This is a genomic window from Marinobacter sp. UBA3607 (assembly GCF_002375525.1).
GTDB lineage: Bacteria > Pseudomonadota > Gammaproteobacteria > Pseudomonadales > Oleiphilaceae > Marinobacter > Marinobacter vinifirmus.
In genome coordinates this window covers 1-56,385 of the sequence record NZ_DFLY01000005.1, presented here as the reverse complement: position 1 = coordinate 56,385, position 56,385 = coordinate 1, and the positions used below count along the sequence as shown (strand labels likewise).

Annotated in this window: 55 protein-coding genes (1 of these 55 only partly in view); 29 read left to right on the top strand and 26 right to left on the bottom strand. The window is 61.2% G+C overall.

Going from position 1 to position 56,385, the window contains the following annotated elements:
- Together ppk1 and B2589_RS01375 are read left to right on the top strand one after the other, a co-directional pair.
- Positions 1-1,504, top strand: the 3' portion of a protein-coding gene (ppk1, locus tag B2589_RS01380) for a polyphosphate kinase 1 (RefSeq protein WP_286815375.1). Its footprint begins 638 nt before the window's first position; 1,504 of the gene's 2,142 nt are visible here — the last part of the coding sequence; its start codon lies beyond the left edge, outside the window; it ends in the stop codon at positions 1,502-1,504.
- 43 nt (positions 1,505-1,547) lie between these two features.
- Positions 1,548-2,840 carry a DUF945 family protein gene (locus B2589_RS01375; protein ID WP_286815374.1) on the top strand — a complete coding sequence of 431 codons (1,293 nt, stop codon included), beginning with the start codon at positions 1,548-1,550 and terminating at the stop codon, positions 2,838-2,840.
- Between the two features lie 73 nt (positions 2,841-2,913).
- Here B2589_RS01375 and coaD read toward each other — a convergent pair whose 3' ends face one another.
- From coaD to B2589_RS01355, 4 genes are all read right to left on the bottom strand, one after another.
- Entirely contained in the window at positions 2,914-3,396 is a 483-nt protein-coding gene (coaD, locus tag B2589_RS01370; RefSeq protein WP_022988472.1) for a pantetheine-phosphate adenylyltransferase, read from the bottom strand.
- Between the two features lie 241 nt (positions 3,397-3,637).
- Complete coding sequence (locus tag B2589_RS01365) at positions 3,638-5,230, bottom strand: GMC family oxidoreductase (protein ID WP_286815373.1); 1,593 nt, start codon at positions 5,228-5,230, stop codon at positions 3,638-3,640.
- A gap of 25 nt (positions 5,231-5,255) precedes the next feature.
- A complete protein-coding gene (locus B2589_RS01360; protein ID WP_286815372.1) occupies positions 5,256-5,846 on the bottom strand; it encodes a hypothetical protein in 591 nt (196 codons plus the stop codon).
- Between the two features lie 5 nt (positions 5,847-5,851).
- Entirely contained in the window at positions 5,852-7,297 is a 1,446-nt protein-coding gene (locus B2589_RS01355; protein WP_286815371.1) for a coniferyl aldehyde dehydrogenase, read from the bottom strand.
- A gap of 174 nt (positions 7,298-7,471) precedes the next feature.
- Between B2589_RS01355 and B2589_RS01350 the strand changes: the two genes are divergently transcribed.
- The gene (locus B2589_RS01350; protein ID WP_199458236.1) at positions 7,472-8,134 is read left to right on the top strand and encodes a TetR/AcrR family transcriptional regulator; all 663 of its coding nucleotides are present in this window, start codon (positions 7,472-7,474) and stop codon (positions 8,132-8,134) included.
- Positions 8,135-8,320: 186 nt separating this feature from the next.
- On the opposite strand, the gene yihA is transcribed toward B2589_RS01350, so the two are convergent.
- The gene (yihA, locus tag B2589_RS01345; protein ID WP_022988467.1) at positions 8,321-8,965 is read right to left on the bottom strand and encodes a ribosome biogenesis GTP-binding protein YihA/YsxC; all 645 of its coding nucleotides are present in this window, start codon (positions 8,963-8,965) and stop codon (positions 8,321-8,323) included.
- Positions 8,966-9,146: 181 nt separating this feature from the next.
- On the opposite strand from yihA, the gene B2589_RS01340 reads away from it, so the two are divergent.
- From B2589_RS01340 to B2589_RS01330, 3 genes are all read left to right on the top strand, one after another.
- A complete protein-coding gene (locus B2589_RS01340) occupies positions 9,147-9,755 on the top strand; it encodes a c-type cytochrome (RefSeq protein ID WP_036219153.1) in 609 nt (202 codons plus the stop codon).
- A gap of 154 nt (positions 9,756-9,909) precedes the next feature.
- Positions 9,910-10,545 carry a thiol:disulfide interchange protein DsbA/DsbL gene (locus tag B2589_RS01335; RefSeq protein WP_286815370.1) on the top strand — a complete coding sequence of 212 codons (636 nt, stop codon included), beginning with the start codon at positions 9,910-9,912 and terminating at the stop codon, positions 10,543-10,545.
- Positions 10,546-10,609: 64 nt separating this feature from the next.
- The gene (locus B2589_RS01330) at positions 10,610-11,470 is read left to right on the top strand and encodes an endonuclease/exonuclease/phosphatase family protein (RefSeq protein WP_199458235.1); all 861 of its coding nucleotides are present in this window, start codon (positions 10,610-10,612) and stop codon (positions 11,468-11,470) included.
- Positions 11,471-11,536: 66 nt separating this feature from the next.
- On the opposite strand, the gene rpmG is transcribed toward B2589_RS01330, so the two are convergent.
- The 3 genes from rpmG to radC all read right to left on the bottom strand — a co-directional run bounded on the left by rpmG (position 11,537) and on the right by radC (position 12,833).
- A complete protein-coding gene (gene rpmG / locus B2589_RS01325; RefSeq protein WP_008173465.1) occupies positions 11,537-11,692 on the bottom strand; it encodes a 50S ribosomal protein L33 in 156 nt (51 codons plus the stop codon).
- A gap of 11 nt (positions 11,693-11,703) precedes the next feature.
- Positions 11,704-11,940, bottom strand: a complete 237-nt coding sequence (gene rpmB / locus B2589_RS01320) for a 50S ribosomal protein L28 (RefSeq protein ID WP_011786975.1) — start codon at positions 11,938-11,940, stop codon at positions 11,704-11,706.
- Between the two features lie 218 nt (positions 11,941-12,158).
- The gene (gene radC, locus B2589_RS01315) at positions 12,159-12,833 is read right to left on the bottom strand and encodes a RadC family protein (protein ID WP_011786974.1); all 675 of its coding nucleotides are present in this window, start codon (positions 12,831-12,833) and stop codon (positions 12,159-12,161) included.
- A gap of 179 nt (positions 12,834-13,012) precedes the next feature.
- On the opposite strand from radC, the gene coaBC reads away from it, so the two are divergent.
- The 7 genes from coaBC (at position 13,013) to argA (ending at position 22,137) form a co-directional block, all read left to right on the top strand.
- Positions 13,013-14,227, top strand: a complete 1,215-nt coding sequence (gene coaBC / locus B2589_RS01310; protein ID WP_199458234.1) for a bifunctional phosphopantothenoylcysteine decarboxylase/phosphopantothenate--cysteine ligase CoaBC — start codon at positions 13,013-13,015, stop codon at positions 14,225-14,227.
- Positions 14,224-14,685 (top strand): dUTP diphosphatase, encoded by a 462-nt coding sequence (dut, locus tag B2589_RS01305; RefSeq protein ID WP_022988462.1) that lies wholly within the window; start codon positions 14,224-14,226, stop codon positions 14,683-14,685. Before coaBC ends, dut begins: the two co-directional genes overlap by 4 nt.
- A gap of 96 nt (positions 14,686-14,781) precedes the next feature.
- Positions 14,782-17,415, top strand: coding sequence for a phosphomannomutase/phosphoglucomutase (locus tag B2589_RS01300; protein WP_286815369.1), 2,634 nt, complete (start codon positions 14,782-14,784; stop codon positions 17,413-17,415).
- Positions 17,416-17,454: 39 nt separating this feature from the next.
- Entirely contained in the window at positions 17,455-18,351 is an 897-nt protein-coding gene (argB, locus tag B2589_RS01295; protein WP_022988460.1) for an acetylglutamate kinase, read from the top strand.
- Between the two features lie 26 nt (positions 18,352-18,377).
- A complete protein-coding gene (locus B2589_RS01290; RefSeq protein WP_286815368.1) occupies positions 18,378-19,622 on the top strand; it encodes an acetylornithine deacetylase in 1,245 nt (414 codons plus the stop codon).
- 23 nt (positions 19,623-19,645) lie between these two features.
- Positions 19,646-20,815, top strand: a complete 1,170-nt coding sequence (gene argE / locus B2589_RS01285) for an acetylornithine deacetylase (protein ID WP_094624968.1) — start codon at positions 19,646-19,648, stop codon at positions 20,813-20,815.
- Between the two features lie 14 nt (positions 20,816-20,829).
- Positions 20,830-22,137: an amino-acid N-acetyltransferase gene (gene argA, locus B2589_RS01280; RefSeq protein WP_094624995.1), complete on the top strand. Its 1,308-nt coding sequence runs from the start codon at positions 20,830-20,832 to the stop codon at positions 22,135-22,137.
- Here argA and B2589_RS01275 read toward each other — a convergent pair.
- Positions 22,111-23,181, bottom strand: coding sequence for an aminopeptidase (locus B2589_RS01275; RefSeq protein ID WP_286815367.1), 1,071 nt, complete (start codon positions 23,179-23,181; stop codon positions 22,111-22,113). The genes argA and B2589_RS01275 overlap by 27 nt on opposite strands.
- Before the next feature lie 92 nt (positions 23,182-23,273).
- Here B2589_RS01275 and B2589_RS01270 point away from each other — a divergent pair, with 92 nt between their 5' ends.
- Both B2589_RS01270 and B2589_RS01265 read left to right on the top strand, forming a co-directional pair.
- Complete coding sequence (locus tag B2589_RS01270) at positions 23,274-27,026, top strand: DUF1631 family protein (RefSeq protein ID WP_286815366.1); 3,753 nt, start codon at positions 23,274-23,276, stop codon at positions 27,024-27,026.
- A 19-nt stretch (positions 27,027-27,045) separates the two neighbouring features.
- Positions 27,046-27,912 carry a phosphoribulokinase gene (locus B2589_RS01265; RefSeq protein WP_199458227.1) on the top strand — a complete coding sequence of 289 codons (867 nt, stop codon included), beginning with the start codon at positions 27,046-27,048 and terminating at the stop codon, positions 27,910-27,912.
- 3 nt (positions 27,913-27,915) lie between these two features.
- Here B2589_RS01265 and B2589_RS01260 read toward each other — a convergent pair whose 3' ends face one another.
- The 3 genes from B2589_RS01260 to B2589_RS01250 all read right to left on the bottom strand — a co-directional run bounded on the left by B2589_RS01260 (position 27,916) and on the right by B2589_RS01250 (position 30,224).
- Positions 27,916-28,773 carry a pirin family protein gene (locus tag B2589_RS01260; RefSeq protein ID WP_286815365.1) on the bottom strand — a complete coding sequence of 286 codons (858 nt, stop codon included), beginning with the start codon at positions 28,771-28,773 and terminating at the stop codon, positions 27,916-27,918.
- 137 nt (positions 28,774-28,910) lie between these two features.
- A complete protein-coding gene (gene speD / locus B2589_RS01255) occupies positions 28,911-29,702 on the bottom strand; it encodes an adenosylmethionine decarboxylase (RefSeq protein WP_022988452.1) in 792 nt (263 codons plus the stop codon).
- 99 nt (positions 29,703-29,801) lie between these two features.
- Complete coding sequence (locus B2589_RS01250; RefSeq protein ID WP_022988451.1) at positions 29,802-30,224, bottom strand: OsmC family protein; 423 nt, start codon at positions 30,222-30,224, stop codon at positions 29,802-29,804.
- A gap of 172 nt (positions 30,225-30,396) precedes the next feature.
- On the opposite strand from B2589_RS01250, the gene crp reads away from it, so the two are divergent.
- Positions 30,397-31,038, top strand: coding sequence for a cAMP-activated global transcriptional regulator CRP (gene crp, locus B2589_RS01245; RefSeq protein ID WP_022988450.1), 642 nt, complete (start codon positions 30,397-30,399; stop codon positions 31,036-31,038).
- A 2-nt stretch (positions 31,039-31,040) separates the two neighbouring features.
- On the opposite strand, the gene modC is transcribed toward crp, so the two are convergent.
- The 6 genes from modC to B2589_RS01215 form a co-directional block, all read right to left on the bottom strand.
- Positions 31,041-32,117 (bottom strand): molybdenum ABC transporter ATP-binding protein, encoded by a 1,077-nt coding sequence (modC, locus tag B2589_RS01240; protein ID WP_286815364.1) that lies wholly within the window; start codon positions 32,115-32,117, stop codon positions 31,041-31,043.
- Positions 32,114-32,791: a molybdate ABC transporter permease subunit gene (modB, locus tag B2589_RS01235; protein ID WP_022988448.1), complete on the bottom strand. Its 678-nt coding sequence runs from the start codon at positions 32,789-32,791 to the stop codon at positions 32,114-32,116. The genes modC and modB overlap by 4 nt, the downstream gene beginning before the upstream one ends.
- A gap of 15 nt (positions 32,792-32,806) precedes the next feature.
- Positions 32,807-33,610, bottom strand: a complete 804-nt coding sequence (gene modA, locus B2589_RS01230; RefSeq protein ID WP_286815363.1) for a molybdate ABC transporter substrate-binding protein — start codon at positions 33,608-33,610, stop codon at positions 32,807-32,809.
- A complete protein-coding gene (locus tag B2589_RS01225) occupies positions 33,544-34,476 on the bottom strand; it encodes an alpha/beta hydrolase (RefSeq protein ID WP_286815362.1) in 933 nt (310 codons plus the stop codon). The genes modA and B2589_RS01225 overlap by 67 nt, the downstream gene beginning before the upstream one ends.
- The gene (locus B2589_RS01220) at positions 34,442-35,425 is read right to left on the bottom strand and encodes a sterol desaturase family protein (protein ID WP_286815361.1); all 984 of its coding nucleotides are present in this window, start codon (positions 35,423-35,425) and stop codon (positions 34,442-34,444) included. Before B2589_RS01220 ends, B2589_RS01225 begins: the two co-directional genes overlap by 35 nt.
- A gap of 106 nt (positions 35,426-35,531) precedes the next feature.
- Positions 35,532-36,269 carry a glutathione S-transferase family protein gene (locus B2589_RS01215; protein ID WP_286815360.1) on the bottom strand — a complete coding sequence of 246 codons (738 nt, stop codon included), beginning with the start codon at positions 36,267-36,269 and terminating at the stop codon, positions 35,532-35,534.
- A gap of 150 nt (positions 36,270-36,419) precedes the next feature.
- Here B2589_RS01215 and B2589_RS01210 point away from each other — a divergent pair, with 150 nt between their 5' ends.
- The 5 genes from B2589_RS01210 to B2589_RS01190 all read left to right on the top strand — a co-directional run bounded on the left by B2589_RS01210 (position 36,420) and on the right by B2589_RS01190 (position 40,692).
- Positions 36,420-37,397 (top strand): META domain-containing protein, encoded by a 978-nt coding sequence (locus B2589_RS01210; RefSeq protein ID WP_232901208.1) that lies wholly within the window; start codon positions 36,420-36,422, stop codon positions 37,395-37,397.
- Positions 37,398-37,479: 82 nt separating this feature from the next.
- Positions 37,480-38,580, top strand: coding sequence for a M14 family zinc carboxypeptidase (locus B2589_RS01205; protein WP_286815359.1), 1,101 nt, complete (start codon positions 37,480-37,482; stop codon positions 38,578-38,580).
- A gap of 1 nt (position 38,581) precedes the next feature.
- On the top strand, positions 38,582-39,322 hold the full coding sequence (locus B2589_RS01200; RefSeq protein ID WP_286815358.1) for an alpha/beta fold hydrolase: 741 nt from the start codon (positions 38,582-38,584) through the stop codon (positions 39,320-39,322).
- Positions 39,323-39,399: 77 nt separating this feature from the next.
- The gene (locus B2589_RS01195; protein ID WP_286815357.1) at positions 39,400-40,017 is read left to right on the top strand and encodes a glutathione S-transferase family protein; all 618 of its coding nucleotides are present in this window, start codon (positions 39,400-39,402) and stop codon (positions 40,015-40,017) included.
- Positions 40,018-40,080: 63 nt separating this feature from the next.
- Positions 40,081-40,692, top strand: a complete 612-nt coding sequence (locus B2589_RS01190; protein ID WP_286815356.1) for a DUF4202 domain-containing protein — start codon at positions 40,081-40,083, stop codon at positions 40,690-40,692.
- A 52-nt stretch (positions 40,693-40,744) separates the two neighbouring features.
- Here the strand turns inward: B2589_RS01190 and trpC are convergent, their stop codons facing one another.
- From trpC to B2589_RS01150, 8 genes are all read right to left on the bottom strand, one after another.
- Positions 40,745-41,566, bottom strand: coding sequence for an indole-3-glycerol phosphate synthase TrpC (gene trpC, locus B2589_RS01185; protein WP_286815355.1), 822 nt, complete (start codon positions 41,564-41,566; stop codon positions 40,745-40,747).
- A gap of 164 nt (positions 41,567-41,730) precedes the next feature.
- Positions 41,731-42,759 (bottom strand): anthranilate phosphoribosyltransferase, encoded by a 1,029-nt coding sequence (gene trpD, locus B2589_RS01180; protein ID WP_286815354.1) that lies wholly within the window; start codon positions 42,757-42,759, stop codon positions 41,731-41,733.
- A gap of 15 nt (positions 42,760-42,774) precedes the next feature.
- Entirely contained in the window at positions 42,775-43,353 is a 579-nt protein-coding gene (locus B2589_RS01175) for an aminodeoxychorismate/anthranilate synthase component II (RefSeq protein ID WP_286815352.1), read from the bottom strand.
- A 16-nt stretch (positions 43,354-43,369) separates the two neighbouring features.
- Positions 43,370-44,857, bottom strand: coding sequence for an anthranilate synthase component I (gene trpE / locus B2589_RS01170; protein WP_232901216.1), 1,488 nt, complete (start codon positions 44,855-44,857; stop codon positions 43,370-43,372).
- 236 nt (positions 44,858-45,093) lie between these two features.
- Positions 45,094-45,783 (bottom strand): phosphoglycolate phosphatase, encoded by a 690-nt coding sequence (locus tag B2589_RS01165; protein WP_232901217.1) that lies wholly within the window; start codon positions 45,781-45,783, stop codon positions 45,094-45,096.
- Positions 45,780-46,466, bottom strand: coding sequence for a ribulose-phosphate 3-epimerase (gene rpe, locus B2589_RS01160; RefSeq protein WP_022988433.1), 687 nt, complete (start codon positions 46,464-46,466; stop codon positions 45,780-45,782). The genes B2589_RS01165 and rpe overlap by 4 nt, the downstream gene beginning before the upstream one ends.
- 94 nt (positions 46,467-46,560) lie before the next feature.
- Positions 46,561-47,235, bottom strand: coding sequence for an N-acetylmuramate alpha-1-phosphate uridylyltransferase MurU (gene murU / locus B2589_RS01155; protein WP_232901218.1), 675 nt, complete (start codon positions 47,233-47,235; stop codon positions 46,561-46,563).
- Positions 47,232-48,278, bottom strand: a complete 1,047-nt coding sequence (locus B2589_RS01150; protein ID WP_286815351.1) for an aminoglycoside phosphotransferase family protein — start codon at positions 48,276-48,278, stop codon at positions 47,232-47,234. Before B2589_RS01150 ends, murU begins: the two co-directional genes overlap by 4 nt.
- 240 nt (positions 48,279-48,518) lie before the next feature.
- Here B2589_RS01150 and B2589_RS01145 point away from each other — a divergent pair, with 240 nt between their 5' ends.
- From B2589_RS01145 to B2589_RS01110, 8 genes are all read left to right on the top strand, one after another.
- On the top strand, positions 48,519-50,840 hold the full coding sequence (locus B2589_RS01145; RefSeq protein ID WP_286815377.1) for an LPS-assembly protein LptD: 2,322 nt from the start codon (positions 48,519-48,521) through the stop codon (positions 50,838-50,840).
- Positions 50,841-50,909: 69 nt separating this feature from the next.
- Positions 50,910-52,253 carry a peptidylprolyl isomerase gene (locus B2589_RS01140; RefSeq protein WP_232901220.1) on the top strand — a complete coding sequence of 448 codons (1,344 nt, stop codon included), beginning with the start codon at positions 50,910-50,912 and terminating at the stop codon, positions 52,251-52,253.
- Positions 52,250-53,260 carry a 4-hydroxythreonine-4-phosphate dehydrogenase PdxA gene (gene pdxA / locus B2589_RS01135; protein ID WP_199458210.1) on the top strand — a complete coding sequence of 337 codons (1,011 nt, stop codon included), beginning with the start codon at positions 52,250-52,252 and terminating at the stop codon, positions 53,258-53,260. Before B2589_RS01140 ends, pdxA begins: the two co-directional genes overlap by 4 nt.
- Complete coding sequence (rsmA, locus tag B2589_RS01130; RefSeq protein WP_286815349.1) at positions 53,257-54,087, top strand: 16S rRNA (adenine(1518)-N(6)/adenine(1519)-N(6))-dimethyltransferase RsmA; 831 nt, start codon at positions 53,257-53,259, stop codon at positions 54,085-54,087. The genes pdxA and rsmA overlap by 4 nt, the downstream gene beginning before the upstream one ends.
- Positions 54,080-54,883, top strand: a complete 804-nt coding sequence (locus tag B2589_RS01125) for a symmetrical bis(5'-nucleosyl)-tetraphosphatase (protein WP_286815348.1) — start codon at positions 54,080-54,082, stop codon at positions 54,881-54,883. The genes rsmA and B2589_RS01125 overlap by 8 nt, the downstream gene beginning before the upstream one ends.
- Complete coding sequence (locus tag B2589_RS01120; RefSeq protein ID WP_094625827.1) at positions 54,870-55,268, top strand: DUF423 domain-containing protein; 399 nt, start codon at positions 54,870-54,872, stop codon at positions 55,266-55,268. The genes B2589_RS01125 and B2589_RS01120 overlap by 14 nt, the downstream gene beginning before the upstream one ends.
- 17 nt (positions 55,269-55,285) lie before the next feature.
- Positions 55,286-55,486, top strand: a complete 201-nt coding sequence (gene thiS, locus B2589_RS01115) for a sulfur carrier protein ThiS (RefSeq protein ID WP_286815347.1) — start codon at positions 55,286-55,288, stop codon at positions 55,484-55,486.
- Between the two features lie 58 nt (positions 55,487-55,544).
- A complete protein-coding gene (locus B2589_RS01110; protein ID WP_022988423.1) occupies positions 55,545-56,354 on the top strand; it encodes a thiazole synthase in 810 nt (269 codons plus the stop codon).
- Positions 56,355-56,385: the final 31 nt, after the last annotated feature.

Below are 56,385 nucleotides of genomic sequence, written 5' to 3'. Positions count from 1 at the left end.
GTTGCCCCGTCTGGTGCGCCTGCCGGATGAAGTCTGCGAAGGTGGTGAGAACCTGGTGTTCCTGTCGTCGATGATCCACGCCCACGCGGATGAGCTGTTCCCTGGCATGGAAGTAAAGGGCTGTTACCAGTTCCGTTTGACCCGTAACGCTGACCTTGAGCTGGAAGATGACCTGGAAGACCTGGCATCGGCCCTGCGCGGCGAGCTGCTCAGCCGTCGCTTTGGTGACGGTGTGCGCCTGGAAGTAGCCGATAACTGCCCGGAAGAACTGGTGCAGTTTCTGTTGCGGGAATTCGGCCTGACCGAGCGTGACCTGTACCAGGTGCACGGCCCGGTGAACCTGACCCGCCTGATGGCCGTGGGTGGCCTGGTAGACCGGCCCGACCTGACCTACTCCAGCTTCTCGCCGTCCATTCCGCGCCAGATCCGCAGCAAGGAATCCATGTTCGATGCCATCCGCAAACGACCGATCCTGTTGCTGCATCCCTACGAGAATTTCAGCCCGGTGGTAGATCTGCTGCGCCAGGCCGCAAAAGATCCGAATGTGCTGGCCATCAGGCAGACGCTTTACCGGACCGGTGCCGATTCGGAAATTGTCGAAGCGCTGGCCGATGCCGCACGGCGCGGCAAGGAAGTGACTGTGGTGATCGAGTTGCGGGCCCGTTTCAGCGAGGCAGAAAACCTGGAGCTGGCCAGCCGGTTGCAGGAAGCCGGGGTGATCGTGGTGTATGGCGTGGTGGGCTACAAAACCCACGCCAAGATGATTCTGATTGTGCGCCGGGAAGAAGGGCGCCTGCGTCGCTATGTGCACCTGGGTACCGGTAACTACCACGCCGGCAACGCGAGGCTGTACACCGATTACAGCTTCATGACCTGCGACGAGTCTATTGGCGATGATGTCAACAAGCTGTTCCAGCAGCTGACCGGCATGGGCAAGGCGCTGAAGATCAAGAAACTCTTCCACGCTCCGTTTACCCTGCACAACCGGCTGATCAGCCTGATCGAGCGCGAGGCCAGCTATGGCGACAAGGGCCGGATTATCTTCAAGTTCAACGCCCTGACCGAGCCGCAGATGATCAAGGCCCTTTACCGGGCCTCCCAGGCCGGCGCGAAGGTTGACCTGATTATCCGGGGCATCTGCTGCCTGCGGCCGGAAGTACCGGGGCTGTCGGATAACATCCGGGTGCGTTCGGTGATTGGCCGGTTCCTGGAGCATACCCGGGTGTATTACTTCGGTAATAATGGCCGTCCGGAAGTTTACTGTTCCAGTGCTGACGGCATGGAACGCAACCTGCTGCACCGGGTAGAAACCGCATTCCCGGTGGAAGAGCCGGCACTGGTGGCCCGGTTGCGGGAAGACCTGGATACCTACCTGGCGGATAACTGCCAGGCCTGGGTGCTGCAGCCCGATGGCAGCTATATCCAGAACCAGCCGGCCGAGGGCGAAGAGCCCTTTGCCTCCCAGCTGGTGCTGTTGGAGCGCCTGACCAGCAAGCCGGTCTGAGCCCGGATACAACAATAACTACCTAGATAACAGGACTCTGATTTTGAAATTCAACAAGTGGTTGGTTGCCGGCGGAGTGATTCTGGCCGGAGCCGGCCTCGCGCCCTGGGGCGTGGGCTATGTGACCGAGCAGCAGTGGTCCCGGGCTGCCCTGGAAGTAAACGCGGCCCAGCCTTTTGTGCACCTGGAAACCCGGCAGTATCAGCGTGGTGTGCTGGCCTCCGAAGCTGATGGCACCCTGACCATTACCGACCCGGCCCGGGGCGACAGTTACCGGGTAGACTTCCGCGTGAAGGTGTCCCACGGGGTGACCGGCAGCCTGATGGATTTCCGCCCGGACGCCGGCTGGCAACCGGAGGGCGCCAACTGGTTTCGTGGTGAAAAGCCCCGCCTGACCCTTGAAACCCGGGTTTGGGGCTCGGCCACCCTGGTGCTGGAAGCGCCGGCAATGGCGATCGATAACCCGGCATCGGGCGAGTCCCTGCGCAGCAGCGGTGGCCTGGCCAGCATCAGTGTGGGCAGTCTGGGTGAGAAGGCTGATCTGATGATGGTGTGGCCGGCACTGTCGCTGTCCGGGCCGGAGCTGGACCTTGCTGTGGACGATGTCCACCTGGAGCAAAGCCTGGCCTGGTTGAATGGTGATATCTGGACCGGAACCGGCACCTTGTCGGTGGAGTCCCTGTCGGTACAAAGCCCGGGTGCGGAGCCCGTGGTCCTGAATGACCTGGCCATGACCAGTGCCAGCGAGGCGAAAGACCAGGATCGTCGGCTGGATTCAACCCTGGAGCTGGATGTGGCGTCGGTGAGCGTCGGCAGTGACGCATTCGGCCCCCAGCGGATGGCGGTTTCGGTGGATAACCTCGATGTAGCCGGCTGGAATGCCTTCAGTTCGGCCATGACAGACCTGCAGGCGATGACGGTCAAGTCCGGGGCTGGCGGTGGTGCCAGGTTCGAGGAACAGATGGCGGTGATGCAGCGATTCAATGAGTCGATCCGTGACCTGGCCGCCGCCGGTTTTTCGGCCGGTATCCGCGAGTTGAGCCTGGAAACGCCGGAAGGGCCGGTGCAGGGCAGCCTGGATATCTCTCATCCGGAATTGGCCGGGGCTGAAAAGGACGCCATGCTGATGGTGATGCAGGGCCTGACCGGCGAGCTGGATTTTTCCATGCCGATGGCACTGGCCGAAGACTATGCTGCGGTGCGCATGCAGGTAGCGCCGCTGATCAAGCAGGGTTTGCTGGTTCAGGAGGGTGACCGGCTGGTGATGGATGGCCGCATGGAAGATCTGGTGCTGGACATCAACGGGCTGCAGATTCCGCTGCCACCGCTACTCTGAGCTCAGACCGCTGCCTGTGCTGGCAGCGGTTCCGCTAATTTTCCGCTTTTGCTTTTCTTCTCGCCAGCCGGGCTCAGGCCTGGCTGAATTTTTGTTTCAGCGCCTCGGCCACCGCCGGATCGACAAATTCCGAGATGTCTCCGCCCAGGGATGCGATTTCCCGGATCAGGGTGGAGGAAATGTAGGACAGGTGGTTGGCGGGGGTCAGGAACACGCTTTCGATTTCCGGGGCCAGCCGGCGGTTCATGTCGGCGAGCTGGAATTCATATTCGAAGTCGGATACTGCGCGCAGGCCACGCAGGATGACGGTGGCGTTCTGTTCCCGCACAAATTCGGCCAGCAGGTTGCTGAAGCCGGTGACGGTTACGTTGGGTACGTGGGCGGTGGCTTTGCGTACCAGTTCGCAGCGTTCTTCGAGGTTCAGTAGTGGCTGCTTTTTCGGGTTGTAGGCGACGGCGACGACGATTTCGTCAAACATGCGGCCGGCCCGTTCGATGAGGTCGGTGTGGCCGTTGGTGATGGGGTCGAAGGTGCCCGGGTAGATGACTTTTGGCATGCGCAGCTCCTTTTGTTTGTGGGCGGTAGCATAGCAGGAACCATAGGTGTGCTGTAGTCCGGGGCTTTGGGTGATCGGTTTTATGAATGGGTGCAGGTCGCAGGCTGGGTGGCTCTGTCCGGGAAACGCTACAAGCACATCCCTGTGCGCTTGACTCCGGCCATCCATGGCCTCCGACATTCCCGGACAGAGCCACCCAGCCTGCGCCCCTAACTAAGTGCAGCCTTCCCCGGAAACTTCGTCAGCTTGTCAGTTTCTGGGCCAATCTGGTGCTGTTCCTCGCCGCCAATGCATACACCGACAACTGCGGGTTCGCGCCGATACTCGTTGGAAAGATCGATGCGTCGTGGATGCTCAGGTTGGGAACGTGGTGGTGTTCACCGAAGCCGTTGACCACGGAGTCTTCCGGGTTGCTGCCCATGCTGCAGCCGCCCATCTGGTGGGCTGTGAACAGGCGGGCGCGGTGGGGTTTCATGGGGAGTTCGGCGATCGCTGCGCGGGCTTCGGCCCAGGTTTTGTACCACGCGGAATCCAGGTGCATGGCGCGGACGGCGTCGGCGCCGGCGGCGAACTGGATTTCGGCCATGTGCAGGTAGGCCTGGCGGATGCCTTGCCACAGGTAGTCGGTTACCGGGTAGTCGAGTACCGGGCTGCCATCGTCGCGCAGGGTGACGGTGCCGCCGGGGCTTTGTTCGTGGAAGCCGTCGCGCAGCAGGGCGATGACAGACTGCATTCTGGCCAGCTGGCTGAGGTCGGCGAGTTGCTCCGGGCCGTGCCCGGGGACGACGCCGGCGGCCATGGCCGGGTGCAGGGGGGGTACTTCGAGTTTGTAGCCCACGGGGCCGTCTACGCCCTGGCTGAAGTTGAACTGGTCCGAGTAGATGGACTGGGGTGCGCCGTAGAAGGGGTCTACGTTGGCCGGCATGCGGGCGACGGTGGCGTTGACCGGGTGGATGAAGGAGCGTTTGCCTACGCGCTGGTGCGGGTCGGGCAGTTGCGAGCGCAGTAGCAGTCCGGGTGAGCCGATGGCGCTGGCGGCGACGACAAAGTGCCGGGCCTTGAGGGTGACGGTGACGCCGGAGGGGGTTACGCCGTCTGGCCCCATGGCGCTGGCCTGCAGGTGGTCGATGCGGTCCTGGTTCATGACCAGTTTTTCGGCGCGCAGGCCGTGGTACATGCGGGCGTTGTTGTCGAGGGCGCCGGGGATGGTGGTCAGCAGGGCGCCTTGCTTGGCGTTGGTGGGGCAGCCCACGCCGCAGTAGCCGGAGTTCCAGCAGCCTTTGACGTTTCTGGGAATCACCTGCCAGGAGTAGCCGAGTTTTTCGCAACCCTGGCGCAGGATGTCGTTGTTCAGGTTGGGGTCGGTTTGCCAGGGCGCCATGATGTGGCGCTCTTCCCGGCCCTGGAACCAGGGCGCCATGGCGTCGGGTGTCAGGCTGTCGAGGCCGAATTGCCGGCTCCAGTAGGTGAGGGTTTCGTCCGGGGTGCGGAAGCTGCTGGTCCAGTTGACGGTGGTGGAGCCGCCTACACAGCGGCCCTGCAGTATGGCGATGGCACCGTCGGCGGTGGTCCGGCTCATGCCTTCCTGGTAGAGGTTGGCGTAGGACGTCAGCTCGTCCATCTTGAAGTCTTTCTGGTAATACAGCCGGCCTTCTTCCACCAGGATAACGGCCAGGCCTTGCCGGGCCAGGATTTCCGCGGTGGTGCCGCCACCGGCACCGGTGCCGATGACGACCACATCGGCTTCTGCGGTCTGGTTGCTGGTGAGGGTGCTGGCGTCGGTAACCTTCCAGCCGGCGGCCAGGCCCCGGGCAATGGGATCATTCATGGACATGCTGCGCTCCGTAATCCGGGGTCTGTCAGGTGTTTTTGAACTGGGGTAAGACGTTCACGATCCATTCCTGTGGCCCGGGGTATCCGGTCAGGTGCCACTGGTTCTGGTGGCCGTAGAAGGCCACGTTGCAGATCTTGCTGAGGGCGATGTAGCCGTTGTTGAGCAGGCCGATCCGGCTGTTGCGCCAGCGGTTCAGGAAGGCGTCGGCTTCGCCGGTGGTCACGGATGGCCAGTCGGACCAGACCCGGGCCAGGGTGACCCGGGTGGGGGCAAAGTTCAGCAGGTCGAACAGCTTGCGCAGTTCTTTCTGGTTGGGGGCGCCGAACTGGACGATGCCCTGGTCGATGCGCTCGATGGTGGCCGCAACGGCAAACTGGCGCTGGTTTGGTTCTTCCGGCAGGGCGCCGGCGAACATGGCCGGTAGCAGGGCTTCGAACAGCGCGATGTCGTCCTTGCTCAGAAACTGGAAGCGGTAGCTGGCGTCCATGCGGCTGTCGACCGCACTGACTCGCCCGGCCGGCGCGGTGGCGCAGCCGGACAGGCCGGCGGTGAGGCTGACGGTGCCGAGGAAGACGGCGCCGCCTACCCCGGTTTTCAGGAAACTGCGTCGGTTCATGGGGCTCACCGGATAAAGAATTTGTAGACCATGCGATGGGCAGCGGTGCCGTGGGGTGCATACACGTATTTGCCGCTGTTGAACTTCTGCTTGGTGAAGATGGCCCGGTGGTGCGAGAAGGTCAGGAAGCCTTCGCGGCCATGGTAGTGGCCCATGCCGGAGTCGCCGATACCGCCGAAGGGCAGGTCGTCCTGCGCTACGTGCATCAGGGCATCGTTGATGCACATGCCACCGGAGTGGGTGTTGTCCACCACGTGCTGTTGCTGGGTTTTGTCGTAGCCGAAGAAGTACAGGGCCAGCGGACGCGGCCGTTCGTTGATGTAGTGGATGGCTTCGTCCAGGCCGCTGTAACTGATCACCGGCAGGATCGGGCCGAAGATCTCGTCCTGCATCACTTTCATGTCCGGCGTGGTTTTCAGTACCAGGGTCAGCGGGATCTTGCGGGTGCCTTCCTTCATGTCTTCGTTGGCGGGGTTGATTTCCACCAGTTCGGCGCCCTTGGCCCGGGCATCTTCAAGGTAACCCTGCAAGCGGTCGTACTGGCGCTCGTTGATGATGGCGGTGTAGTCGTCGTTGTCCCGCAGGCTGGGGTACATTTCCGCGAATCGGGCGCGGAATTCATCCACGAAGGCCTGCACCCGGTCGGCCGGGCACAGCACGTAGTCCGGTGCCACGCAGGTCTGGCCGGCGTTGAAGGCCTTGCCGAAGGCGATACGCTGGGCGGCGTCTTCCATGGGGACATCCGGTGACACAATGGCGGGCGATTTGCCGCCCAGTTCCAGGGTCACCGGAGTCAGGTTTTCGGCGGCGGCCCGCATCACCAGCTTGCCCACCGAGGTGGAGCCGGTAAACAGCAGGTGATCAAACGGGCGCTGGGAAAAGTCTGCGGCGACGTCTGCTTCGCCGGTGATCACTGAGACCATTTCCTCCGGGAACATGGATTCGATGATTTCCTTGAACAGGGCCGAGGTATGCGGCGTGTACTCGGACATTTTGATCATGGTGCGGTTGCCCGCAGCCAGCGAGGCCACCAGCGGGCCTACCGCCAGGTACAGGGGGTAGTTCCAGGGCACGATCACGCCCACTACGCCCTTGGGCTGGTAGTGCACCTTGTTGCTGGCCGGCTGGAACAGTACCGAGACATGGCGCTTGGACGGCTTCATCCAGTCGCCCAGGTTCTTCAGGGTGTAGTTGGTGCCCTGAATGGACGGCATGACTTCGGCAATCAGGGATTCATCCTTCGAGCGGCAGCTGAAGTCCCGGTCGATGGCATCGGTGAGCCGGTCCTGGTTGCTCAGCAGGGCGCGCTTCAGGCGTTTCAGGTTTTCCTTGCGCTCGGTTAGGGATGGCATCGGGTTGGCGCGGAAGGCTTTTTTCTGCTCTTCGAAAACCCGGTGGGTGTGCTGGATCTGTTTCTTGCTCTCGGTGAGCTGAACAACGGTGGCTCCCATTTTCTCTCCCCTTGCCGTCAGGCCTGCCTGTACAGCTTGTTGTTATCGGTGGCTGCAATCCGGTGGATTTGCACTTGCGGCTATTATTAGAGTATATACTCTAGGCAGTCAAGAAGCGGTGGATGGCCCATCGGGCCATCTGCGAGACAGATAACAACAAACACCGGCGGGCGAATGAAAACCAGAGACAAAATTCTGCTTTCCAGTCTGGAGCTGTTCAACGAACGGGGCGAGCGCAATATCACCACCAACCATATTGCCGCGCACCTGGCCATTTCTCCGGGCAACCTGTATTACCACTTCCGGAACAAGTCCGACATCATCTACGAGATCTTCCAGGAATATGAAAAACTGGTGGATTACTACCTGGATATTCCCGAAGACCGGGCCATTACCCTGGAAGACCTGACCTTTTACCTGGAGTCGGTCTTTGACGGGCTCTGGAGTTACCGGTTCTTCCACCGGGACCTGGAATACCTGCTCGACAGCGACCTGCGCCTGCGCCGGGACTACCGGGAATTTACCAACCGCTGCCTGACTGCCATTAACCGGATTTTCGGCAAGCTGGCGGAAGCGGGCATTATCGAGCCTCAGCCCGAAGAGCTGCGTTCGGCCATGTCGCTGAATGTCTGGCTGGTGATCACTAACTGGATGGCATTCCTGAAAACGGCCCACGCCAGCGAGGAGCCGGCCAGCCTGACTCTGACCGAGCTGAAGCAGGGCATTTACCAGGTGCTGACGCTGGAAATACCGTACCTGACGCCTGAATACCGTGAGCGGGTGATGGTGCTGCGAGAGAAGTATCGCCCGGTTTTACCGGAGGCAGTGCCCGCTTGATTGTAGCTGGCTGTTATTTTTTGAACAGATTTTGAACTTTTGGAAGAGTGCGGTGTCACAGGTAGTGACGTGGGAAATCGGACTTTTCTGCGTCTCCTGAGTGAGTTCTCAGGTTTTAGCACGTCGCAAACCCTGACGTTTCGCCGGCCTGCGCCTTTGCAGGCCGGTTTTTTCTTTTTCTTCTGCTTATTCTTCTGTCTCTTCCGCTTCAGGCGCTTCCAGCCAGTCGGTCAGGGCCTCGCGGCATTCGTCGACGCCCCGCTTCGAGGTGGCCGAGAACATGATCAGGTGCTGTACGCAGCTAAAAGGCTTGAGTTTGCCGGCGATGCCCAGCATGGCAGTCTTGGCTTGCCCGAATTTCAGCTTGTCGGCCTTGGTGGCCAGGATCATCAGGGGCAGGTTATTGTGTTCGCACCAGTCCACCATCATCTGGTCGAAGTCGGTCAGCGGGTGGCGGATATCCATCACCAAAACCAGGCCGCGCAGGCAGCGACGCTCGTTCAGGTAGTGGCCCAGGTGTTTCTGCCAGTCGTCTTTCATGTCGCGGGAAACCTTGGCGTAGCCGTAGCCGGGCAGATCTACCAGGCGCATGTTTTCGCGATTCAGGGTGAAAAAGTTGATCAGCCGGGTGCGCCCCGGCGTTTTACTGGTGCGGGCCAGCTTGCCGTTGGCGGTGATGGCGTTCAGGGCGCTGGATTTGCCGGCATTTGAGCGGCCGGCAAAGGCCACTTCAGCGCCGAAATCCGGTGGGCATTCATCCAGCCGTGACGCACTGATCAGAAATCGGGCGCTGTTGAATGAGAGGCTTTTTTGAGTCAGATCAGAGTCCACGACGGTTGGCGTTCCTTTGGATTTCAGTTATCGGCGATTAATGTATAATGCTACACCAATTCAGGGCGGGACGCCTCGCGTTACCGCTTTAGCCCCGGTTATGAGCCTGTTTTGTCAGTGCTTGCCGGTTGCACAACGAAGAATACTTTCAAGATGCAAAGATGAGAGAAGCGGAGCGAGCATGAAAAGACTGATCGCAGGAGTTGTTCTCGGAGTTGGCCTGACAGCAATGGCTCACGGGGCAGGAGATCCGGCAGCGGGTGAACAGAATGCAGCGGTATGTGCCGGCTGCCACGGACAGGGCGGAGCCAAGCCAGTAATGGCTGTGTATCCGAAGCTGTCCGGTATCGGCGAGCGTTACACATACCTGCAGCTGGTAGATATCAAGAACGGCGACCGTCCGATTCCTGAAATGACAGGCCTGCTGGACGCCATGTCTGACCAGGACCTCCAGGACCTGGCAGCCTATTTCAACGAGCAGGACATGGTGGTTGGCCAGGCTGATCCAGAGCTGGTGGAACAGGGCCAGGCCCTGTACCGTGGCGGCAACATGGCTTCCGGTGTTCCGGCCTGTTCCGGTTGTCACAACCCTCGTGGTACCGGTAACGAGCCTGCGGGCTATCCGGCACTGAGTGGCCAGACTGCCGAGTACGTTGCCAAGCAGCTGAATGCCTACCGTTCCGGTGAGCGCGCTGGCGGTGCCAACGCAGCCATCATGATGGATGTGGCCTCCAAGCTGACCGACGCGGAAATCGAGGCAGTTGCCAACTACGTTTCCGGCCTGAACTGATCGTTCCCGGTAACGCTGCGTCAGAAACCCCGCTTCGGCGGGGTTTTTGCTGTTTACCTTTCTGTAACGATTTGCCCATGGCCTGCGGTGGAACTTTTTCCGTATGCTGGGTCATAATTCCCGATAACTCAAAATCATGGCTCGGAGATTTTCGATGATCAGAAGCTTTGGCTCTGTTGTATTTCTTGCAGCTGCCCTGCTTGTTTCAGGCGTGGCAAATGCCCAGTCCTGGCAGGAGGGCAAACATTACCGCACGCTGGATAACCCGGTTCGTACCGCCTCAGACAGCGGTGTCGAGGTGGCCGAGGTGTTCTGGTATGGCTGTCCCCACTGTTACAACTTCAAGCCCCTGGCGGAAGCCTGGGAAGAGAAGGCGCCGGAGTATGTAAACTACGTTCGCCTGCCGGCGGCCCTGGGGCAAAGCTGGGAGCCCCATGCCTACGCTTTCTACGCCCTTGAAGCCATGGGTGAACTCGACAAGGTGCACGACGCCCTGTTCAATGCGCTGGCCGGAGAGCGTCGCCCGCTGAATTCTGCAGAGGCGCTGGCGGATTTCGTGGCTGACTACGGGGTGGACGCCCAGGAATTTGTCGGCACCTACAACAGCTTCGGCGTACGTGCCCGGGTGCAACAGGCGCAGTCCAAGATCCGGGGTGCACGCATCACCGGAACACCGACTATGCTGGTAAATGGCAAGTATGTGGTCAGTGCCTCCATGGCTGGCAGCCACGAGAATGTTCTTCAGGTAGTCGAATACCTGGCCGAGCAGGAGCGGGCAGGAGCCGAGTAATACGGTGGCCGCGTGCCAGTGCTGAAGCTGGCCGTTTTCTGGAGCAGTCCGGGGATTTGCGCGCATGTATAAACGGATCCGCAATCAGCTGAACGGGATTCTGAAATCGCAAGAAAACCCCCGGGGTGCCTGCTCGGGCAGCGAGCATGTGCCCGAGTTTGAGGCCCACCGCCATATCCGTTTGCTCACCTTTAATATCCAGGTGGGCATCAATACCTCGTCATATCACCACTACCTCACCCGCAGTTGGCAACACTTCCTGCCTAACCGCCGGCGCATCGAGAACCTTGATCGAATCGCAACCCTGCTCAGCCAGTACGATGTGGTGGCCTTGCAGGAGTGCGATGGTGGCAGTCTTCGCAGCGGTTATATAAACCAGGTGCAATACCTGGCCGAGGCGGCAGGCATTCCGTACTGGTATCAGCAGCTGAACCGTAATCTGGGGCAGATTGCCCAGCACAGTAACGGCCTGTTGAGCCGGTTCCGGCCGCTGGACGTGACCGAGCACAAGTTGCCGGGAGTGATTCCGGGCCGGGGAGCCATTATTGCCCGTTACGGGGCAGAGGATGATCCCCTGGTGCTGGTGCTGATGCACCTGTCCCTGAGTAAGTCGGCTCAGCAGCGCCAGCTGGGGTATATCCGGGAGCTGATTGCCGACTACCGGCATGTGGTGCTGATGGGGGATATGAATGCCCATGCAGAACAGCTGCTGACCAGGACCCCCCTGAAAGAAACCGACCTGATTCCGTTGCCGGATACCGCCCACAGCTTTCCCAGCTGGCGGCCGGAAAAGGCGCTGGATCATATCCTGGTGAGCCCGTCGCTGGAGATTCGCCGTTCCGAAGTGGTGAGCTATCCGGTGTCGGACCACCTGCCCATCGCCATGGACGTCGCCCTGCCCAAGGGATACCTGCAAACCTTCTGATCCTGGTCCAGCTTCAGGCACAAAAAAACCCGGCCATGGCCGGGTTTTTCGTGGAGGCAGGATCAATTACTTGATCTTGGCTTCCTTATACGCAACGTGCTTGCGGACAACCGGATCGTACTTTTTGATCTCGATTTTTTCCGGGGTGTTACGCTTGTTCTTTTTGGTCGTGTAGAAGTGACCAGTACCTGCTGATGAAACCAGCTTGATTTTCTCGCGCATGATGCGGCTCCTTAAACTTTCTCGCCGCGGGCACGAAGATCGGCCAGCACAGCGTCAATGCCTTTTTTGTCGATGATGCGCATGCCCTTGGTGGATACGCGCAGCTTCACGAAACGCTTCTCGGACTCAACCCAGAAACGGTGGTTCTGCAGATTCGGCAGAAAACGACGACGAGTGTGGTTCATCGCGTGGGATACATTGTTACCGGTAACCGGACGCTTACCGGTAACCTGACAAACTCTGGACATACTTGCCTCCGACCTGAGCAATGGTCTATCTATACGAATTCGTTATTTAATGCGTCTCTGGTTGCTCCGGAGCCATAACTGCTACCGGTTCGCGCCTCTAAACTGAACGCTGCTCGCCAGACGCCGCCAGAAAGGGACGCTTTTATACCAGAACTGGCCAGCCAACGCAAAAAATTGTTGGGAAATTGTCCAGTTTTCCGGTGGCGACCCCGCAGCGGTTACATCAACCCTCGTTCAGCCAGCGATATTACCTCACCGTGGCCAATAACCATATGGTCAAGAACCCTGATATCCACCAATCCCAGCGCTTCCTTCAATCTGCGGGTCAGGGAAATGTCGGCCTGGCTGGGCTCGGCCACGCCACTGGGGTGGTTGTGGGCGAAAATGACGGCTGCGGCGTTGTCTTCCAGGGCCTGGCGCACCACTTCCCTCGGATACACGGCTGCGCCGTCGATGGTGCCCCGGAACAGCTCCCGGTACTGGATGACCCGGTGGCGGTTGTCCAGGAACAGTCCGGCGAATACTTCGTGGGGATAGGTGCCCAGCCGGCTGGTGAGAAAGCGCCGGGTGTCTGCCGGTGAGCGCAGCGGATCCCCCTGGCGCAGGGGTTCGTCCATGACCCGCCGGGCCATTTCCATGGCGGCCTGCACCTGGGCGTACTTGGCGGTACCCAGGCCTTTCACTTGCAGAAACTGCCGGCGGGAGGCGGTCATCAGCCCCCGCAGGCCGGAGAATTCGTCAATCAGGTGTCGTGCCAGCGCCATCACTGGCATGCCGGTCGTGCCGGTGCGCAGAAAAATGGCCAGTAATTCAGCGTCAGACAGGGATTGGGCGCCATGGGCAAGCAGGCGTTCTCTGGGCCGCTCGTCGGTGGGCCAGCTGGAATCGGTCATCCGGGCTTCCTTGCTTTGGTTTGATACGGGCGATGCGTCCTGCATCGGGTTCTCAGAATTACAAAGGTTACCTGAAAAGGTAACATTTGGTAAACGAACGGGGTGGCCGCGCAGGCTGCCTGCCGGCCCGTGGCGTGCTATCTTATAACCCTTTCATTTTACGGGATTACGGAGCCCCCATGGCTGCCAAGCGAATTCTGCTGGGAATCACCGGTGGCATTGCCGCCTACAAGAGTGCCGAACTGGTCCGGTTGTTGAAAAAAGCCGGGCTGGAAGTGCGGGTTGTGATGACCCGTGGTGCCGAAGCGTTCATAACACCACTGACTTTCCAGGCGCTCAGCGGCGAGCCGGTTCGTACGTCCCTGCTGGACCCGGAGGCGGAAGCCGGCATGGGGCATATCGAGCTGGCCAAGTGGGCCGACCAGGTGGTGGTCGCGCCGGCGTCTGCCGATTTCCTGGCCCGGCTGGCCCAGGGTATGGCAGACGACTTGCTGACCACGGTGTGCTGTGCTACCGAGGCGCCGATCGCGGTTGCGCCGGCCATGAACCAGGCCATGTGGAAAAATTTCCGCACCCAACGCAACGTGCAGCTGCTCTCAGAAGATCCACAGATTACCCTGTGGGGGCCAGATCAGGGCGAGCAGGCCTGTGGCGATACCGGCCCGGGCCGGATGCTGGAGCCGGAAGCCCTGGCCCGGCTGGTTATGGCGCCGCCCGAACCCCCGGCTACGGGAGTGCTTGCCGGTCGCCGGCTGGTGATCACTGCGGGGCCAACCCGGGAGCCCATTGACCCGGTGCGCTACATCTCCAATCACAGCTCCGGCAAGATGGGCTACGCCATTGCCCGTGCCGCAGCGGCGGCCGGTGCCCGGGTGGTGCTGGTTAGTGGCCCGGTAAACCTGCCGGCCCCGGAGGGCGTGGAAGTGCGCCCGGTAGTGACGGCAGGGGATATGCTGCGGGCGTCCGAGCAAGCGGTCACCGAAGGTTGCGATGTTTTTATCGCCACCGCCGCCGTGGCGGACTACCGGCCGGAAAACTGCGCCGGCGACAAGATCAAGAAAACCAGCGAAGCCATGAGCCTGGCGCTGGTGCGCAATCCGGATACCCTGGCCACTATCGCGGCCAGGCCTGATGCGCCCTTTACCGTGGGCTTTGCGGCGGAAACCACAGACGTCGCCCGCTACGCTACCGACAAAATGCAGCGCAAGAAACTGAACATGATTGTGGCCAATGATGTCTCTGCGCCGGGGCTGGGCTTTAACAGCGACCAGAACGCCGTTACGGTTTTCTGGCCGGAAGGGCAGGAGTCCATCGGCCCGGACAGCAAACAGGCCATCGCAGAGCGACTGGTTACGCTCATTGCCAGCCACAGTGACAGGATTGAAAACGCATGACCAAGAAGAATTTACAGGTCCGGATTCTGGACGACCGTATCGGAACCGGGATCCCGTTTCCCTCATACGCAACCGACGGTTCTGCCGGCCTCGACCTCAGGGCCTGTGTCCAGCAGCCGCTGACGGTGGCGCCCGGGGAAACCCACCTGATCCCCACCGGCCTGTCGATTTATATCGAAGACCCGGCGCTGGCGGCCATGATCCTGCCTCGCAGTGGCCTGGGCCACAAGCACGGTATTGTGCTGGGTAACCTGGTGGGGCTGATCGATTCGGACTACCAGGGCGAGCTGATGGTGTCCTGCTGGAACCGGGGGCAGACCCCGTTCACCATTGAAGTGGGCGAGCGCATTGCCCAGCTGGTGCTGGTTCCGGTGGTTCAGGCGGAATTTGAAGTGGTGTCGGAGTTCCATGCCAGCGAACGGGGTGCCGGCGGATTTGGCTCTACCGGGAGCCACTGATCACACCCTAAAGGCTGAGAGCCGTCAGCACGGCTGCCAGCTATACTTCGCAGAGCAAGGCAGCATCGGGACTCAAAAATAACTGCGGGATGCACTATGAAATTCGGTAAAAAGAAGAGCAAAGAGTCCGCCCAGGACCAGACGCCGGAACAGAGCCCAGTAGAGCAAAGCAGCAAGTCACAGGAGCCGGTGGCCAAAAGGGGGCGTCGCCTGGGGTCGGTTGCGTTGCAGCAAGCACTGGCAGTGTTACTGGCGGGTGTAGTCGCTGTGCTCGCCGTGTATTTCCTGTCGGTGATGCCGGCTGCGGAAAAGCGCCATGAAGCATCGCGTCAGGTGGAAGCCGACAGCGCCCAGCAGCGCCTGAACCGGTATTTTACCGCCCAGCAGGAACAGGTTCAGGCCATCGCCAACCAGCCCCATGTACTCCGGGGTCTGGCTGGAGACACTAGTGCCGAGGTGTTGGCCGGTCAGCTCCAAAATGCCTTGCCCGGTGCCAGCGCGGTGTTTGTTTTCCTCCATGGTGATATCCCGCGGGCTGGCGATAACGGCTCCTTGCTGGGGTTTGCCGGTGCTGAGCTGGCCCGGCGGGCCGAAAAAGGTTTGCCGCTTCAGCCAGACGCCTTCCCCCGGGATGGTGTCTGGTATATCCAGTTTGCTGCGCCGGTCCGGAATCCGGTGAGCAATGCGGTCGTCGGAACCGTACTGGCTGTCTTTGATGCTGACATTCTGCAACCGATGCTGACGGTCTCCAATGGCCGGCTGGGCGGTCAGCTGGCCTTGGTCCAGACCATTTCCGGCAGTTCCGGCACCGTCGCCAGCGCAGGTAACGGAAACGGGCCCTCAGAAACCCGTACATTGACCAACCCGGACTGGTCCGTGGTGTACCAGGTAGCCTCGGCACCGGAACCGGTGGTCAGCCCCATGGCACTGGCACTGCTGATCGGTATTCCGGCCCTGCTGGCAGCGGTACTGGTATGGATGCTGCTGGCGGCAGCCCAGCGCAGTATCCGTGAAGATATGTCTGCGCTGATCCAGTGGGCCCATAAGGCCTTTGTCGGTGAACGGCTGCGCCTGCCGGCGTTGCATTGGGATACGGTGGCCTCAGCCGGCGAAGTGCTGCACCGGTTGTCGCTGGCGGTAGACAGCCGGGTAAACAAGGCCGGCGAGAATGGCAACGGCAAGCCCGCCCGGGCCAGTGCACTTGCCTCCGATAGCGCCGCTCCCATGTTCCAGGACGACATTCCCGATGTGGATATGATGGATGGCGATGAAGACGTCCTGGGCTTCGGCGATGCCCCGATGTTCGACGACGAACTGTTTGACGAGGATGAACCGGTTCTGGCTGAGACCTCGCAGGTGGATGTGCGGCCGGAAATTTTCCGGGCCTATGATATCCGCGGCATTGTTGGCGATAACCTGACCGAGGACGTTGTCGAGGTTATTGGCCGGGCCATCGGCTCTGAGGCGACCGACCGGGGCGTTACGTCTTTGTGTATCGGTTACGACGGCCGGCATTCCAGCCCGGGCCTGGCCGATGCGCTGGCACGGGGTGTGCTCTCCACCGGCTGTAGCGTGATCGAGGTGGGCGCAGTGCCCACGCCGGTGCTGTACTTTGCCGCCCACCACCTGGAAACCGGCTCTGGTGTGATGGTGACCGGCAGCCACAATCCGGCCAACTACAACGGCCTGAAGATTATGCTGGGGGGCGAAACCCTGTCCGGCGATGCTATCCAGAAGCTGTATGACCGCATCCAGAATGCCGACTTCAGTGCCGGCCAGGGTGAGTTGTCCCGGGAAGACGTGCGCCGGGCCTACCTGGACCGGATCATCGGTGATATTGCCGTGGCCGCACCCCTCAAGGTGGTTGTGGATGCCGGCAACGGAATTGCCGGCGAGCTTGGCCCCATGTTGCTGGAAGAACTGGGTTGCGAAGTGACACCGCTGCATTGTGACGTTGACGGTGACTTCCCCAACCACCATCCGGATCCGGGCAAGCCCGAGAACCTGCAGGACCTGATCGCGAAGGTGCAGGAGACCGGCGCGGATATCGGCCTGGCCTTTGACGGCGATGGCGACCGGCTTGGCGTGGTGACCAACAGTGGCAAGATTATCTGGCCCGATCGCCTGCTGATGCTGTTCGCCCGGGATGTGGTGTCCCGCAATCCGGGTGCCGATGTGCTGTATGACGTCAAATGCAGCCGTCGCCTGGCTGGGGTGATTTCCGAAGCCGGTGGCCGGCCCATTATGTGGAAGAGCGGCCACTCCCTGATGAAAGCCAAGATGCAGGAAACCGGTGCCTTGCTTGCGGGCGAACTGAGCGGGCACATCTTCTTTGCCGAGCGCTGGTACGGCTTTGATGACGGCCTGTATACCGCCGCCCGCTTGCTGGAAATCCTGGGGATTGAAGATCGCCACAGCGATGAGGTGTTCGAGGACTTCCCGGAAGACATCAGCACCCCTGAGCTGAATGTACAGGTTACCGAGAGCGACAAGTTTGCCATTATCGAACGCCTGGAGCAGCAGGCTGATTTCGGCGACGGCAACGTCAGTACCATTGACGGCCTGCGGGTAGACTACACCGATGGCTGGGGCCTGTGCCGGGCATCCAACACCACGCCGGTGCTGGTGCTGAGGTTCGAGGCCGAAAACGAGGACGCCCTGGAGCGGATCAAGTCCGTGTTCCGGGAACAGTTACAGAAAGCGGCACCGGACCTGGTGGCCGATTTCTGATTCAAACCATTCTCTGACAGTAAGGATTAACACATCACCATGGCGCTGGATCGTGAAACAGCAATGCAGGTGGCCTCGGTACTGAGCCGGGGCCTGCCCTATATCCAACGGTTTACCGGCAAGACGGTTGTGATCAAATACGGCGGCAACGCCATGGAAAATGAAGACCTGAAGAGCAGCTTCGCCCGCGACGTGGTGTTGATGAAGCTGGTCGGTATCAATCCCATTGTGGTGCACGGTGGTGGCCCCCAGATTGGTGAGCTGCTGGAGCGGTTGAACATCCAGTCCCGCTTTGTGAACGGCATGCGGGTGACCGACTCCGAGACCATGGATGTGGTAGAGATGGTGCTTGGCGGCCAGGTCAACAAGGAAATCGTTTCCCTGATCAACGCCCAAGGCGGCACCGCCGTGGGCCTGACCGGTAAAGACGCCAACCTGATCCGCGCCCGCAAGCTGGAAGTGGTGGATCGTTCCCCGGAGCTGGAACGCCCGGAAATCATTGATATCGGCCATGTCGGCGAAGTGGCCAGCGTGAATGTGGATGTGATCGACATGCTCACCCGCAGCAACGTGATTCCGGTGATTGCGCCCATCGGTGTCGGCCCGGACGGTGCTTCCTACAATATCAACGCAGACCTGGTAGCCGGCAAGGTGGCCGAGGCCATGAAGGCGGAGAAGCTGATCCTGCTGACCAACGTCTCCGGCCTGAAGAGCAAGGACGACAAGGTGCTGACTGGCCTGACCGCGCAGCAGGTCAACGACCTGATCGAAGACGGCACCATCCACGGCGGCATGCTGCCGAAAATCCGTTGCGCCCTGAGTGCGGTGGAAAACGGCGTGCGTACCTCCCACATCATTGATGGCCGGGTGGCCCATGCCTGTCTGCTGGAAATCTTTACCGACGAAGGTGTCGGTACCCTGATTTCCCGTAACTGAAGCCGATAACCGGGAGTAACCGTGGCATGAAGCGCCTGCTGTCCTTTCTGATCATCCTGGCCCTGGTGGTGTTTGCCGGCTTCAAGGCCGGTGCCTGGTGGCTGGCGGATCAGCGCCTGGCGGAGGCGCGCACGGCACTCTCGGAGGTCGGTGTATTGCAGCGAGGCAACATCAGCTCGGCACTGGATGGCCGGTTACTGCTGAAACAAGCAGGCTGGCAGGACTTCCGGCTGACCCAGCCACTGGAGCTGGGCCTGGTGGAGCTGGACACCGGCTCGCCGGTGAGCCTGCTGACGGCACTGATGTACCCGGAGCCGCTGCCATCCGACTGGCAGCTAAAGGTAGAGCAGGCCAGCATGGTTCTGGAACCGGTGATGTTCCGCAACTGGGTAACCGCCGGCGCTGAAGCCGAGGATGCACCGGCACCTCTGGTTGTGCTGTCCTGTGCGCCGGACCCGCGCCAGCAGTTGGGCAGCGGCGACTTGACCCGCATGGGTATTGAAGCCATCCGCGGTGACCTGTTGCTGATTCAGGACAGCGAAGGCCTGCACGCGGAACTGAATACGGTGGATACCGGCAGCCTGGAAGTGCACTGGCCCGGTGCCCGCTTACAACTGCTGGATTCGGAGCTGACCCTGGCCGGTGCACAGGACAATGCCAGCGTTACTTTGCGGGATGGTGGCCTGATGCGCCGTTTGTCAGCCTACTGTGGCCGGGAAACCGGGCTCACGGTGAACGAGTGGGCAGGCAAGGCGGCAACTGCACTGGATACCGGGCTGCGGGCCCGGGGATACCAGGCCAGTGACCAACTCGTTGCGCTGTATCGTCAGTGGCTGACCGAAGGCGGCGAGCTGGTATTCCCGGTTGCGGCCACCACCGGCACACCGGATATCCCGGTTCGCACCGAAGACAACCCGGAGGCCGCCTGGCCGGTGACCTACAATGGCGCCACGGTTCCGGATGTCTACCTGACCACCATTGAAGTGGTTGAGCCGCCTCTGCCGGCTGAAGCCATGGAGCCGGTCGCTGTCCAGGAAGAGCCGGGCAAGCAGGGGTGGTATGAAGAAGATTCCGAAAACGCGAGCGACTGGATCGGCCGACAGGTTCGTATAACTCTGTCGAACGGTAACCAGTTGGAAGGCCGGCTCGACATTGTCGGGGAAAGGGAAATGGACATCACCCGTTCGGTGGGCAGCGGCGAAGTATCCTATCCGATACTGATTCGCGCCATCAGCCAATTCGAAGTCTGGCGGCGCGGCCGGGCAGACTGACGCCAACAAGCCGGGAGGCGAGGATGGTGCACACAGACAGCAAAGCCAGCGTGCCGGGCATCCGGGAGATGCTGGCCCGATTGATTTCCCAGCCATCGATCAGCAGTGCGTCGCCGGACTGGGACCACAGCAACGAGGCGGTGGTTCGCACCCTGGCTGAATGGCTCGAAGCGCTGGGCTTTGCCATCGAGATCCTGGATGTGCCGGGCATGCCCGGAAAGTACAACCTGGTGGCTACTCTGGGCAGCGGCCCCGGCGGCCTGGTGCTGTCCGGCCACACCGATACCGTGCCCTTTGACGACAAACGCTGGCACAGCGACCCCTTCACCCTGACCGAAAAAGACGATCGCTGGTATGGCCTGGGTACCTGCGATATGAAAGGGTTTTTCCCGCTCGCCATCGAGGCGGCGAAAGCCTTTATTGACCAGCCCCTGAAGCAGCCCCTGATTATCCTTGCCACCGCCGACGAAGAAAGCTCCATGAACGGGGCCCGGGCGCTGGCCGAGGCGGGCAAACCCAGGGCCCGCTATGCCGTGATTGGCGAGCCTACCAGCCTGCGGCCGGTGCGTATGCACAAGGGCATCATGATGGAGCGGCTGACCTTCGAAGGGCAGTCCGGCCATTCCTCGAACCCGGATTTAGGCCGCAATGCCCTGGAGGGTATGCACGAGGCCATGACCGAACTGCTGGCCCTGCGTGGCCAGTGGCAGGAGAAGTACCGGAACCCGGCGTTCAAGGTGCAGGTGCCCACCCTTAACCTTGGCTGTATCCACGGTGGCGACAACCCGAACCGTATCTGTGCCCGCTGCGAGCTGCACTTTGACCTGCGGCCGTTACCGGGCATGGACATGGATAACCTGCGCCAGGCTATCCTGAACCGCATCCAGCCGCTGGCGGAGCGGCGCCAGCTGGCCCTCAGTTTCGAGCCTTTGTTCGATGGTGTGCCACCGTTCGAGACGCCGGCGGATGCGGCACTGGTGCAAGCCTGCGAAAAGCTTACCGGGCACACCGCCCATGCTGTTGCCTTCGCCACCGAAGCGCCCTGGCTGCAGAAGCTTGGCCTGGAAACCCTGGTGATGGGCCCCGGCTCCATTGACCAGGCGCACCAACCAGATGAGTACCTGGAACTGTCGCAATTACAGCCCACGGTGGATATTCTGCGGGGACTGATCAGGCAGTTCTGTATCGGATGAACAGGGAGACCGGTTTGAAATCAAACGAATGGCTGCACGGGTTCCGGCACTCATCACCGTACATCAACGCCCATCGCGGGCGCACGGTGGTGCTGACCATGCCCGGCGATGCCATAGAACACCGCAATTTTATTAATATCATCCACGACATCGCCCTGCTCAGCAGCCTGGGTGTGCGACTAGTGGTGGCCTTTGGTGGTCGCCCGCAGATCCAGTCGCGGCTGGATGATGCCGGCCTGGAATCCACCTTCTCCCGCGGGCTTCGGGTCACTCCCGATGACCACCTGCCGCTGGTGATGGAAGCCATTGGCGGCTTGCGCGCCTACGTTGAAAGCCAGTTGTCCATGGGGCTGGTGAACTCGCCCATGCACAACGCCCGGATCCGTGTCAGCAGTGGTAATTATCTGACTGCCAAGCCGGTCGGGGTGCTGGATGGTATTGATTACGGCTACACCGGGCGGGTACGCCGGGTCGATAGCCGGGGTATCGAGCAGTTGCTGGAACTGGGCCACATAGTGTTGCTGCCACCCATGGGCTATTCACCCACCGGCGACGCCTTCAACCTGTCCTACGAGGATGTTGGCAGCCAGGTGGCGGCCGCGCTGCAGGCGGAAAAGCTGATTGTCTTTATTGATGATGAAGGCCTGCTGGATGAAGACGGCTCGCTGATCCGTGAGTTGTCTGCGCGCCAGGCTTCCGAGCGGTTGAACGACAACACCGTGACCGGCCACGATGCCGCGTTGCTGAAAGCCGCCTGTGATGCCTGTGTTAAAGGGGTGCGCCGGGCCCACATTATCAGCTACGCCGAAGACGGCGCCTTGCTGGAAGAACTGTTCACCCGGGACGGCTCCGGCACCCTGGTGAGCGGTGACAACTACGAGCAGATTCGCCAGGCCCGGGTGGAAGACATCGGCGGGATCCTCGAACTGATTCAGCCACTGGAAGAGCAGGGCGTACTGGTGCGCCGCTCCCGGGAAATGCTGGAAACCGAAATCGACCGGTTTGTGGTGGCAGAACGGGACGGCACCATTGTGGGTTGCGCTGCCCTCTACAATTACCCGGATGAAGGCGCCGGCGAGCTTTCATGCTTCGCCGTTGACCCTTCTTATCGCCGGGCAGGCCGGGGTGACGACATCCTGGCCATGGTGGAAAAGCTGGCCCGCAGCCAGGGCATCCGCAAACTGTTTGTGCTCACCACCCAGACCGAACACTGGTTCCGGGAGCGGGGCTTCGAGCCGACGGCCGTGCAGAACCTGCCGGGGCCCAAGCTGGCGGCCTACAACACCCAGCGCAACTCAAAGGTGTTCGTCAAACCGATGTGACAACTCCGCCAGCCGGGCCCTGCGTTTCGGTTCCGGCTGGCCGGACAGCTGTTCCACCTGCCGGTAGAATTCCCCGAAGTTGTAGTCCAGCTCCCGCAACAGTTGCCGGAACGCCGGCACATGCTGGTTGTACTGCCGGAACAGCGCCAGGTTGGCGTTGTTCAGCTGCACCGGCGGCGCCCCGAAAGGGCCGGGCTCCGGGTAGTCATCGGCCAGCCGGGCATAGGCCTGCGCCAGTTGCTCCAGGTGTCCTGCCTTGCGTTCACGCAGTTGTTCCGGGGTCAGCCTGTCCTGCCGGTCGTACAGCTGCTCCAGCTCTGCCGTAGTGGCCTCAACCAGGGCCAGGGTTTGGTTTCGGTGTTCCTGCCGCAGCAAGGCCAGGTCAAAATCTTCCGCACTGTTTTGCTGCTCCAGCCACAGGCGCAACCCTTCCAGTTCCACGGCGGTCGCAAAGCTTTCGTTGAAGGCGGTATCTTCGGCCATGTAGACCACCTGGTGGGCCAGTTCGTGGAACATCAGCGCTACCATGCGGTCATCCGACAGGCGGGTAAAGCCGGTGTGCAGTGGGTCATCAAACCAGCCCAGTGTTGAGTAGGCCGTCATCCCGCCAATAAAGGTGTCGTAGCCCTGCAGGCGGAACCGGGCCTCTTCCTTGCGTGCCTGTTCGAGTTTGAAGTAGCCTCGGTAAGCCTGGCAGCCGAGCACCGGATAGCACCAGCGGTGGGGCTCCAGGGAGAACTCGGGCACCGCCACCAGGTTGACCACCACCCAGGGCCTGTCCAGTTCCACGAACTCGGTAAACGCATCGCCCACGGGCAGGTCGAGCCGGTTGCTGGCGAAGCGGCGGGCAGCTTCGGTAAGCTCCAGTTTCTGCCGCAATTCCGGCGGTGTATCCGGCTGCTTTTGCAGGCGCTCTACCGGCTCGCCCCGCATCATCAGCGCCAGGTGGCCGTCGATAGCCTGGCTGTAGTAGCCAAAAGTCGAACACCCGGATACACCAGCCAGAAGTAGTAAAAGAAGATTGATCTGAATAAGCTGTTTCATGACATGGAATGTTATGATGAAACACTTGCACGGTCACTGAGCAAATGCATTGCCAGCCATCGCCGTCGAACCGGTAACCGGCCAGGATGTCCATGGAACCCAAAGAACGTCGCAGCAGCACCCGACAGCCCATCAAACTCGCAGCCCAGCTTGATATCGGGACCGGTAATCCGTTGCCGTGCCAGATTGCCGACTTCTGTGCCGAGGGCATGTACATTCGTTATTCTGCCGAAACCTCCGGCAAGATCGAACGGGCCTTCTCGGGTGATGCGCCGCAAGAGCTGGTGGTGCGTTTTCGCGGGCTGGAAGGTAACCGCCGTTACGAGCTGCATGTGACACCCACCCGTCGTACCGAAGGGGCCATGGGCGTCAGTTTTACTCGCTCGGACCCCGAGGCGGTCAACGCCATGCTCAAGCTGTGCGGCGCCAGCCGGGAACAGGATCGCTCCTCCCTCAAGGCGCCTTCTGACCGGGTCCAGTTTGTCCTGCACCAGGCCGCCCGGGCAATTACCCACTACATCGAACCCCTGATGGATGCCTGCATCGTTCAGATGGCTGAGGAACTGCAGGCTGCTGCCAGGAAGGCTTCCCATGACCAGCAGGCCAACGAATACCTGGAAGCGACCGGGCAGATCCACAGCCGCCAGCGGGTCATCTGGCACCAGATGGCGGCCAGCCTGCAGTCACCCCTGAAGCCCGAACCCAAGGGCGCCCCCGGCGCGGCGCTGTCGGTAGTCGACAAGAACGAATTCGAGGAATGGCTGGCGGTACGCGTGATGGTGACCCGGGCCGACACCCGCTATCGCGGTGACTTGCTGCAGCTGAAGCTGCGCCTGGACCACCTGCAGGTGGCCAACCGCACCGGCCACCATAATCCGCTGGGGCCGGCCCTGGTCAGCGAGGCGTTCCACAATGCCCTGGGGCAGCTCAACCTGTCCCGGGATGTGGAAAAAATTTGCCTGAAGGTTTTCGAGCTGACGGTGCTGAAGGAACTCGGGCCCATGTACCGGGAACTGAACAACATACTGATTCGCCATGGTGTGTTGCCGGATCTCGACCTGTCCCGCTACCTCAGTGAACAGCCCGATCCCCGGCCAACCAGGACGCCGCCGGAGCCGAAGCCGGCTGAAGAGCCGAAACCGGCTGTGGACGATCAGCAAAGTACTGCGGACCAGAACAGCGACCCCGCTAACCGGCCAACCGGTGACTTCCGTGGTTATTCCCAGTCGGCCCGGACGGCGTTCGCCACGGTTCGCAACCTGTTGAGTACCCTCCAGGCCAGACGGGCGGCCGCCGGAGAACCGGCAACCGGGATGTTCCCCGCCGATGCCCGGCCGCTGTCGCCGGGTGAGCTGTACCGTGATCTGCAGGAACTGCAGCTACAGGTTGTCGGTGACGAAGACGATACCGCATCCCTGAAAGAGCGGGTGCTGGGCAAGGTTCGGGAAAATGGCGAAGACGCCGGCCTGAACGAGGAACAGCAGGAAACCCTCGATGTGGTTGACCGCTTTTTCCAGAGTGTGTTGTCCAGCCCGAAACTCAGTGAACACGCCCAGGCCATCATGCGCCGGCTGGAAGTGCCGGTACTGAAGGTGGTGATGCGTGATCCTGCGTTTTTCGAGGACCATGGCAGCCCGGTTCGGGAAGTGATGAACCGGCTGGCCCAGCTGGGTATCCGGGGCGGCCGGATCAACCCGGTGGTGCAGCGCCGGGTTGATGAGCTGGTGCACCGTATTGCCACCGAGTTCGAGCAGGACCCGGCGATGTTCGAGCAAACGCTTGCCGAGCTGGACGGGCTGATCGAGCGCCAGAACCAGATTTATCGCCGCAACGTTGAGCGGGTGACGGCGGCAGCAGAGGGGGCCCAGAAAGTATCCGAGTCCCGGGCGGCGGTCACTGAAGCGGTCAACCGCAAGATTGCCGGCTGCCGGGTGCCCAGGGCACTGATGACCCTGCTGGAAGGTGGCTGGCGTGACCTGCTGTCGCTGACCTGGATTCGCCAGGGCCCGGACAGCCAGGCGTGGGCTGATTACCTGGCGGTAATCGACTCCCTGCAGGCCTTCGGTGAAGACCCGCAGATGGAGATCAACCTGCCGGAACTGCTGCGGCTGATCCAGGATGGCCTGGCGTCTATTTCCGGTAACCATATGCCCTCGTCCCGGATTCGGGAAGAACTCAAACGGTTCCTGGTGCGGTCGCCGGAGCAGCCGCCTGAAATGGTGGATGTGCCCGAGGCCGAGCCGGAGCAGGATGCGGCAGCACAGGACCAGGATGGCCTGAGCGAACTGGAGCGGCGCAACCTCCAGCGCTGGATTACCCGCGCCCAGCAGTTGCAGGGCGGGCAATGGCTGAAGGACCTGAGCCAGCCGGAACAGCCCCAGCATATCAGGCTGGTGTGGGTTGCCCGGGGCTTCGGCCGCTTTGTCTTTGTGAACCATCAGGGCATGAGAGTGGTGGAGCTGGGCCTGGAAGACCTGGCCCGCCAGATGCGCCGTGGCGTGATTGTGCCGGATGCCGAGTATGATCGGCCGCTGGTGGATGAAAGTATCGACCGCATGGTCAAGGATGTTTACGACCAGCTGTCCTGGGCATCCAGCCATGACCAGTTGACCGGCCTGCTGAACCGCCGGGAATTCGAGCGTATGCTCGACCAGCAACTGGCGGGACGGGAAGAAAACCTGGCCTTGCTGTACCTGGATCTTCGGGGTTTCCGGCTATTGAACGACACGGCCGGCTACCAGGCCGGTGATGAAGTGCTGAAACGCCTGGCGGATATCCTGTGCCGGCAGGCGGAGCGTGGCCGGCCGGTGGCGCGCCTGGCGGGTAACGAATTTGCCATGCTGGTGCCGGCGGACAAGGGCAACAGCATTGCCAAGGCGCTGATCAGCGCCATCGAAACCGATGTGTTCGAATTCGGCGGCAACCAGTATGCGTTGTCGGCGAACGTGGGGCTGGTGCCGGACCTGCCGGTGCTGGTCAATGGCGAGCGCTGGTTGCGGGCCTCCGAGCAGGCGCTGACCGCCGCCCGCAAGAAAGGCGAGGGCACCATTGCCGAGTATGCGCCGGACAAGGCCGACCAGGACCGCCAGGAACAGATTGCTGCCCGGCTGGCGAACCTGCGGGACCCGGGCGACGAGCGCATGTTGCTGCGCTGCCAGAAGATTATCCCGCTGCATGGCAAAGCCAGGATGCCGTCCCAGTACGAAGTGCTGATCAGCATGTACGACGACAGCGGGCAGCTGATTACTGGCCGGGACTTCATCCGCATGGCCGAGCGCTATGACCGGATGCAGGTGGTGGACCGCTGGGTGGTGGGCCACATGCTGGACTGGTTGCGGGAAGAGGCGCCGGACCCCGGCGCGGTGGGTGGAATCTGTATCAACCTGTCCGGTCACTCCCTGAATGACCAGTCGCTGCTGGAGTTTATCTACGAAAAGCTCAGCAAGCAGGATGCGCCCATTGAACGGCTCTGGTTCGAACTGACAGAAGCTTCGGCCATCAATGACCTGCAGGCAGTGGCCGACTTCATGGCGGAAATGAAGGAGCTGGGTTGCCGGTTCTGCCTGGGTGACTTCGGTAGTGGCCCCAGCTCGTTCCAGTTCATGCGTTCGCTGCCGGTGGACCTGATCAAGATCGACAGCGCCTTCACCAGCCAGCTGGTGGCCAGCGAGACTGACCAGACCATGGTGAAGTCCATGGTCGACATGGCCCACTACATGGAGCGGGAGGTGATTGCCTCGCAGGTGGAGTCCCGGGGCGTGCTGGACCTGTTGCGACAGCTGGGTGTGGACTATGCTCAGGGCTTTGTGATCGAGAAGCCGCGGCTGCTCGACAGCCTGACCTGATCCGGGAGCCTTGCCGTTTATGTCCAAACGCCATCCTGTCATAGCCGTTACCGGGTCCTCCGGAGCGGGCACCAGTACAACCGGCCAGATCTTCAGCCGGTTGTTTGCCAGTGAAGACATCAGCGCGGCGATGGTCAGCGGCGACAGCTTTCACCGATATACCCGCGAGCAGATGGCCCGGCTGGCAGCCAAGGGGCAGTTCGGCGAGCGCAACCACTTTGCCCTGGCGGCCAACCACATCGACCGCCTGGAAGCCTTGCTGTACGACTACAGCCATACCGGCAACGGCCGTTATCGCCACTATGTCCATGATGAAGACCGGGAGCTGATTGCTGCCGGTTTCAAGCCCGGAACCTTCACCCCCTGGCAGTCATTGCCGGCGGATACCGATTTACTGTTCTACGAAGGTTTGCATGGCGGGGTGGTCAGCGAAAACTACAACATTGCCCAGTATGTGGACCTGTTGATCGGCGTGGTGCCCATCGTCAATCTGGAATGGATCCAGAAGATTCACCGGGATACCAACCAGCGGGGTTACAGCCCGGATGCGGTGGTCAAAACCATCATCAACCGTATGGACGACTATGTGCACGACATCGTGCCGCAATTCTCCCATACCCACATCAACTTCCAGCGCATCCCGCTGGTGGATACTTCCAACCCGTTTATTGCCAGGGATGTGCCCACCGAAGATGAAAGCATGGTGGTGATCCACTTCCGGGAAGCCGCCGATGTCGACTTTGCCTGGCTGTTGCAGGTGATTCCCCACAGCACTCTGTCCCGCCACGATACCCTGGTGATTCCCGGTACCAAGATGCCCCTGGCCATGGACCTGATCGTCCGGCCCATGGTGCAGAAGCTGATGGCCGGCAAGGCCTTCGCCTGAAGCTCAGGCGGTCAGGTGGCCGCTCTGGTAATCCTTCAGGGTCTGTTCGATTTCTTCCCGGGTGTTCATCACAAACGGGCCGTATTGCACGATCGGCTCGCCGATCGGTTTGCCGGCTATCAGCAGCACACGGGCCGGCTGTGTGCCGCCCTCCAGCATCAGCTCGTCACCGTCATCCAGCACACTGGCTGCCGATGCCTGCAGCCGGGTGCGCTTGCCCCCCGTGATCAGCTCGGCGTCGCCTTCGTACAGGTACAGCATGGCGTTGTGGCTGGCCGGTACCGGCAGTGACAGCTGGCTGCCGGGCTCCAGGTGAATGTCGGCGTAGATGGCATCGGTACTGCCGCCGGTGACCGCACCGGACACCTGGCCACCACTGAGGGTCATCTCACCGGCAATCAGCTTGACGGTGGCGCCGCCCTGACTGAAGGCCGGAATGTCTTCGGGCTGGATATCCCGGTAGCCGGCCGGTTTCATTTTTTCCGCCGCCGGCAGGTTCAGCCACAGCTGGAAACCGCGCATCAGGCCGGATTCCTGCTGCGGCATTTCCGAGTGCACAATGCCCCGGCCGGCGGTCATCCACTGTACGCCGCCGTTGCGCAGGTTGCCCCGGTTACCCAGGTGGTCTTCGTGCAACATGTGGCCTTCGATCATGTAGGTGACCGTCTCGAAACCCCGGTGCGGGTGGGCGGGAAAGCCGGCAATGTAATCCTGGGGCTGGTCAGAGCCGAACTCGTCGAGCATCAGGAAGGGATCCATGCGGATGCTCTGGCGCTGGCCCAGGGAGCGTTTGATTTTTACCCCGGCACCATCGGAGGTCTCCAGTGCGGGGATAATCTGTTTCAGGGCGCGATGCGTCATGGTGTCGTCCTCTCGGTTAGCAATGGTTCCATTAAACCGGGGCGACGGGCAGGATGAAAACGCAGAATTCTGGCGGGAGGGATCAAAAAAACTGAAGGAGCGGCCGGTGGCCCGTCCGGGCCACCGGCAGGGCCGGATTACTCCACGTTTCGGGAGTAGAAAATCTCCAGCATTTCGCGGCGCAGACGGTCTTCGATGGACTGGGCTTCGGCCGGGTCCAGTTCGCTGGCATTCACGCCGAATACATAGTTATCCAGGTTGAAGTCCTTCAGCATCATCTTGGTGTGGAACAGGTTTTCCTGGTACACGTTCACGTCGATCATCTGATAGGCGTTCTGGGTGTCTTCGGTCAGGTAGTTCTGGATCGAGTTGATGTCGTGGTCGATGTAGTGCTTGGTGCCGTCTACATCACGGGTGAAGCCCCGCACCCGGTAGTCCACGGTCACGACATCGGAATCGAAGCTGTGGATCAGGTAGTTCAGTACCTTCAGGGGTGAAATCAGGCCGCAGGTGGACACATCGATATCCGCCCGGAAGGTGCTTACGCCATCGTGGGGATGGCTTTCCGGGTAGGTGTGCACGGTTACGTGGCTCTTGTCCAGGTGCGCAACAATGGTGTCTGGCAGCGGGCCCGGGGATTCCTCGTTATTGGCTTCACTGTCGGTCACTTCATGCTCGGCAATCAGCATGGTGACAGACGCGCCATGGGGCTCGTAGTCCTGGCGGGCAATGTTGAGGATGTTGGCGCCGATGATCTTGACCACGTCTGAAAGGATCTGGGTCAGGCGCTCGGCGTTGTACATCTCGTCGATGTAATCAATATAGGCTTCACGCTGTTCTTCGGTCTGCGCGTAACAGATATCGTAGATATTGAAGCTCAGGGACTTGGTCAGGTTGTTGAAACCGTGTAGCTGGAGTTTGGTTTCCATAATAGTTGATCACCTTTTGCGCAGACCTTTAAGAAAGTTGCGTATTATGCATACCGTATGTGTCATTGGATAGTCGTTGCAATGACTTTTTCCAGCCGGTTATTCCGCCTCGTGGATCTCGTAACTGTGGCTGATTTCCACGCCTGCCTTACCCAGCATGATTGATGCCGAACAGTACTTTTCTGCGGACAGGCTAACTGCCCGTTCTACCTGCTTTTCTTTCAGGTTGTGGCCGGTTACCACAAAGTGCAGGTGAATCCTGGTGAACACGGAAGGCACGGCATCGGCCCGCTCGGCCTCGAGCTCGGCGTGGCAGGCGGTGACGTCCTGGCGGCTCTTTTTCAGGATGCTCATGACATCAAACGACGAGCAGCCGCCCACGCCCATCAGCAGCATTTCCATGGGGCGGGGGCCCAGGTCCTGGCCGCCGTGGTCGGGCGGTCCGTCCAGTTGTACGGTGTGGCCGGTGCCACTGGTGGCTTTGAAGCTGGCATTGCCGGTCCAGTCAACGGTAGCTTTCATCGGTGTCTCCATCGGCTATTCGGGTATGGCCGGGAATGCTAGCACAGTTGCCCGCAACCGGCCTTCTTGTTATAAGTTGCCGGGCACATCAGTAAAAACCCTAACCTGCAGGGAAAAGCGGGGATATAAAAAGATAAGCACTGCCAGACTCTGAGGAGGCACGTCTCGCATTATGGCTACTATCGTCAAGCCGGTTGAGCAGAAGACCAAACATCTCGATTATTTTCTTTCCCAATGCCATCGCCGGCGCTATCCCGCCAAAAGCACCATCATCTATGCAGGCGACAAAAGTGACTCCCTGTTCTACATCGTCAAAGGTTCGGTGACCGTTATCATTGAAGACGACGATGGCCGGGAGATGATCATGGCCTACCTGAACGCCGGGGACTTTTTCGGCGAAATGGGTCTGTTCGATAACATGGATTCCCGCAGTGCCTGGGTCAAGGCCAAGACCGAGTGTGAAGTGGCGGAAATCAGCTACACCAAGTTCCGGGAAATCGCCCAGCAGGATCCGCGGGTGCTGTATTTCATCGGTGAGCAGATGGCAACGCGCCTGCGCCAGACCACTCGCAAAGTGGGTGACCTGGCCTTCCTGGACGTAACCGGTCGGGTGGCCCGTACCCTGCTGGACCTGTGCAAGGAACCGGATGCCATGACCCACCCGGACGGCATGCAGATCAAGATCACCCGCCAGGAAATCGGCCGCATTGTCGGCTGTTCCCGGGAAATGGTGGGCCGGGTACTGAAAACCCTGGAAGATCAGGGCCTGGTGCGGGTGAAAGGCAAGACCATGGTGGTGTTCGGCACCCGCTAAGGTCAGTCCATCAGGGCAACGGATTTAATCTGCATCCAAACCTGCTGGCCCTGCTCCAGTTGCAGCTGGTGCAGGGAGCGGGTGGTCAGGCGGGCCAGGAAAGCGGTTGGCCCGGCTTCCAGGCGTACCAGGCTGGTGCCGGGGGTTACCTCGGTATCAATCTGGTCGATACAGGCCGGTAACAGGTTCTGGATGCTCTGGTCCGGATTTTCCTCCAGGGCAAGGCTGATATCCCGGGCCAGCACCTGTACCCGCACAGTCATTCCCTCACTCAGGTGATCATGGTGGCGCAGCCAGAGTTCGCCGCCATCGAACGCCAGCCGGCACAGGTGCCAGCGGGTATCCACCTCGATAATCTTGCCTTTCAGAATAACCCCTGCATTTTCTTCCAGTCGGAACGGGTGATCGGTGTGGGCCAGGGTTTCCTGCAGCGGGCCCTGGGCAACCACCCGGCCCTGATCCATCATCACGATATGATCTGCCAGCCGGGCCACCTCGACGGTGGAGTGGGATACGTAGAGCACCGGCAGCTCCAGGCTGTCCCGCAGCCGTTCCAGGTAGGGCAGGATGTCCTGTTTGCTCTGCTGGTCCAGGGCCGTCAGGGGCTCGTCCATCAGCAGCAGTCGGGGGCTGGTGAGCAGGGCCCGGCCGATGGCCACCCGCTGGCGCTCCCCGCCGGATAACCCGGCCGGCATCCGCTCCAGCAGGGGCGACAGGCCGAGCCACTGGTGCACCTGTTCAGGTTCTATTTTCCGGTGGGCTTTGGGCACCCGCCGGTATCCGTACAGCAGGTTTTTACGCACCGACAGGTGGGGAAACAGGTTGGTTTCCTGGAACACATAGGCCAGGGGCCGGTGGTGCACGGGCCGGCTGAGCTTTCCGGCCTGCCAGGGTTCGCCCAGCACGCTCAGGTGACCCTCGGCAGGCTGCAGGCCGGCGATGCAGCGCAGCAGGGTGGTCTTGCCACACCCGGAGTGGCCGAAGATCGCGGTTATCCCGGAGCCGGGCAGGGTCAGGTTTACATCCAGGGTGAAGTCCCCCAGCTGGCACCGGAGGCAGGCGTTGACGGTACCGGTCATTTCACCACTCCCGGCTGGTAGCGGCCATTCAGGGCGTACAGGCTGACCAGCACCACAAAGGAAAACGCCACCATGCCGGCAGACAGCCAGTGGGCCTGTGTGTACTCAAGGGCTTCCACATGGTCGAAGATGGCCACCGACAAGACCTTGGTTTCTCCCGGAATGTTGCCGCCAATCATCAGCACCACCCCGAATTCACCCACGGTGTGGGCGAAGGTCAGTACCGCGGCGGTCAGAAAGCCCGGTCGCGCCAGCGGAATCACAACCGAGAAAAAACGATCCCGGGGCGAAGCCCGCAAGGTGGCGGCGGTCTCCAGCAGGCTCTGGTTGATGGTCAGGAAAGCAGTTTGCAGGGGCTGGACGGTAAAGGGCAGGGAATAGATAACCGACGCCAGCACCAGGCCTTCGAAGGTAAAGGGCAGCAGGCCAAGCCCGAGGTTCTCCATCAGGCGGCCCAGGGCACCGTCCGGGCCCATAACGATCAGCAGGTAAAAACCCAGCACCGTGGGTGGCAGTACCAGTGGCAGTGCAACCACGGCCGAAACCGGCTGGCGCAGCCAGTGTCCGGTGCGGGCCAGCCACCAGGCGATGGGCGTACCAATCACCAGCAGCAGTGCGGTGGTGATGCCTGCCAGTTTCAGGGTCAGCCAGACGGCCTGCCATTCCGGGCTCATGAAGTCTCCGCCAGTTCAGTGGTTGGGCTGTTCAGGAATATCGTAGCCGTCTTCACGGATGATCGCCTGTGCCGGTTCGCTGGCGAGAAACAACATCCACGCCCGGGCCGCCGGATTATCCTCGCCGTGGCCCAGCAAAACAGCCTGTTGCCTGATGGGCGTGTGCAGATCATTCGGTACCAGCCACAGGGAGCCTTCCTCCTTCCATGTCCGCGTTTGGGCCAGTGCTACAAACCCTGAGACGGCATTGCCGGTGGCGACAAACTGGAAGGTCTGGGCAATGGAGTCGCCGCTGACCAGCGCGGGCCGGAGGGCTTGTGCGAGCCCGAGATTCTCCAGCACTTCCATGGCAGCGATGCCGTAAGGGGCGGTTTTCGGGTTGCCGATGGCCAGCCGCTCGGGTTGTCGGGCCAGCCAGGCCGTGCCATCGGTAAACAGATCGGGGGTTCTGCTCCAAAGCGCCAGCCGGCCCTCGGCATAGTCAAATCGTGTGCCGGCGACCGCCAGCCCCTGTTGTTCCAGTAACTGCGGTCGTTCCTGGTCAGCTGCCATAAAGGCATCAAACGGCGCGCGATGGCGGATCTGGGCATAGAGTTTGCCGGTAGAGCCGTAGCTGATGCGCAACTGGTGACCGGTCTGTTGTTCGAACAACGGCGCCAGCCGGTTCATGGTGCCGGTGAAGTTGGCGGCTACCGCCAGGGTGGCCGTTTCTGCGAGGGCTGCAGACTGGAAAACAAGCAGGGCAATGCCGATCAGGCCGGCAAGGGCTCGGTGCAGGCGTTTTCCCGAGCCGGAATACATTGCAGAAGGTGTTGCCATACGTCCTCGGCATTGAGTTCATTCAGCATCTCGTGGCGGCCTCCGTCAAACAGCCGGAAGGTCACCTTCTGGATGCCGGCTTCGCGGATCGCCCGGAAGTGCTGGCGGATACCCTTGCCCATCTCGCCCACCGGGTCATCGGTGCCGGCAAACAGGTGTACCGGAAGATCCTGCGGCCATTGTCCGGGATTGATGCCAAGCATACCAGTGATGAAATCATGCCACAGGCCGGCGCTGCACTCGAACCCGCACAGCGGATCTGCCCGGTAGCGGTCCACTTGTTGCGGGTCCCGGCTGAGCCAGTCGCAGTCGGTACGGTTAGGGCGGAAGTGCCGGTTGAACTGGCCGAAGGTCATGGCGCTTATGAGCTTGCTGTGGTGCCGGCGGCCCCGCAGCAGACGGATCAGCCAGACCAGTGCGGCGGACGCCCGCAGCTGGGGTTTGTGAATGCGGTTGGTGGCACTGAGCACCAGTGTGTCGAGCTTGTCGCCGTGCTGCGCAGCATAGCTCTGGGCGATGAACGACCCCATGCTGTGGCCCAGCAGGGTGACCGGCAGCTCCGGAAACTGCTGGCGGATGTGATCCACCACCAGGCCGAGATCGTCCACCACTTTCTGCCAGCCCTGATGGTCTGCGTAGTGGCCCAGGTCTTCCGGACGGCAGTCCGGGCCATGGCCCCGGTGGTGATAGGTGACAACCGCCACGCCCTGATTGCCCAGCCACCGGGCCAGGCCGGCATAGCGGTTGCCGTGCTCGGCCATGCCGTGGCTGATCACTAAAGCCGCGCCGGGGGTGTCCGGGCAAAACAGGGTGCCGGTTATCCGGTGTCCGTCAGTGGCGGTCAGGTTCAGGGTGGTTTCGCTCATGCAGGGTGCCCGGTTGTTCGCTGTTGCTGGTGGTCGGGCGCTGCCACTCCGGTGGTCGCCACAAATGTCCGAGACGGGAGAGTAGACCGCCCGGGCGGCTCATGTCGCGGAACATGTCCACATATTCGTGGGTCCAGAGCACAATCAGGTTGGTGGAATGGATTTGCCGGGTGATGCCGTACTCCGGCGGATTGGCATCGTTTTCCGGGGCAAAGGTGCCGAACAGCCGGTCCCAGATGATCAGGGTGCCGCCGTAGTTGCGGTCAATGTATTCCGGATTGCGGCCATGGTGTACACGGTGGTGGCTGGGGGTATTGAACACCCGTTCGATCCAGCCGGGCAGCCGGCCCACCAGCGTGGTGTGCACAAAGAACTGGTACACCAGCGAGAAGGCATAGGCCACGCCGATCCACACCGGGTTGAAGCCGATCAGGGCCATGGGCAGGTAGAACACCCACATACAGTTGAAAATGTTGGTGGCGTTCTGGCGCATGGCAGTGGAAAAGTTCATGCGTTCGGAGGAATGGTGCACCACGTGGGCCGCCCAGAACCAGCGCATGCGATGGCTGGCCCGGTGCATCCAGTAAAAGCAGAAATCCACGCCCAGGAAGGTCAGGAATCCGGTCAACCAGTTCAGTTCCAGCTCGAACAGGCGGTAGTGATAGCAAAGCGCATAGACAGGGAAGGCTATGATGCCGGCAAACAGTAACTCGGTAACCTGGTAACCGGCGCCGAGGGCAAAGTTGCGGATGGCTTCGGCGGTATCCATCAGTTTCGGGTCGTGACGGATTTTCCGGTACTCCCAGAAGGTAATACCGATAAAAATCGGGGTGGCCACCATGAAAATCAGCTGCCGCTCATCCAGGGCCAGCCACGGGGCCAGTGTGTGCCAGAGTGCCAGCAGGCCGCTGTCTTCCAGTACGGCCCGCATCATGTCGAGTAATGCCATGGGAAACCTGTTTTGTTTTTCTTCAGGTTTTATCTTGGCATAACCAACAATAAATGCACTGTCCTGTTGCGACAGCGGAGGTGACCTTTTCGGCCAACAGCCCCGGTTACCGGTGCTTGTGGTACACCTGCACCACCGGCTCCAGTTTCGGGCGCCAGTCTGCCAGCCAGGCCTGCACCGGTTTCGGGACCTTTGCCGGCTTGGGCCAGGGCACGGGATATTGCTCGGGCTGGAACAACGGGGCCAGCAGCGCTGCAGCGGTCAGGTCAGCCCGGGTGAACCGGTCACCCACCAGGTACGGCTGCCGCTCGTATACCTCTGCCAGCTCGGTAATCAGTTGCTCCAGGGTTTCCTGCGCGGCATCGGCGGTCTTCTGGTTAATCTTCATCCAGTTTCGCATGATCTCGTCCACCCGGCTGAAGGCCAGGCTGAGCAGGATGCGGTTGTAGAACGGTGTGCCGGCAGCCAGCAGCGGCACCACTACCTTCGGCCGTTGCAGGAAGTAGTGGTAGACCCAGGTGCGGATGGCCGCGCCAGCCAGTTCGTCCAGCTTTGTCTCCCAGCTGCGAACCTGTTCCTGCAGGGCCGGGTCTTCGGGCATCAGGGCGGGTTCCGGGAAAGTTTTATCCAGGTAGTCCAGGATCTCTGAAGAGCCCTGGATAATCTGGCCATCGTGGTCCAGCACCGGCACCGAGGACCCGGCCCGGGTAAGCTTCTTGATGGTTCTGCTGTGCTGCCCGGGTAGCAGGTTGACCGGCTGGTACTTGATGTCCTTGTAATCGAGGGCCCAGCGAACCTTTTCGGAATAGTGGGAGATGCAGAATTGGTAGAGTTTCACGGCCATGGTGATGATTCCCCTGAAATAGATGGCGCAAGGTTACCCTGTGCGGCCCCGGTACCACAACAGGCCGGTTCCGTGTGACTGGGCATGGTGAAACTGGCCCGGAATCTTTAGACTAGCGCCCCGGAGTCTGGACCAAAATAGGATGTTTTGATGTTTAAGGGACGAATTTTTTCGCTGACCATTCTTGCCGGCTGCAGCCTTGTACTGGCAGCCTGCGCTTCCCAACCCAAAACCCTGGCCCTGTCGGACTATGGCAGTTATCGCTGCGGCCAGCTGGATATCCGGGTTGCCCCGGCTGAAGACGGCCAGCTTCTGGGCCTTGAGTATCTGGACCGCCGCGTATTGCTGAAACCGTCCCCCACCGACACCGGTGCCCTCTACGTGGCTCCGGGCGATACCTCCACCCGCTTCCTGGCCGAAGGCAAGCGGGCAACGCTGACACTCAAGGGTGATGTGCTGCCGGAATGCCTGGAACCGGGCGCGATAGAATCCCGGTTTGAGGCCATCGGTGCCGACCCGGACTGGTCGGCGCTGATCGAGAACAACCGGATGACCCTGACCCCGCCGTACCAGCAGCAAGCGCTGAACGAGATCTGGCTGACCGAAACCCTGGCCAATCGACACGGCCGGACGTTTGAAGCGAAAACCGAAGCCCAGTCGCTGGAAGTGCGGGTGGCACACCAGCTGTGTGAAGTGGGCCTGGACAAACGCCAGTATCCGTCCCAGATCCGGCTGACCCTGGACGGCAACAGCTTTGAAGGCTGTGGCGGCGACCGGGAGCGGCTGTTCCGGGGTGTGCAGTGGGTGGTAGAAGACCTGGCCGGTGCCGGGCTGATCGACCGCTCCATGGTTACCCTGCAGTTCCTGGGCAATGGCCGGGTAGCCGGGCGTGCATCCTGCAACCGGTTTATGGGCAACTACCGTTTGAGTGATGATGGATTGTCGTTCAGTACCCTGGGCAGCACCATGATGGCCTGCGCGCCGTCGCTGATGAACCAGGAGCGCAAGTACCTGGAATTGCTGGGGCAGGTGGTGGATGGCCGCATTGGTCGCCAGGGTGAATTGCTGCTGGAAACCGGCAACGGTGAGGTGATCAAGGCGCTCCCGGCAACGACCGACAACCTGTAACTCTCTTCAAGGGCCCGCCCGGTCAAATTTCTGCAGCATTTGCCGTCTACCCTGACAGGTCGATGCTGCAGAGAGACCAGCCATGACCGAATTGCGGGCCCTCACCCCCCACAGTGCCATTCCCGAACAACAGGCCGGCCGCGACCGCAACCAGAAGCGCCTGTTGCGCAGCTTCCTGCCGGAATTGGTGCAGCTGGAGCGACAGCTGGCCGAAGCCCCCGAACAGGTCACCACCACCGTCGCCGGCGAGGTTGCCGTGCGGGATCTGCACTTGCCCATCTACCGGGTGGACCTGGGCTCCACCCGGGACGATGTGCCGGCGGTGCTGATTGTCGGCGGAGTTCACGGCTTAGAGCGTATTGGCAGCCAGGTGGTGATGGCCTGGCTCGATTCCTTCCTGGCCCGGCTCGGTTGGGATGACCACCTGAACGCCTTGCTGGAGAAAGTCCGCATCACCCTGCTGCCGATCCTGAACCCCGGCGGTATGTACCTGAACCAGCGGGGCAATCCCAACGGTGTCGACCTGATGCGCAACGCGCCGATTACCGCCCAGGACCAGAGCGCCTTCCTGCTGGGTGGCCAGCGCCTGTCGCCCCGCCTGCCCTGGTACACCGGCGATCCGGAGCAGGGCATGGAGCCGGAGAACCTTGCACTGGAAGCGGTGATTCAGGACCTGCTGCCGGGCCGGCCCTTCAGCGTGGCGCTGGACTGCCACTCCGGTTTCGGCTGGCAGGACCAGATCTGGTTTCCCTATGCCTATCGCCGCCGGCCCATGCGCCGCATCGGGTCGGTGATGGCCCTCAAGCTGATCTGGGAACAGGCTTACCCCAATCACCACTATCGTTTCGAACCCCAGTCGGCCCATTACCTGACCCACGGTGACCTGTGGGATTACTTCTACAAGCAGGTCAACCGCAGCAGTGACGGGGTGTTCCTGCCCCTGACCCTGGAAATGGGCTCCTGGAAATGGGTGCGCAAGCGCCCGCGCCAGCTGCTGCGGCTGGACGGGTTATTCAACCCTCTGGTGCCTCACCGCCATCAGCGGGTGTTACGCAGCCATCTGAGCTGGATGGACTTCCTGGTGAATGCGGCCGCCAGTTACCGGAACTGGTTGCCGGAGGGCGATGAAGAGTCCATGCTCAGGGAAGCCGCCATCATGCACTGGTACAGGGATAACCGATAACATGCACTGGATCCTCCTGCGGGGTCTTACCCGGGAACGGGCACACTGGGGCGACTTTCCCGAACGCTTGCGTGCCGCCTTTCCCGGCCAGCATTTCCACCTGGTGGACCTGCCCGGCACGGGCATCCATTACCGGGAAGCCAGCCCGGCCACAGTGCGTGCTATTCGCGAGCAGGTGTGCCGGCAGGTGAGCCATATTCCCCGGCCGTTCAGCATCCTGGCGTTGTCTATGGGGGGCATGGTGGCCCTGGACTGGGCCCAGCATGCCGAGCCCGGGGAATTACAGCACCTGGTGCTGATCAACACCAGTTCCGGTTTCAGCCGGCCCTGGCAGCGAATGCAGCCGGCGGCCTGGCCGAAGATCCTGCGTTTACTGGTTCGCCGTGAACTGTTCCATCGGGAACGGGACATCCTGCGCCTGACCTCCAACCGGGATATTCCCCTGAGCCTGTGCAAGGCCTGGTACAGCATCCAGCGCCAGCGCCCGGTCTCGTTCACCAACGCCCGCAACCAGTTGCTGGCGGCTGCCCGTTTCAAACCCCTGGAAAAGCGCCCGATGGCCGATGCCCTGATACTGGCCAGCAAGGGCGACCGGATTGCCAGTTGGCACTGCAGTGCCGAACTGGAACGGCGCTGGTGCTGGACCCTGAAGCTGCACCCGGATGCCGGCCACGACCTGCCGCTGGATGAGCCGGAGTGGGTAATCCGGCAAATGGGTGACTGGATACCCGGCACCCGATAGTTTCTTGACGCAACCGTTTTTTCCGGTCAACCTGCTGTATTCAAAGCCCGTTTTTCTGCCAGGGAGCCAATAACAAGATGAAAATTTTCGAAACCCGGACTGCACCCAACCCCCGCCGCGTGCGTATGTTCATGGCCGAGAAAGGCCTGCTGGACAAGGCGGAATTTGTTGAGATAGATATCCAGAAAGGCGAGAACCTGACGCCGGAATTCGTGGCCCGAAACCCCATGAAGAAAGTCCCGGTGATGGAACTGGATGACGGCACCTGCATTGCCGAAACCATGGCCATCTGCCGCTATTTTGAGGAAGCCTACCCGGATACCCCGAAACTGATGGGCGAGACTGCCGCCGAGAAAGCCCTGGTAGAGCAGTGGCTGCGCTGGCTGGAGTTCTATTTCTTCATGCCCACCGGCATGTGTTTCCAGCACACCACCGGCTACTTCAAGGACCGGATGAACCCCATCAAGGAATGGGGCGAAGAATGCGGGCAGGGCGTGGAAAAGTTCATGCACTTCCTGAATAAGCACCTGGAAGGCAAGGATTACATCTGCTGCGACCGCTTTACCGCGGCCGACATCAATGCCTTCACCACCGTAGCCTTCGCCCGGGTGGTGAATATCCGTATCAAGCCGGAGCACACTAACCTGCAAGCCTGGTACGACCGCATCAAGGCCCGGCCTTCGGCCCAGGCTTGATGCCAGCAGCCAGGATTGCCCAGCAAAGCCACAACCCGGTCAGGATCAGCAACAGGACATGGTATGACGCAACAAACCTTGATGAACACACTGGAAGCTATCGACCGGGCCAATCAGGCAGACCCGAATACTGAACAGGTAGACGGCCAGAAACTGCCCAGGGAATACGCCTACAGCCTGCACATGACCCGCTGGCTGTTCGCGCTGGAACCGGAACCCTCAGAGCGCATGCAGATTGCCTGCCGGGCCCAGCACCTGGAGCGCTGGACCATGCCCCGGAGCGACTATGGTGAGGGCCGCAAGAACTATTATCAATGGCGCCTGGCCTGTGGCCGGATGCACGGCCGCCGGGCGGCGGAGATTATGGCGGAATGCGGCTATCCGGAGGAAGAATGCGAGCGGGTAGAAACGATCGTCACCAAGCGCAAACTGCGGGAAGACGAAGATACCCAGTTGCTGGAAGACGTGGCCTGCATGGTGTTTCTGGAACGGTACTTTGCCGGGTTCTTCGAAGACAACCCCGATTTCGATAAGGAAAAGTGGCTGCGCATCGTGCGCCGCACCTGGGACAAAATGAGCCCCCGGGCCCACGAAGCAGCACTTAAACTGGCGGAAGGCATGCCCGCGCATCTGCTGGAATTGCTGCAGGAGGCGCTGGCTGAGCCGGAGAGTTGATCCGGGTGCACAGGCTGGCAGAAGGTATCCGCCAGCCTGTTCTGACTGTGAGTTAGCCCTCCGGGAAGAAAAGCTCCTGCAATTTCTTCCCGGGTTCCGGCGCCCGCATAAAGGATTCCCCCACCAGGAACCCGTAAATGCCCCGGCTGGTCATGGCTTCCACATCGGCGCGGGTCATGATGCCGCTTTCGGTAATCGTCAGTCGGTCATCGGCAATACGGTGGTGCAGTTCAAAGGTTGTTTCCAGAGAGACCTCAAAGTTGTGCAGGTTCCGGTTGTTGATACCCACCAACGGCGTGCTCAGGGTTAGCGCATCGTCCAGCTCCTCGCCATCATGCACTTCCACCAGCACATCCAGCCCGATCTCATTGGCAATGCCTTCCAGTTCCTGCATCTGGTCCTTGGTCAGGCACGCGGCAATCAGCAGGATGCTGTCGGCACCAATAGCGCGGCTTTCATACACCTGGTAGGGCGCCACCATGAAGTCCTTGCGGATCACCGGCAGGCTGCAGGCGGCTCGGGCGGCTTTCAGGTAGTCTTCGTGGCCCTGGAAGAAATCGTGGTCGGTAAGCACTGACAAGCAAGCCGCACCGCCTTGTTCGTAGCTTTCGGCGATGCGTTCCGGTTCAAAGGGGTCTCGCAGGATGCCTTTGCTCGGAGAGGCTTTCTTGATCTCGGCGATGACGGCTGGCTGTTGCTCTTTGATTCGTGTGCGCAGAGCGTCGGCAAATCCCCGAGCCGGGGCTTGATCGCCGGCCATGGCTCTGAGGTCTGCAATGGAAACTTTCGGCTTCCGTTCGTCGATCTCTTCCCATTTCCGGTTAACGATCTTCCGAAGAATAGTGGGAGTCTTATCCAAATGTCTGTCAGTCATAGCAGGCCCGTAAATAGTTTGCGAGAGCGGCTGGGGAGGGGCGTTCCAAAACTGTCTGCAGCCAAGGATGGCTGCAGTCAAGCCCTACAGGGATGTACTTGTGGGCGTGTTTTGGAACGCCCCTCCCCAGCCGGTCGTCCGGCACCGAATTCAACAGGCCGGGATTAAAAGCACTGAGAAAAGTCAGCCAGCTCAGACATCTTGCCGGCCGCGAGGCCAGAGCCCATTGCGTCCAGCGCCATATCGACGCCTTCTTTGGCTGTTCTGGCCAGACCCGCCACATAGATAGCCGCGCCGGCGTTCAGGGCGATCATGTCCCGGGCTTTCTCGGTAGTTTCGTCGTGGCTGCGGCCGAAGGCGGCTTTGATCAGCGCCAGTGACTCGTCAGCCCCATCTACCGTCAGACCCACCAGCGACTGGCTCTTGATGCCCAGGTCTTCCGGCGTCAGGTCGTACTCGTTGATTTCGCCATCCTTCAGCTCTGCAACATGGGTGACAGTGGCCAGACTGATTTCATCAAGGCCGTCCTTTGAGCAGACCACCATGATGTGTTCTGCGCCCAAACGTTGCATCACTTCTGCCATCGGGCGGCACAGTTCCCTGGTGAACACACCGATCAGCTGGCGAGTGACGCCGGCCGGGTTGGTCATCGGGCCAAGGATATTGAAGATGGTCCGGCAGCCCAGCTCCCGGCGCGGTCCGATAGCATGTTTCATGGCGCCATGGTGGGCCGGGGCGAACATGAAGCCGACGCCGATCTGTTCGACGCAGCGGGCCACTTCTTCCGGTTTCATGTCCAGGTTGATGCCGGCCTTTTCGATCAGGTCGGCGCTGCCGCTCTTGGACGATACGCCCCGGTTGCCGTGCTTGGCGACGAAGCCGCCGGCTGCGGCCACCACGAAGGCTGAGGCAGAGGAGACGTTGAACAGATTGGCGCCATCGCCCCCGGTGCCGACGATATCCACCAGCGGGCTGGCGTTGATGCTGACCTTGGTGGCCAGTTCACGCATCACTTCGGTGGCGCCGGTGATTTCGTCGATGGTTTCGCTTTTCAGGCGCAGGCCCATCAGGAAGGCGCCGATCTGGGCGTCTGTGGCCTCGCCGTTCATCACAATACGCATCACATCCTTCATCTCGTCCCGGGACAGGTCCAGGTTGGAGGCAATGCGGTTCAGGGCTTGTTTCATGTCCATGGGGTCGGCCTCTTGTTATGTTCTCAGGAAGTTGCGCAGCAGTTCGTGGCCCTGCTCGGTCATGATCGACTCAGGGTGGAACTGCACGCCCTCGATGGGCAGGGTCTTGTGGCGCACGCCCATGATTTCTTCAACGGAGCCGTCGTCGTTGCGGGTCCAGGCGGTCACTTCCAGGCAATCGGGCAGGGTATCCTTGTCGATCACCAGGCTGTGGTAACGGGTAGCCTGCAAGGGGTTGTTCAGGCCGCGAAACACACCTGCATCATTGTGGTACACCGCTGACACTTTGCCATGCATTACCTTGCCTGCCCGGATGACGTCGCCGCCGTATACCTGGCCGATGGACTGGTGGCCCAGGCAGATACCCAGGATAGGCAGTTTGCCGGCGAAATGACGAATGGCGTCCATGGAGATCCCCGCCTCGTTGGGCGTGCAGGGCCCCGGGGAAATCACCAGTCGCTCGGGGTTCAGAGCTTCGATTCGTTCAATGGTGATTTCGTCGTTCCGGTATACCTGTACGTCGGCACCCAGCTCAGCCAGGTACTGCACCACGTTGTAGGTGAAGGAATCGTAGTTATCGATCATCAGCAACATAATCTGTTCCTCCGCCTCAGTGGTCGTAGTCGTTGTAGGTCATGGCCACAGCCTTGAAGATGGCCCGGCCCTTGTTCATGGTTTCTTTCCATTCGAGGCGGGGAATGGAGTCTGCCACCACGCCGGCGCCGGCCTGGATGTGCAGGGTGTTGTCCTTGATCACCGCAGTGCGGATAGCGATGGCGGTGTCCATGTTGCCGTTGAACGACAGGTAGCCTACGGCGCCGCCGTATACGCCACGCTTCACCGGTTCCAGTTCGTCGATGATTTCCATGGCGCGGATCTTCGGCGCGCCACTCAGGGTGCCGGCGGGCAGGGTGGCACGCAGCACGTCCAGGCAGCTGGTGTTTTCTTTCAGTCGACCGGTGACGTTGGAGACAATGTGCATCACGTGGGAATAGCGCTCGACAATCATCTTGTCGGTCAGCTTCACGGTGCCGGTTTCCGACACCCGGCCGGCGTCGTTGCGGCCCAGGTCGATCAGCATCAGGTGCTCGGCGATTTCTTTCGGGTCTTCTAGCAGTTCTTTTTCCAGCGCCTTGTCTTCGGCCTCGGTAGCGCCGCGCTTGCGGGTGCCGGCGATGGGGCGCACGGTGACTTCTTCATCTTCCACCCGGGCCAGGATTTCCGGCGAGGAACCCACAATGTGAAAGTCTTCGAGGTCCAGGAAGTACATGTACGGTGACGGGTTGAGCACGCGCAGGGACCGGTACAGATTCAGCGGTGGCGCTTCGAAGGGAATCGACATGCGCTGGGATATGACGGTTTGCATCACGTCGCCGTCCAGCACGTAGCCCTTGATTTTGTCCACCGCGGCTTCGAATTTGTCCTGGCTGAAGCCGGAAATAAAGTCGCTCTCGTCCACCACCTTGCCGCGCAGATGTTCCGGGGTGCGGGGCGCGTTGGCGGTCTGGCGGTGCAGCTGGTTTTCCAGTTCGTCGATGCGGGCCTGGGCCTGCTCGTAGGCTCCCGTGGCGGATGGGTCCGCATGCACAATCAGGTGCAGTTTGCCGCGCAGGTTGTCGAACACCACGATTTCGTTGGACACCATCAGCAGGATATCCGGGGTGCCGATCTTGTCGGGCGGGCAGCTGTTGCGCAGGCGCTTTTCGATGTAGCGCACGGTGTCGTAGCCGAAATAGCCCACCAGGCCGCCGTTGAAGCGGGGCAGTTCGGGCAGGTCCGGGGCGTTGAAACGCTGCTGGTACTCGTCGACGAAGGCCAGCGGGTCGTCCACTTCCGCCTGCTCGACCACGTCGCCGTTACGGCTTACTTCAATGCGGTGGTCAAAGACTTTCAGCACTTCCTGGCTGGGCAAGCCGATGATCGAATAGCGGCCCCATTTCTCGCCGCCTTGTACCGATTCGAACAGGTAGGAATAGGGCCCGCTGGCCAGTTTCAGATAGGTGCTGAGGGGAGTGTCCAGGTCCGCCAGTACTTCGCGGTACACAGGGATGCGGTTATAGCCGGCTTCAGCGAGCTCGCGGAATTGCTCGGGTGTCATGGTTCGGTTTCCTGAAATCTGATCTGCGTTTTGTCAGAACGGTGTTACACCGTTGTGACAGGTGGTGCGGGCATGCAGGCGTGTGCCATCAGCCCCGTGGCTTGCTCAGCCGGTGCGCCATCGCCACCATCGTGTTGCGCGGGTTGTCAGGATGCCTCGCGCTGCAGTCAGATTCAGTCCCTGCACGGCAGGAATCTCCCGAAATGATGTGTTCAAAGTAAAACGTCCTTGCGAGATTACAAAAGCTGGGCCAGCGAATCAACAACCGCGTCGGCACCGAGGCTGTTTACCGAGCCCCCGAAGTTGTAACCATAGCGCACGGCCACGCATGGAATGCCGGCGGCCTGGGCGGCGTTAACGTCTGCGGCGGAGTCACCCACCATCACCGTGGTGCCCCGGGTGCCACCCAGTTGTTCCATGGCGTAGAGCAGCGGTGCCGGGTCCGGTTTCTTCACGTCCAGGGTATCGCCGCCCACCCAGATCCGGAAGTACTGGTCCAGCCCGGCCTTGTTCAGCAGCGGGGCCACGAAGCGGTCCGGCTTGTTGGTCACCACGGCCATCTTGCAGCGCAGGCTGCGCAGGTGGTTCAGGCACTCGGTTACGCCGTCGAACACGACGGCATTGCGGCCGTTAATCTGGCCGTAGGCGTGGTAGAAGATTTCAAGCGCGTCGTTGTAAAGGATTTCGTCTTTCAGTGCCGCAGGTTCCCAGTCGGTTTTGTCGGCCAGGGCCCGGCGCACCAGGATGCCGGCCCCGTTGCCGACCCAGATGCGCACTTTCTCCAGACCGGCGGGCTTGCGGCCCAGATGCTCCAGCATCTGGTCGACCGCCGCGGCCAGGTCTGGCGCGCTGTCTACCAGGGTGCCGTCCAGGTCGAACAGGGCAACGCCGGGCCAGCGGGGATTAAACAGACCTTTCAGGCTCATCCGCCAATCACCTTGCGGGCCTGTTCCAGCTCGGCGCGCATGGCATCGATAGTGGCTTTGTAATCCGGCGTGTTGAAAATGGCGGAACCGGCCACGAAGGTGTCGGCGCCGGCTTCGGCGATTTCCCGAATGTTGTCGGTCTTTACGCCGCCGTCGATTTCCAGCCGGATGTTGTAGTTGCTGGCATCAATCTTCTTGCGGGCTTCCCGGAGTTTGTCCAGGGTGCCGGGGATGAACTTCTGGCCACCAAAGCCCGGGTTGACCGACATCAGCAGCACCATGTCGAGCTTGTCCATCACGTAATCCATGTAGCTCAGGGGCGTGGCCGGGTTGAACACCAGGCCGGCCTTGCAGCCGCCGTCGCGGATCAGTTGCAGGGAGCGGTCGATGTGCTTGCTCGCCTCCGGGTGAAAGGTGATGTAGCTGGCGCCGGCGTCGATGAACATGCGGATCAGGTCGTCTACCGGCGATACCATCAGGTGCACGTCGATGGGGGCGGTTACGCCGTGCTTGCGCAGGGCTTCGCACACCATGGGGCCGATGGTCAGGTTGGGCACGTAGTGGTTGTCCATGACATCGAAGTGCACCACATCGGCGCCGGCGGCAAGTACGTTATCAACTTCTTCGCCCAGCCGGGCAAAGTTGGCGGAGAGGATGGACGGCGCAATCAGATAGGGGTTCATCGTGGCTCTCTCGATCAGGTGATTCGTCGGCTGAATGGAATGGGGCAAGTCTACCAGCTTGGCGCGGCTTTTCGCAGCGCGGGTGCTACGGATATCAGCGCAATTTGCGATCCAGTTCTGCTAATCGCTCCGGAGTACCTATGTCCATCCACTGGCCGCGATGGTGCAGGCCCCGCACCCGCCCGGCCACCATGGCGCGGCGAAGCACAGGCCCCAGTTTGCCGGCGTTGTCGTCCAGTCCGGTAAACAGCCGCCGGTGGAGCAGGCTGATGCCGGTGAAGGTAAGTTTGTCCGTGCCTTCGCTGGCCAGGGTGCCGTCCTGTTGCAGGGCGAAGTCGCCGTCAGGATGGTGAGCCGGGTTGTCGGTGACGACCAGCAGCGCATCGCAATCCGGAGTGGCGGGCGGTTGCAGTTCGGCCAGTGGGAAGTCTGTCCAGATGTCGCCGTTGATCACCAGGAACCAGTCTTCCCCGCCGCCGGTCAGCAGGGGCAGGGCGCGGACGATGCCGCCGGCGGTTTCCAGTGGTTCGCCTTCCGGTGAATAACGGATCGTGAGGCCGAATGCCTCGCCGGTGTCCAGGGCCTGTTCGATCTGTTGCCCGAGCCAGGCGTGGTTGATGACCAAGTCGCGAAAGCCGGCCCGGTGCAGGTTTTCCAGGTGGTAGGCAATCAGCGGTTTGCCGCCGGCTTCGAGCAGGGGTTTCGGAGTGGTGAGGGTCAGCGGGCGCATGCGCTCGCCTTTGCCTGCCGCCAGAATCATCGCTTTCACGGCTGGCGGGCCTCCGCAGCCGGCAACGGACCAATGCGTTCTTCGATGGCGGGAATCACCACCTCGCACAGCCATTCGTGGAAGTGCCGGAAGGCTGGCTGGCGGGCGCTGGCGTCGCGGATGTAGCGGACGGTTCTGGGAATGTCGGCCAGGTAGCCGGCCTTTCCGTCCCGGATGGCCAGCCGGGCAAAGATGCCGGCGGCTTTCAGGTGCCGTTGCATGCCCATCAGCTCAAACCACTGCCGGAAGGTGTCGGCGTCGGCCCGGTGCAGCCCGGCGTCCAGGCTAACCTGGCGATAATGTTCCAGCCAGTTAGCGATATCGGCTTCCGGCCAACGCACGTAGCAGTCTTTCAGCAAGGAGACCGCATCGTAGGTTACCGGGCCGGTCACGGCATCCTGGAAGTCGATCACCCCGGGGGCGATCTGGCCCGGGCGAATCAGCAGGTTGCGGGAGTGGTAGTCGCGGTGCACGGTCACTTCCGGCTGGGCCAGGGCGCTTTCTTTCAGCAGGCCGAAGGCGGTTTCCAGCAAAGCCCGGTCCTGGTTGTCCAGCGTCAGCTCCAGGTGCTGTTCCAGCAGCCAGTCCGGAAACAGGGCCATCTCCCGGTCCAGCAGGGCGTCATCATAGGCCGGCAACGGATAATTCGCGGGCGGTGGCATTTGCCCGATTCGCACCAGCTCGTCCAGCGCCTGGCGGTACAGGCTGTCGGCGCTGTCGCCGTCCAGTTCTGCCAGCATCAGCCGATCACCGAAATCTTCCAGCAGCAACAGCCCCTGTTGCAGGTCTTGGGCCTCGATGGCCGGTACATGCACGCCGTGGCGGTGCCAGTGTTCGGCAATGGCGACGAAGGGCCGGCAGTCTTCGTGTGCCGGCGGGGCATCCATGACAATAAACGCTGTTCGGGGCTGGCCCGGCGTTTCCCGCCAAACCCGGAAGTAACGGCGGAAACTGGCGTCACCGGAAACCGGTTCCGGGCTGGCGCTGTTGAAACCGGGAATTTGCCTGACCCAGTCGGTCAGCAGTTGCAGGCGGGTATCCATGGTTGTCGGGTGCGTCCTGAGTTGTCTTTGGTGTCCGGGAACGTTAGCAGAGGAGTATAAAGAGGGTAAAACGGATTTGCAGCGGGGTTTCCGTTAACAACCCCGGGGGGCGCGTGTAAACTAGGCAGCTGTTTTTAGTGTCAGTCGCCATTTATCCGGAACAGGAATATTGCCGTCGTGCCCAGCCGTTACCGTCACCTGTTATGGTTCAAGCTCCGTTGCGGCGGGCTTTTGCTGGCGATGGCCCTGGCACCGGCAGCTGGCCTGGCCCAGGATGCCGGCAAGCAGGCACCGAGTGCGGCCGAGATCGACTGGCGGCCCCGCAGCCAGTTACCGGCTGAAGTACAGGCTGGCTTGCCAGTCTTCTGCGATGGCGGCTACCTGCCTTCCGGCACAGCCGGCGGAGCCATGCCGGTACTGCCGGCCGGAGAGACCGAGGCACCGTTGGAGGCCAGTGCGCTCAGTGCCCGCTACGAGCTGGATGCGGAGCTGTACCTGCAGGGGGATGTGCGGCTGCGCCAGGGCAGCTTCCAGGCCTCCGGCTCCGAGGCACGATACGACACCCGCTCCGGAAGCCTGAACCTGCAGGGGCCTCTGGTAAGCCGGGGCGAAGGCTTCCTGCTGACCGGTAAAGACGCCCGCTACTCCACCGAAAGCGGTCAGCTGGATATCAACACCGCCACCTTCCTGCTGCACGAATCCGAGATGCGCGGCGAGGCATCGTCCCTGTCGCGCATTGGTGAAAACCAGGTGCTGATTACCGATGGCCTGCTGACCACCTGCGGCCCGGGCCAGAACGATTGGGCCATCGTTGCCTCGGATATCGAGCTGGACCAGGCTGAAGGCTTTGGCACCGCCAGGCATGTGCGCCTTGAGGTGCTGGATGCCCCGGTGTTCTACTGGCCCTACATCAGTTTCCCCATTGATGACCGCCGCAAGACCGGTTTTCTGTACCCGCAGTTCGGCTCGTCCAATGCCGGTAGCGGCGCCTTCCTGGCCTTGCCCTATTACCTGAACCTGGCGCCCCACTACGACGCCACGCTCACGCCTCAGTACATTCATGGCCGGGGCCTGTTTACCGAACTGGAAGGCCGGTATCTGAGCCGGTTCGGGGAGTCAGTGCTGCAGCTGGGTTACATCGATGACGATTCCTACTACAAAGACGAGAATCCGGGCGCAGACGGCCAGCGCTGGGCCCTGGATCTGTCGACCCGGGCAGCCTTCGGTGGTGGCTGGAGTGGTTACGGTGATTTCTCGGTGGTGTCTGACGAAGACTACCTGAGCGACCTGAACCGCTCCCTGGAAATTGACCAGGCGACTCACCTGCAGCGTCGCGGCGGTGTACGTTATTCCGACCAGAACCAGTATTTTGATGCCTACCTGAATGGCTACCAGACCATTGCCGAACGTATTGCCGACGTCAACAAACCCTATAATCTGTTGCCGGAAGTGCTGTATGCCGGAACCACCGAGGTGGGGGCCTTCGAGGCGGGCATCGAAAGCCAGTACTCCTGGTTCTATCGGGATAACGAAAACCTGACCGGTCTGAACCGGGCCAATGGCCAGCGGGTGCGTGCGATTCCTGAACTGGCGCTGCCCATGCGCGCGCTCTGGGGTTTCAGCCGGCCGTCGGTGAGCCTGGATTACACCCGCTACGACCTGGAAGACTACACACTCGGCAACAGCAGTTTTGATCGCACGGTGCCGGTGTTCGAGTGGGACAACGGCCTGTACTTTGACCGCCGCTCCAGCCTGTTCGATATTCCCTATAACCAGACCCTGGAGCCCCGGCTTTATTACGCCTGGGCCGATGCCGAGGCCGACCAGAACGACATCCCGGATTTTGACACCGGCCTGAAAAGCTTCCGATTCGACGAGTTGTTCCAGCGTGATCGCTTCACCGGCGGTGACCGGGTGGGGGATGCCAACCAGCTGACCGTGGCCCTGACCAGTCGCTTCAACGACCTGCTGACCGGCGCCGAGCGGGCCCGGGTCAGTATTGGCCAGGTGCGCTATTTTGACGACCGGGAAGTGAGCCTGTTCGGACAGGGTGCCTCCGACCGAAGTAACTCGCCGCTGGCCGGTGAGCTGGTGCTGAACCCGGTTGATAACCTGGAAATCCGCAGCTCCGGCCTGTGGGACCATGACACCCAGAGAACCGAGGAAGGCCGCAGCCAGCTGATTTTCCATTCCGAGGATTATCGGTACCTGGCAACGCTGGGCCATACCTACAGCCGGCCCGATGACATTGAACAGACCGATGTAGGTGCCGTGTTGCCGGTCACCAACCGGGTCAGTGCTATCGGCCGCTGGGTGTGGGATTCGGAACTGGACCGTACCGTGGGTACCCTGGCCGGCCTGGAATACAACAACTGCTGCTGGAGTGTGCAGGTAGTGCACCAGAATTACCTGACCGACGATGAAGAACTGGATACCCGACTGCTGTTCCGGATCGAGCTGAAAGGCCTGGGCGGCAGTGGCGGAGCATCTGACAACATTGCCGATGCCATCTACGGCTATGACGAGCGCGAGCGCCGCCGTTTCGGAACTCAGCGTCGCTAAAACGAACCAATACCGTTAGCCGGGCCTTGCCTGGCTGACGACCCGGAATGCACAAACCAAGAGGTGACTATGAAGGCGACTGTACGCCACGGACTGACCCTGCTGCTGACCATGGCCATGATGACCATGTCGTTGGCGGTACAGGCTGAACGCAAGCTGCTGGACAGGGTGGTCGCCATTGTCGACGACGATGTCATCCTGCAGACCCAGCTGGAAGCCCGGGTGAACACCATTGTGGGCCGGCTGAGTGCCCAGGGTACCGGCCTGCCACCACGCCAGATGCTGGAGCAGCGGGTACTGGAACAGCTGATTGCTGAATCCGTCCAGCTGCAGATGGCGGACAAAATGGGCATGCGCATCAGCGATAACGAGCTGAACGAAACCCTGGCCAATATCGCCCGCAGCAATGGCATGACCATGGCCCAGTTCGAAAGCCAGCTGGCGGAAGAAGGTGTGACCTACCAGCAGGCGCGGGAGCAGATCCGCAACGAGATGCTCACCAGTCGGGTGCAGCAGCGCCAGGTGGGCAACCGGGTGCGCATTACCGATAACGAAGTGGAAAACTACCTGCAAGCCCAGGCCGGTGCCGGCAGCGATGGTGCTGAATACCGCCTGGCCTATATCTTTATCCAGGTAGACGAGCCGGGTAACGAGGCGTCTGTGCGCCAGGCCCGTAACCTGGCGGATAACCTGCGCCAGCAGATCCTGGATGGCCGGGATTTCCGGGAAGTGGCTGTTGCCGAATCCGACGCCAGCAACGCCCTTGAGGGTGGTGATATGGGCTGGCGCTCTGAAAGCCAGCTGCCGTCGCTGGTGGCGCCGGTGGTGCCGGACCTGGAGCCGGGTGTGCCGTCTGCCGTGCTGGAGAACAATAGCGGCTTCCACCTGGTGATGGTAATGGACAAGCGTGGTGGTGAGCAGCAGCAGATTATCGAACAGCACAAGGTTCGCCACATACTGGTTCGCCCGTCGGCAGCGGTGACCGAGGCCCAGGCCGAGCAGCGGATCCGCGATATCTACCGCCAGTTGCAGGACGGTGCCGACTTTGCGGAACTGGCCCGTGAGCTGTCAGACGATCCGGTATCCGGCTCCGATGGCGGCAACCTGGACTGGGTGAGCCCGGGCCAGATGGTCCCCGAGTTTGAGCAGGCCATGCTGGACGCCGATGTAGGTGAAATTTACGGCCCCGTGCGCTCCCAGTTCGGCTGGCATATTCTGCAGGTTCAGGAGCGTCGCAAGCAGGACGTCACCGCGGAGGCCCGCGAATCCCAGGCCCGCCAGGCCATCTATCAGCGCAAGTTCGAGCAGGAACTGCAGAACTGGCTGCGGGAAGTCCGTGATGAAGCTTTCGTGGAGTTCAAGGGCGAGTTCGCCGATATGAACCCGCAAAGCGAGGAAACAGACCCGTCATGAGCACACCGGTCATCCTGGCGCTGACAGCGGGCGAGCCGGCCGGTATCGGCCCGGAACTGTGCCTGCAGCTGGCCACCGAAGCCCGGGACGCCGGGCTGGTGGTGATTGCCAGTCGCGAGTTGTTACAGGCACGGGCCAGCGCGCTTGGCCTTGAGGTCCAGCTTCATGACTGGCAACCGGGCATGGTGCCGGAAACCCGGGCCGGATATCTGTCAGTTCGGCATGTGGATGGTTGCCAGTCAACGCTAGCCGGGCAGCTGGATGCCGCCAACAGCCAGTATGTGCTGGATACCCTGACCGTTGCGGCCAGAGGCTGCCTGAACGGCTCCTTTGACGGCATGGTCACCGCGCCGGTGCACAAGGGCGTGATCAACGAAGCCGGCATTGCCTTCAGCGGCCACACCGAATTCCTGCAGGAGTTGTGTGGCGTTGAACGGGTGGTGATGATGCTGGCCACGGAAGAACTCCGGGTGGCGCTGGTAACCACCCACTTACCCCTGAAAAACGTATCGGCGGCCATCACGCCGCAGCGTCTGGCCCAGGTAACCCGTATTCTCAATGCCGACCTGCAAACCTTCTTCGGCATTGAGCAGCCGCGCATCCTGGTGGCGGGCCTGAACCCCCACGCAGGGGAAGGCGGCCACCTGGGCCGGGAAGAAATCGAGGTGATCGAGCCAACCCTGGAACAGTTGCGCGCCGAAGGCATACAGCTGACCGGGCCGCTGCCGGCGGATACCCTGTTTACTCCGCACTGGCTGGACAATGCCGATGCGGTATTGGCCATGTACCACGACCAGGGCCTGCCGGTGCTGAAATTCCAGGGCTTTGGCCGTGCCGTAAACATCACCCTCGGGTTGCCCATTGTCCGCACCTCGGTCGACCACGGCACCGCGCTTGACCTGGCTGGCACCGGCAAGGCTGACGCAGGCAGCCTGCACACCGCCATTCGGGTGGGCGAGCATATGGCCCGCTGCCGCAAGGCCGCACAGGCCGGAGAATCATCATGAGTAACAAACACGGCCACCAGGCCCGCAAGCGCTTCGGCCAGAACTTCCTGCACGATCCTGGCGTGATCGAACGCATTGTCCGTTCCATCAACCCCAAGCCGGACGATGCCATTGTCGAGATCGGCCCCGGCCTGGGCGCCATCACCGAAGAGATCCTGGCGATCAATCCGCGCCTGCAGGTAGTGGAGCTGGACCGGGACCTGATCCCGGTGCTGCGAACCAAGTTTTTCAACTACCCGGACTTTCAGATTCACGAGGCCGACGCCCTGAACTTCGATTTTCGTGAGCTGATGACCGACCGCCCCCTGCGTATTGTCGGTAACCTGCCGTACAACATTTCCACCCCGCTGATTTTCCACCTGCTGGAACAGAGTGGCGTGGTGCAAGACATGCACTTCATGCTGCAGAAAGAAGTGGTCCAGCGGCTGGCGGCGGTACCCGGCGACAACAACTATGGCCGCCTGGGCATCATGGCCCAGTATTTCTGCAAGGTGCAGCCGCTGTTTGAAGTGGGCCCCGGCGCCTTCCGCCCGGCTCCGAAGGTGGATTCCGCCATTGTCCGCCTGGTGCCCCACAAAGAACTGCCACACCCGGCGAAAGACCTGAAAACCCTGCAGGCCGTGGTGCGTACCGCCTTCAATGCCCGCCGCAAAACCCTGCGCAAGGCGCTGGGGGCGATGGTAACGGTGGAGCAGTTGCAATCCCTCGGCATCAACGACGGATTACGCCCGGAAAACCTGAGCCTGGCGGACTATGTAAAGATTGCGGATTTGCTGGTGGACAGCGGAGCTGCGCCGGCCGGGAACAACGAGGTAAGTAATGACTGACTACGCCATCGGCGATATTCAGGGTTGCTATGATCGCCTGCGGGATGTGCTGGCCAAGGTGGATTTTTCACCGTCCCGGGACCGGCTCTGGGTGGCCGGTGACCTGATCAATCGGGGGCCGTCCTCGCTGGAAACCCTGCGCTACATCGAAAGCCTGGGCAGTTCCGCGGTCGTGGTATTGGGCAACCATGACCTGCACCTGCTGGCTGTAGCGCTCGGTGGCCACAGCCCGAAGAAAAAAGACACCCTGCACGACATTCTCGAAGCCCCGGACCATGAGCAGCTGATCCACTGGCTGCGCCAGCAGCATCTGTGTGTGCACGATGCCGGTCGTAACCTGCTGATGGCCCACGCCGGCCTGCCCCACATCTGGAGTGTGGAACAGGCCGTGGCCTGTGCCCGGGAAGTGGAAGCGGTGATCCGCGGCGACAATGCCGGCGAATACTTCAGCCAAATGTATGGCAATCAGCCCGAACGCTGGTGTGATACCCTCACCGGCATGGATCGCTGGCGGGTGATCACCAATTACTTCACCCGTATGCGCTTTATTGCACAGGATGGCAGCCTGGAGCTGGCCACCAAGGAAGCCGCTGCCAACGCTCCGCAAGGCTTCGCGCCCTGGTTTACCTACCCGCGCGAAGACGATGTAAAAGTCGTGTTCGGCCACTGGGCCGCCCTGGAAGGTAAAACCGGCAGCGAACGGTTTATCGGCCTGGACACCGGCTGCGTATGGGGCGGTGCCCTGACCATGATGAACCTGGATACCGGAGAGAAAATTCACTGTGACTGCAGCTGACAGCAACACCCGGATTGTACGCTGGGCACTGGTAGCCGGCGCCGTTGCCGGTTTGCTGGCGGTGATGGCCGGCGCTTTCGGTGCCCACGGCTTGCGTAACCTGGTGAGCGAACGTGGCCTTGAAGTGTTCCAGACCGCGGTCAGCTACCAGATGTACCACGCCCTGATCCTCGTCGTGGCCAGTCTGATGCCGGTACTCGGCCTGCCCCGGAAACTCCTGGCTGTGGCTTGCGGCTTCTGGCTGGTGGGCATCCTGCTGTTCAGCGGCAGCCTGTACCTGCTGGTGCTGACAGGAACCCACTGGCTTGGGCCGGTTACTCCGGTAGGCGGGCTGTGTTTCATGGTGGGCTGGGCACTGTTGGCCATCGCAGCCCTGAAGAAATAACAAAGGTGATCACAACCATGCAGGTAAAGGTTAATGGCGAAGCCGTGGAGCTCCCGAACGGAGCCACCATTGCCGCCTTGATTGAGCAACTCGCACTGTCCGGGAAACGCGTGGCGGTGGAAGTGAACGAAGACATTGTACCCCGCAGCCAGCACCCGGACTTTTCCCTCAGCGAAGGTGATCGTGTGGAAGTGGTACACGCCATCGGAGGCGGCTAAGCCATCTTGGTACGAACGACCACTCCGGACCCTCATTTCGACACAACTCAGGCAGGTTATGACAGACACACCCGAGATTCAGCTCCCCGAAGACAAACCCCTGGAAATCGCCGGCAAGGTATACCAGTCCCGCTTGCTGGTTGGCACCGGCAAATACCATGACCTGATGGAAACCGGCCACGCCATTGAAGCCAGTGGCGCTGAAATCGTGACCGTAGCGGTACGCCGCACCAACATCGGCCAGAACCCGGACGAACCCAACCTGCTGGATGTGGTTTCCCCGGATGCCTACACCATCCTGCCCAACACCGCAGGCTGCTACACCGCCAAAGACGCGGTACGCACCTGCAAACTGGCCCGGGAACTGCTGGACGGCCACGACCTGGTAAAACTGGAGGTGCTGGGTGAACACAAAACCCTGTATCCCAACATGCCGGAAACCCTGGCCGCAGCCGAAGAACTGATCAAAGACGGCTTCAAGGTGATGGTGTACTGCTCTGACGACCCGCTGCTGGCCATGCGCCTGGAAGAAATGGGCTGCGTGGCCATCATGCCCCTGGGCGCCCCCATCGGCTCCGGTCTGGGCATCCAGAACCGCTACAACATCCGGCTGATCGTCGAGAACGCAAAGGTGCCGGTACTGGTGGATGCGGGCGTAGGCACCGCTTCTGACGCCACCATCGCCATGGAACTGGGTTGCGACGGCGTACTGATGAACACCGCCATTGCCCAGGCCAAAGACCCGATCAAAATGGCCAACGCCATGCGCCTGGCCATAGAAGCCGGCCGCGAGGCCTACCTTGCTGGACGTATGCCGAAGAAGCTGTACGCCAGTGCGTCGTCGCCGATCGACGGCACCTTTTTTTGATTTAATAATTAGCCACGGAATCCATATATGG

Bases quoted from the DNA above. Each gene is read 5' to 3' on its own strand.
- B2589_RS01210 (WP_232901208.1), top strand. From the start codon at position 36,420: ATGTTTAAGGGACGAATTTTTTCGCTGACCATTCTTGCCGGCTGCAGC.
- rpmG (WP_008173465.1), bottom strand. From the start codon at position 11,692: ATGCGCGAGAAAATCAAGCTGGTTTCATCAGCAGGTACTGGTCACTTC.
- rpe (WP_022988433.1), bottom strand. From the start codon at position 46,466: ATGAACCCCTATCTGATTGCGCCGTCCATCCTCTCCGCCAACTTTGCC.
- B2589_RS01300 (WP_286815369.1), top strand. From the start codon at position 14,782: ATGAAATTCGGTAAAAAGAAGAGCAAAGAGTCCGCCCAGGACCAGACG.
- B2589_RS01175 (WP_286815352.1), bottom strand. From the start codon at position 43,353: ATGTTGCTGATGATCGATAACTACGATTCCTTCACCTACAACGTGGTG.
- B2589_RS01125 (WP_286815348.1), top strand. From the start codon at position 54,080: ATGACTGACTACGCCATCGGCGATATTCAGGGTTGCTATGATCGCCTG.
- B2589_RS01365 (WP_286815373.1), bottom strand. From the start codon at position 5,230: ATGTCCATGAATGATCCCATTGCCCGGGGCCTGGCCGCCGGCTGGAAG.
- B2589_RS01145 (WP_286815377.1), top strand. From the start codon at position 48,519: ATGGCCCTGGCACCGGCAGCTGGCCTGGCCCAGGATGCCGGCAAGCAG.
- B2589_RS01205 (WP_286815359.1), top strand. From the start codon at position 37,480: ATGACCGAATTGCGGGCCCTCACCCCCCACAGTGCCATTCCCGAACAA.
- rpmB (WP_011786975.1), bottom strand. From the start codon at position 11,940: ATGTCCAGAGTTTGTCAGGTTACCGGTAAGCGTCCGGTTACCGGTAAC.
- B2589_RS01335 (WP_286815370.1), top strand. From the start codon at position 9,910: ATGATCAGAAGCTTTGGCTCTGTTGTATTTCTTGCAGCTGCCCTGCTT.
- coaBC (WP_199458234.1), top strand. From the start codon at position 13,013: ATGGCTGCCAAGCGAATTCTGCTGGGAATCACCGGTGGCATTGCCGCC.
- B2589_RS01340 (WP_036219153.1), top strand. From the start codon at position 9,147: ATGAAAAGACTGATCGCAGGAGTTGTTCTCGGAGTTGGCCTGACAGCA.
- argB (WP_022988460.1), top strand. From the start codon at position 17,455: ATGGCGCTGGATCGTGAAACAGCAATGCAGGTGGCCTCGGTACTGAGC.
- B2589_RS01270 (WP_286815366.1), top strand. From the start codon at position 23,274: ATGGAACCCAAAGAACGTCGCAGCAGCACCCGACAGCCCATCAAACTC.
- dut (WP_022988462.1), top strand. From the start codon at position 14,224: ATGACCAAGAAGAATTTACAGGTCCGGATTCTGGACGACCGTATCGGA.
- trpE (WP_232901216.1), bottom strand. From the start codon at position 44,857: ATGACACCCGAGCAATTCCGCGAGCTCGCTGAAGCCGGCTATAACCGC.
- radC (WP_011786974.1), bottom strand. From the start codon at position 12,833: ATGACCGATTCCAGCTGGCCCACCGACGAGCGGCCCAGAGAACGCCTG.
- crp (WP_022988450.1), top strand. From the start codon at position 30,397: ATGGCTACTATCGTCAAGCCGGTTGAGCAGAAGACCAAACATCTCGAT.
- B2589_RS01330 (WP_199458235.1), top strand. From the start codon at position 10,610: ATGTATAAACGGATCCGCAATCAGCTGAACGGGATTCTGAAATCGCAA.
- B2589_RS01360 (WP_286815372.1), bottom strand. From the start codon at position 5,846: ATGAACCGACGCAGTTTCCTGAAAACCGGGGTAGGCGGCGCCGTCTTC.
- B2589_RS01355 (WP_286815371.1), bottom strand. From the start codon at position 7,297: ATGGGAGCCACCGTTGTTCAGCTCACCGAGAGCAAGAAACAGATCCAG.
- B2589_RS01140 (WP_232901220.1), top strand. From the start codon at position 50,910: ATGAAGGCGACTGTACGCCACGGACTGACCCTGCTGCTGACCATGGCC.
- modA (WP_286815363.1), bottom strand. From the start codon at position 33,610: ATGGCAACACCTTCTGCAATGTATTCCGGCTCGGGAAAACGCCTGCAC.
- trpD (WP_286815354.1), bottom strand. From the start codon at position 42,759: ATGGACATGAAACAAGCCCTGAACCGCATTGCCTCCAACCTGGACCTG.
- B2589_RS01260 (WP_286815365.1), bottom strand. From the start codon at position 28,773: ATGACGCATCGCGCCCTGAAACAGATTATCCCCGCACTGGAGACCTCC.
- rsmA (WP_286815349.1), top strand. From the start codon at position 53,257: ATGAGTAACAAACACGGCCACCAGGCCCGCAAGCGCTTCGGCCAGAAC.
- B2589_RS01225 (WP_286815362.1), bottom strand. From the start codon at position 34,476: ATGAGCGAAACCACCCTGAACCTGACCGCCACTGACGGACACCGGATA.
- B2589_RS01110 (WP_022988423.1), top strand. From the start codon at position 55,545: ATGACAGACACACCCGAGATTCAGCTCCCCGAAGACAAACCCCTGGAA.
- thiS (WP_286815347.1), top strand. From the start codon at position 55,286: ATGCAGGTAAAGGTTAATGGCGAAGCCGTGGAGCTCCCGAACGGAGCC.
- B2589_RS01250 (WP_022988451.1), bottom strand. From the start codon at position 30,224: ATGAAAGCTACCGTTGACTGGACCGGCAATGCCAGCTTCAAAGCCACC.
- argE (WP_094624968.1), top strand. From the start codon at position 19,646: ATGGTGCACACAGACAGCAAAGCCAGCGTGCCGGGCATCCGGGAGATG.
- B2589_RS01200 (WP_286815358.1), top strand. From the start codon at position 38,582: ATGCACTGGATCCTCCTGCGGGGTCTTACCCGGGAACGGGCACACTGG.
- B2589_RS01275 (WP_286815367.1), bottom strand. From the start codon at position 23,181: ATGAAACAGCTTATTCAGATCAATCTTCTTTTACTACTTCTGGCTGGT.
- modB (WP_022988448.1), bottom strand. From the start codon at position 32,791: ATGAGCCCGGAATGGCAGGCCGTCTGGCTGACCCTGAAACTGGCAGGC.
- B2589_RS01195 (WP_286815357.1), top strand. From the start codon at position 39,400: ATGAAAATTTTCGAAACCCGGACTGCACCCAACCCCCGCCGCGTGCGT.
- B2589_RS01220 (WP_286815361.1), bottom strand. From the start codon at position 35,425: ATGGCATTACTCGACATGATGCGGGCCGTACTGGAAGACAGCGGCCTG.
- coaD (WP_022988472.1), bottom strand. From the start codon at position 3,396: ATGCCAAAAGTCATCTACCCGGGCACCTTCGACCCCATCACCAACGGC.
- modC (WP_286815364.1), bottom strand. From the start codon at position 32,117: ATGACCGGTACCGTCAACGCCTGCCTCCGGTGCCAGCTGGGGGACTTC.
- B2589_RS01350 (WP_199458236.1), top strand. From the start codon at position 7,472: ATGAAAACCAGAGACAAAATTCTGCTTTCCAGTCTGGAGCTGTTCAAC.
- pdxA (WP_199458210.1), top strand. From the start codon at position 52,250: ATGAGCACACCGGTCATCCTGGCGCTGACAGCGGGCGAGCCGGCCGGT.
- B2589_RS01290 (WP_286815368.1), top strand. From the start codon at position 18,378: ATGAAGCGCCTGCTGTCCTTTCTGATCATCCTGGCCCTGGTGGTGTTT.
- trpC (WP_286815355.1), bottom strand. From the start codon at position 41,566: ATGACTGACAGACATTTGGATAAGACTCCCACTATTCTTCGGAAGATC.
- speD (WP_022988452.1), bottom strand. From the start codon at position 29,702: ATGGAAACCAAACTCCAGCTACACGGTTTCAACAACCTGACCAAGTCC.
- B2589_RS01265 (WP_199458227.1), top strand. From the start codon at position 27,046: ATGTCCAAACGCCATCCTGTCATAGCCGTTACCGGGTCCTCCGGAGCG.
- B2589_RS01150 (WP_286815351.1), bottom strand. From the start codon at position 48,278: ATGGATACCCGCCTGCAACTGCTGACCGACTGGGTCAGGCAAATTCCC.
- B2589_RS01190 (WP_286815356.1), top strand. From the start codon at position 40,081: ATGACGCAACAAACCTTGATGAACACACTGGAAGCTATCGACCGGGCC.
- B2589_RS01165 (WP_232901217.1), bottom strand. From the start codon at position 45,783: ATGAGCCTGAAAGGTCTGTTTAATCCCCGCTGGCCCGGCGTTGCCCTG.
- B2589_RS01215 (WP_286815360.1), bottom strand. From the start codon at position 36,269: ATGGCCGTGAAACTCTACCAATTCTGCATCTCCCACTATTCCGAAAAG.